The following is a 57,367-nucleotide window of genomic DNA, read 5'->3' as shown; positions in this document are numbered from 1 at the left end:
CACCAGCCGTACGGACGACAGCCACTCGGCGAACGAAGGGGATCGAGCACGATGCCGACAGGTGAGACGGGGGGCGCGGGACCGGTCAAGTCGGCGGTGCGGACGGTCGAACTCCTGGAGTACTTCGCGGCCCGGCCCGGCATGCACACCCTCGCGTCGGTCCAGGAGGCCGTGGGCTATCCGAAGTCCAGCCTGTACATGCTGCTGCGCACGCTCGCGGAGCTGGGCTGGGTCGAGACCGACGCCACCGGCACGCGCTACGGCATCGGGGTGCGGGCGCTGCTGGTCGGCACCTCGTACATCGACGGCGACGAGGTGGTCGCGCTGGCCCGCCCGGCCCTGGACCGGCTCTCGGACGACACCGCGGAGACCATCCACCTGGCCCGGCTGGACGGCACGAACGTGGTCTATCTCGCCACCCGGCAGTCGCAGCACCATCTGCGGCCCTTCACCCGCGTCGGCCGCCGGCTGCCCGCCCACTCGACGTCGCTGGGCAAGGCGCTGCTGAGCACGTTCCCGGACGAGCGGGTGCGGGCGATGCTGCCGCCGGTGCTGCCGGCACTCACCGAGCACACCGTCACCGACCGGGAGCGGCTGATCGAGGAGCTGCACCGGGTCCGCGAGCAGGGCTACGCGGTGGACCGCGAGGAGAACACCCTGGGTCTGCGCTGCTTCGGAGTGGCCCTCCCCTACCGCACCCCGGCCCGGGACGCGATCAGCTGCTCGGTCCCGGTGGCCCGGCTGACCCCGGCGCACGAGCAGCAGGTGAAGGACGCCCTGTTCGACGCCCGGGACCGGCTGCTCCTGGCGACACGGAGGCTCTGAGCACGGCCGGCCCGGTATGCGGCCGGCCCGGAACGCCGCCCGGAATGCGGCCGAGGGGGAGCCGGTCCCGCATGAGGGAAGGATGAGGGAAGGATGAGAAAAGCGGACGCAACGGAACGATCCGGTCCGTCCCGCTCGTCTTCCCGTCGGAATGAACAGGACGATCAGGCACGCGTCGGTCTTCGCACTGCTGCTGGTGCTGGCTCTGCTGGTCAGGGCCACCTGGGTGCAGTTCTACGAGGGCGAGGCGCTGGCAGACGACAAGGACAACCGGCGGAACGCGATCGCGCTGTACAGCGAGCCGCTCGGCGACATCGTGGTGGGCGGCGAGGCCGTCACCGGCTCGGCCCGCACATCGGGCGGGGACCTGAGATACCGGCGCACCTACACCGACGGGGAGCTGTACGCGGCCGTGACGGGCTACAGCTCGCAGGTGTACGGCGCCACCCAGCTCGAAGGCATCTACCAGGACCTGCTGGACGGCACCGACAGCCGGCTGAAGAACGTGACGGACACGGTCACCGGCAAGCGCTCCGACCCGGGTGACGTGGTCACGACGATCGACCCGGAGGTGCAGAAGGCGGCGTACGAGGCACTCGGCGACAACAAGGGCGCCGCCGTCGCCGTCGACCCGGCCACCGGCCGGATCCTCGCGGTGGTCTCCACCCCCTCCTACGACCCCGCGGACCTGGCCACGGGAGACTCCGACGCCTGGACACGGCTCCAGCAGGACGCCGACAAGCCGCTCACCAACCGGGCGCTGCGCCAGCCGCTGCCGCCCGGCTCGACGTTCAAGCTGGTCGTCGCGGCGGCCGCGCTGGAGGACGGGCTGTACGGGTCGGTCGACGAGCGCACCGCCAGCCCGGACCCGTACCGGCTGGAGCAGTCCAGCGACCTGCTGACCAACGAGAACCCCTCGGCGCCCTGCGAGAACGCCTCGATCCGGGTGGCGCTGCAGTACTCCTGCAACAACGTCTTCGGGAAGATGGCCGTCGACCTCGGCCAGGACAGGGTCCGGGCCATGGCGGAGAAGTTCGGCTTCGACGACGCCGAGCAGGACGTGCCGGTGCGCGCCTACGAGAGCGTCTTCCCCGAGGACATGGACAAGGCGCAGACCGCACTGTCGGGCATCGGCCAGTTCGACGTCACGGCGACGCCGCTGCAGATCGCGATGGTGTCCGCGGCGATCGCCAACGGCGGCGAGCTGATCGACCCGCACATGGTCTCGCGGATCACCGACGGCGACGGCGACGTGCTGGAGGACTACGACGACGGGACGTCCGGCAGGCGGATCGTGAGCACCTCCACGGCCGAGCAGCTGCGGTCGGCGATGGAGACGGTCGTGGCGGACGGCACCGGCACCAACGCACAGCTGCCCGGAGTCACCGTGGGCGGCAAGACCGGCACGGCGCAGCACGGCGAGAACAACTCCAGGACGCCGTACGCCTGGTTCACGTCCTACGGCCGGTCGGACACGACCGGGAAGCAGGTCGCGGTGGCGGTGATCGTGGAGCAGTCGGACGCCTCCCGCTCCGAGGTGAGCGGCAACGGCCTGGCCGCACCGGTCGCCAGGGCGGTGATGGAAGCGGCGCTCTGAGACCGCACCGCCGCCCCGGACCCGCCGCACCGCCGCGCCGCCGCGCCGCCGCACCGCCGCACCGGACCCGCCGCACCGCCGCACCGCCGCGCCGCCGCACCGGACCCGCCGCACCGCCGCACCGGCCCCGCCGAGCGGCTGCCGGGGCGGTGCCGCACCACCGGCTCGGCAGCCGCTCGGCGGGGGCCGTCGGCGCGGTGCCCGGGGAGCGGCTCCGCGCCCCCGGAGCGGCCGGCGGATCAGCCGGCGGATCAGCCGGCGGACTTCCGTGATCCGGGAAACGGACGCGGAACGGGCGGCCGGAGCCCCGCTCCCGGGCCCGCCCCGCGCCCCGCGGACCGGCCCCCGGTCAGCGCAGGCCACCGCGGCGGCCTGCCGAGCACCCGCGGCGGAACCCCGTCGGCCAGCGAGAACTCCGCGTCCGCCGGCGAACCGGGGCACCCGCCTGCCGCGGCCGGCGCCGGCGGCACCGCCCCGCCCGAACGGGCACAGACGGGCAGCATCGAGCCGGCGCCAGGCCTGGCCAGCCCTCCGTGCACGGAGGTAGAACTTCCCCCGTGGAGCCCGGACGGGCAGCGCGGCGAGAAGGCAGGTGACGATCATGACCGCAACGGCGGAGGAACGCCAGCGAGAGATCGTGCGGGCGGCCCGGGCAGCCGGCTCGGTGGACGTCAACTCGCTGGCGGCCCGGCTGGGCGTGGCGCGGGAGACCGTGCGGCGGGACCTGCGGGCGCTGGAGGACCACGGGCTGGTCCGGCGTACGCACGGCGGCGCGTACCCCGTGGAGAGCGCGGGGTTCGAGACCACGCTGGCGTTCCGTGCGACGAGCCATGTGCCGGAGAAGCGCCGGATCGCGGCCGCCGCGGCGGACCTGCTCGGGGACGCCGAGACGGTGTTCATCGACGAGGGCTTCACCCCGCAGCTGATCGCCGAGGCGCTGCCCAGGGACCGTCCGCTGACGGTCGTCACCGCGTCGCTGCCGGTCGCGGGGGCGCTGGCAGAGGCGGGCAACGCCTCGGTTCTGCTGCTGGGCGGGCGGGTCAGGCCGGGCACGCTGGCGGCGGTGGATCACTGGACGACGAAGATGCTGTCGGGCTTCGTCGTGGATCTGGCGTACATCGGCGCCAACGGGGTCTCGCGTGAGCACGGTCTGACGACTCCGGACCCCGCGGTCGGCGAGGTGAAGGCGCAGGCGGTGCGGGCCGCCCGGCGCACGGTGTTCACGGGGGCCCACACGAAGTTCGGAGCGGTCAGCTTCTGCCGGTTCGCGGAGATCGGCACGCTGGAGGCGATCGTGACGAGCACCCTGCTGCCGGCGGCGGAGGCGCACCGCTACTCACTGCTGGGCCCGCAGGTCATCCGAGTCTGACGCACACCCGCACCCGCGAGCCGCACGGCGCGGCCCGGCACCGCACAGCCCGTCCCCACCTCCACCTCCACGCCCACGCCCGCCCCCGCCCCCGTCCCCGCCCCTGTCCCCGGCCTAGTCCGTTCCCGTCCGTTCCCGTCCGTTCCCGTCCCCGTGCACAGGCGTCCCCGTACAGCCCTTGTCCGTGCATCCCACCGTCGCCGCACGAGGTGTTCACGCCGCACGTCTGCGTGCGCCACCTCTCCGTACGGCACCTCCACGGACGACATCCCAACCCCCTGCACCCCGTCCCCCTGCGCCCCGTCCCCCGGCGTGCCCCTGCCTCGGCACGCCCTTGTCTCCCCCTATGTTCAGGAGCGATCCATGCGAACCCAGAGCCGACGACGGCCGGCGCGAGCCACGCTCGCGACGGCCGCCGCAGGGACGCTGCTCGCCCCGCTGCTCTCCGGCTGCTGGGCCGGAGCGGGCGGTGCGGGATCGGGCGGCGACTCCATCAGCGTCCTGATGGTGAACAACCCGCAGATGGTGGAACTGCAGAAACTCACCGCGTCCCACTTCACGGCGGAGACCGGAATCAAGGTCAGCTTCACCGTGATGCCGGAGAACGACGTCCGCGACAAGATCAGCCAGGACTTCGCCAACCAGGCGGGCCAGTACGACGTGGCGACGCTGTCGAACTACGAGATCCCGATCTACGCCCGCAACGGCTGGCTGAAGGAGATGGACTCCTACGTCGCACGGGACGGCTCGTACGACGAGCAGGACGTGCTGAAGCCGATGCGGCAGTCCCTCACGGGGGACGACGGGAAGCTCTACGGCCAGCCGTTCTACGGCGAGTCGTCGTTCCTGATGTACCGCAAGGACGTGTTCGAGAAGAAGGGCCTGACGATGCCGGAGCACCCCACCTGGCGGCAGGTGGCCCGGCTGGCGGCGCAGGCCGACGGCGCCGAGCCCGACATGAGGGGCATCTGCCTGCGCGGGCTGCCGGGCTGGGGAGAGGTGATGGCGCCGCTCACCACGGTGGTGAACACCTTCGGCGGGACCTGGTTCGACGAGGACTGGACGGCGCGGCTGGACTCCCCTCGGTGGAAGGAGGCGACGTCGTTCTACGTGGACCTGGTGCGCGAGCACGGTGAGTCCGGCGCCGCGCAGGCCGGGTTCGCGGAGTGCCTGAACAACATGACGCAGGGCAAGGTCGCCATGTGGTACGACGCGACGTCGGCGGCGGGACTGCTGGAGGCGGACGGATCGCCCGTGGCGGGCAAGATCGGCTACGCCCCGGCGCCGGTGGAGAGGACCGAGTCCTCCGGCTGGCTCTACACCTGGGCGTGGGGCATCCAGGGCGCCTCCCGCAACCCCGACAAGGCGTGGGCGTTCGTCTCCTGGGCCTCGGGCAAGGGGTACGAGCAGCTGGTCGGGGACCGGATCGGCTGGTCGAACGTGCCGGCCGGCAAGCGCGCCTCCACCTACGACAACGCCGACTACCGCGCGGAGGCCGCCGCCTTCCAGGAGATGACCCGGAAGGCCATCGAGAGCGCCCGCCCCGACGACCCCGGCGTCCAGCCGCGGCCGGCGCCCGGCATCCAGTTCGTGGGCATCCCCGAGTTCACCGACCTCGGCACCAGGGTCTCCCGGGAGATCAGCGCGGCCATCGCCGGACGGCAGTCCGTCGAGGCGGCCCTGAGCAGATCCCAGCAGCTCGCCGAGAAGATCTCCGAGGAGTACGAGGGACGATGACGACCCCGACGACCCCCACGCCCCCCACGCCCCCACGCCCCCCACGCCCCAGAGAGCCGGGACGTCCCGGACCCCCCGGACGGCCCCGCCGGCCGTCACGCCGGCGCGGACCGCCCCCGCCGCCACGGCCCGCCTGCGCGGCTGGGCGACCCGCGCCCCGCTCCTGCCCGCCCTGGTCTTCATGGCCGTGGTCACTCAGCTGCCCTTCGTGGCCACCCTGGTGATCTCCTTCTTCGACTGGAACGCGCTGTACCCGGACGCCCGCCGGTTCACCGGCTTCGCCAACTACGCGGAGGTGCTGACCGACGCGGATCTGCGGCACTCGGTGTGGACGACGGTCCTGCTGACGGCGGGGGTGGTGCTGACGAGCCTGGTCCTGGGCCTCGCCCTGGCGCTGCTGCTGGACCGGCGGTTCAGAGGGCGGGGGATGGTGCGCACCCTGCTCATCGCCCCGTTCCTGGTGGTTCCGGTGGCCGCGGCGCTGCTGTGGAAGCATGTGCTCTACAACCCTGAATACGGCTTGTTCAACGGGCTGTTGCACTATGTGGGCGGCCCGCAGCCGGAGTGGATCTCGAACACCCCGCTGGCGGCCGTGGCGGCGGCTCTCGTGTGGCAGTGGACGCCGTTCATGATGCTGATCCTGCTGGCCGGGCTGCAGAGCCGGGACCAGGAGCAGACCGAGGCCGCGCGGGTGGACGGCGCGGGCGAGTGGCAGGTCTTCCGGCATCTGACGCTGCCGCACCTGCGCCGCTATCTGGAACTGGGCGCCCTGCTCGGCTCGATCTACATCGTGCAGAACTTCGACGCCGTCTTCACCCTCACCTCCGGCGGTCTGGGCACGGCCAACCTGCCCTACACCGTCTACCAGAGCTTCTACCAGGCCCACGAGAACGGCCTCGCCTCGGCCGCGGGCGTCCTGGTGGTGATCGGCTCGATCGTCATCGCGACCTTCGCCCTGCGGGTCGTGTCGTCCCTGTTCCGCGAGGAGGTCTCCCGGTGATGCGCGTCGTACGCCGGACCGGTCCGGGGCTGCTGGCCTGGACGGCCGCGATCCTGTTCTTCCTGCCCATCGCGTGGATGGCGCTGACGTCCCTGCACTCGGAGCAGGACGCGGCGACGAACCCGCCGTCGTTCGGGGCCGGGCTGACCCTGGACGGCTACCGCGCGTTCTTCGGCGTGGACGGCGGGCCGAGTCCCTGGCCGTCGCTGGTCAACTCGACGGTGGCGTCGACGGTGTCGACCCTGCTGGTCCTCGTGCTGGCCCTGCCGGCGGCCTACGCGCTGTCGGTGCGCCCGGTGAAGCGGTGGACGGACGTCCTGTTCTTCTTCCTGTCGACGAAGATGCTGCCGGTGGTGGCGGGGCTGCTGCCGGTCTACCTGTTCGCGAAGAACGCCGGGCTGCTGGACAACATCTGGCTGCTGGTCGTGCTGTACACGTCCATGAACCTGCCGATCGCGGTGTGGATGATGCAGTCCTTCCTCGCCGAGATACCGCCGGCGGTGATCGAGGCGGCGCGGGTGGACGGGGCGCGGCTGCCCACGGTCCTCGGCCGGGTGATCGCCCCCATGGCCCTGCCCGGCATCGCCGCGACGGCGCTGATCTGCTTCATCTTCAGCTGGAACGAGCTGCTCTTCGCCCGGGTGCTGACCGGCGTGGTGGCCGGGACGGCGCCCGTCTTCCTGACCGGCTTCATCACCAGCCAGGGCCTGTTCCTGGCCAAGGTGTGCGCCGCGTCCCTCGTGATCTCCCTGCCGGTGCTCGCCGCGGGGTTCGCCGCCCAGGACAAGCTGGTCCAGGGCCTGTCGTTGGGAGCAGTCAAATGAAGGCCGCCGTCATCGAGTCCGTGGGCCGTGCCGTGGTCACCGAGGTCCCGGACCCGGCACCGGGGCCGCACGAGGTGGTGGTGGAGGTGGCCGCCTGCGGTCTGTGCGGCACCGACCTGCACATCCTGCAGGGCGAGTTCGCCCCGAAGCTGCCCCTCGTGCCGGGGCACGAGTTCGCGGGCGAGGTCGTCGCGGTCGGCACCGGGGTCACGGAGCTGACCGCGGGCGACCGGGTGGCCGTCGACCCGTCGCTGTACTGCCACGCGTGCCGCTACTGCCGCACGGGCCGCAACAACCTGTGCGAGCGCTGGGCGGCGATCGGCGTGACCACGGCGGGCGGGGCGGCCCGCTACGCCCTCGCCCCGGTGGCGAACTGCGTGAAGCTGCCCGAGCACGTCCGCACCGAGGACGCGGCCCTGATCGAGCCGCTGTCCTGCGCGGTCCGCGGCTACGACGTGCTGCGCTCCCGGCTCGGCGCCCACGTGCTGGTCTACGGCTCGGGGACGATGGGGCTGATGATGCTGGAACTCGCCAAGCGGACGGGCGCGGCGAGCGTGGACATGGTCGACGTGAACCCGGCCCGGCTTCGGACGGCGCACCGCCTGGGCGTCTCGGCCGCGGCCGGGAGCGCCGACGAACTGGACCGCCCCCAGGGCTGGGACGTGGTGGTGGACGCCACCGGCAACGCGGCCGCGATCCAGGACGGCCTCGGCCGGGTCGCGAAGGCCGGGACCTTCCTCCAGTTCGGCGTCGCGGACTACGCGACGCGGGTGACCATCGACCCGTACCGGATCTACAACCAGGAGATCACCATCACCGGTTCGATGGCGGTACTGCACAGCTTCGAGCGCGCGGCGGAGCTCTTCGCGGCCGGTGTGGTGGACCCCGGGATCTTCATCAGCGACCGCATCCCGCTGGACCGCTACCCGCAGGCGCTGGAGCAGTTCGCGGCGGGCGTCGGCCGGAAGATCGTCGTGGTCCCCTGACCGCGGGTGCCCGCCGCGCCGGGCCGACCGCCCCCGCGCCGCCGAGGCACGTGGCGGAGTGCGGCGCGGCGGCGCGGCGCGGCACAGGGACGGGGCGCGGGGACGCGGCGCGGCACAGGGACGCGGCGCGGCACGGCACGGGGACGCACGGCGCGGGGACGCGCGGCACGGGGACGCACGGCGCGGGGACGGGGACGCACGGCACGGGGACGGGGACGCGGCGCGGCGCGGGGACGCGCGGTGGGGCACGGGCCGGCGGCGGACGGTGCCGTCCGCCGCGGGCCGGCGGCCGCGCGTTCCGCCGGTGACCCGATCGGCCGCCGAGTAAGGGAACGGCAAAACGTGCTCGCTCGTTCACCCGGCATGACAGCTATGACCCCCGGCTCGAACATCCCGCTGAACGCCGCCCGTGTGACGGTCGACGTGACCGCTCCGGTGCGGCTGGACGTCTCGGGCCTGCTGCTCACCGCCGACGGCAAGGTGCGCTCCGACGACGACTTCATCTTCTACAACCAGCCCAGCGGACCCGGCGTGACCTACCGCTCGGGCGGCGGCACCGCACCGGACGCCATCACGGTCGACACCACGGCACTGCCGCCGGGTATCGAGAGGATCGTCGTCACCGCGAGTCCGGACGCGGCCGGCCAGACCTTCCAGGGCATCGAGCCCACGGCCACCCTCCGCGACGCCGACGACCGGAGGGTGCTGGCCACGTTCACACCCCCGCAGCTGGGCACCGAGACGGCGCTGGTGGTCGTGGAGATCTATCAGCGCGGTGGAGTGTGGAAGGCACGCGCGGTCGGCCAGGGGTACGCGGAAGGCCTGGCGGGCATCGCCACCGACTTCGGTGTGACGGTGGAGGAGCCCGCGGCACCGGCGGCACCGGCGCAGCCCGCCCGGCCCGTGGCGCCCCCGCCGCCCGCGACGCAGCCCCCGGCCGCCCCGCCGGCCCCGCCGATGCCGCCCGCCCCGCCGGCGGCGGCCCCCGGCACCGGGAAGATCAACCTCGACAAGGGCCGGGTCAGCCTGCAGAAGAACCAGACCGTGTCCCTGGTCAAGGGCGGCCGCCCGCTGCTCTCCCAGGTGAAGATGGGCCTCGGCTGGGAGCCCGCGTACCGGGGCAAGGACATCGACCTGGACGCGTCCGTCATCGCCTACGGGCCGCAGCGCAACCACATCGACAGCTGCTACTTCGGCAAGCTGACCATCGTCGGCGGCGCGATCCGCCACTCCGGCGACAACCTGACCGGTGAGGGCGGCGGCGACGACGAGGTGATCACCGTCGATCTCGGCCGTCTCCCGCAGGAGGTGACCGGACTGGTCTTCACGGTCAACTCCTTCTCCGGCCAGAAGTTCACGGAGATCGCGAAGGCGTACTGCCGTCTCCTGGACGCGGCCACCGGCGAGGAACTCGTCCGCTTCGACCTCACCAGCGCCGAGCCGCAGACGGGCGTGATGATGGCCAAGCTGATCCGCCAGTTCTCGGGCGAGTGGGAGATGACCGCCATGGGCGACTTCGTCAAGGCCCGCACGGTCCGCAACATGGTCAAGCCGGCCGCCCAGTCCCTCTGAGCGCTCCGGTGCCCCGCACGCTCCGGCCGTAGCGCGGCGGCCGGGGCCCGGCCAGGGGCGGTCGCCGCGGTCACGGGCGGGGGCGCAGGCCCTCCGTCAGCAGGTCCACGTAGCGTCCGACGCGCTGCTCCTGGTCGTCGGCGAGTTCGGACGCGCCGGCCAGCCCGAAGGCCAGCCGCAGGACGTCCAGCGCTTCCACGTCCGAGCGCAGAGTGCCCTCACGCCGGGCGGCGTCGGCCAGCCGCCGGGCGGCGTCCCGCAGGACGCCGCCGCAGGCGTCCGCCGCGGCGCCCTCGGTGACCGCGGCGCCCAGCAGCGCGCGCAGGCCGCGGGTCCGGATCACGCCGAGGGCGAGGTCCCGCATCCACTGCGCCAGGGCCTCACCCGGCGGCAGGCGGCGGGCGATGTCGTCGGCGCGGGCCGCGAGCGCCTCGATCCGGTCGACGTAGGCGGCCTCCAGCAGGGCCCGCCGGGTCGGAAAGTGCCGGTACAGGGTGCCGGCGCCCACCCCGGCCCGCCGGGCGATCTCGTCCAGCGAGGCGCCCTCGCCGTGCTCGGCGAAGAGCTCCGCCGCGACCTGGAGCAGCCGCTGGTGGTTGCGGCGTGCGTCGGCGCGCTTCGGCACGGCGGCGACGCCGTCCCGTCCGGACGGCCGGCCCGCTGCCCCCTTCACCGACACGCCCCTGCTCCTCACCGAACGGAATCCGTCGGCGCATCCTATCGGCGGCGACGTGCCCGCCCGGCCCCTCCGGCCGGGCGGGCACGTCCGGGATCCGGTTCCGGGGCCGGGCCCGGGCCGCTCAGACCCGTCGCGGCCACCTGGTGTCGTCGTCGCTCGGACGCGCCGGGACGGCACGGACACGGACACGGACACGGTCGATACGCGTGCGGTACGCCATGGTGAACTCCCCCGAATTCGCTCTTCGCTGTGGTGTTCCGAGGAGGACGCGGCACGGCGGACCATGATGCGCGCAGTTCCGGCCGAAGGTGCGACAGACCGGATCCGCACCCCGCCGGCGTCTCCGGCCGGGTGCGCCCGGTGGCCGCGGCGCCTCCCCGTGATCGGGAGGGGTGATCCGTCCGGATCATCCCGTGGCCCCGATCGAGGCCACGGGCGCGCACATCACGTCATATGACGCCTTGTCATGTCGGGTGACGCCGCGTGACCTCGGTGATGTCACTGTAGAAGCGCGGCCGCGGCCGGGGCGAGCCAATAAACGGAGGGCAGTGAGCGGCCGTCAGTTTCCGTGCTGCGAACGCGCCTTGAAGGCGGCCTTCCGGGCCTCCTTGGCGACCTTCTTGTCCGGGTGGAGCCGGCCCATCGCCTCCAGGACGTCCGCGGTGGCGGGGTGGTCGACGCGCCAGGCGGCGGCGAAGAAGCCGCTGTGCTGTTCGGCGAGCCCCTCCACGAGCGCCTGGAGCTCCTCGGAGTTGCCCTCGGCGGCGAGCTGCGCGGCGACGGTGTCCACGGTGAGCCAGAACACCATCGCCTCGGACGGCGGCGGTACGTCCGCGACGCCGTGCTCGGCCAGCCACACCCGGGCCAGCCCGCCCAGCTCGGGATCGCCCAGCACCTCGCGCAGCGCGGGCTCGGCCTCCGGCCCGACCAGGGACAGGGCCTGCTGGCAGCGCAGCCGGCGCAAGGGCCCGCCCGGGTCGGTGCCGCGGGCGGCGGCGAGGAGCTCACGGGCGGCGTCGAGAGCCGCACGCAGGGCCAGCCACCGCTCGGTCTCGGCCTGCGCGGCGGACGGGCCGAACGCGGCCGTGCCGTCCAGCAGGGCGTCCGCGCCCTTGTCGGCGAGTTCACCGACGGCCGGGGCGGCGAAGCCGGCCTCCGTCAGCCGGGCCCGCATGCCGTACAGGCCGAGCGGGGTCAGGCGGACCATGCCGTAGCGGGAGACGTCCGTGTCGTCGCCGAGTTCGGCGGCGGCCTCCGGGGCGTCGGGGTCGTCGATCTCGGCCATCAGCGCCTCGTCGACCGGCTGGTACTCGACGAGGCCGACCGGGGCGAGCATCCGGAACTGGTCGTCGAGGCGCAGCATCGCCTCGGAGACCTGCTCCAGCACGTCGTTGCTGGGCTCGCCCATGTCGTCGGGCACGATGGCGGACGCGGCGAGCGCCGGGAGCGGCACGGGCGCTTCGCCGGGGCCGTCCTCGCTGACGGTGAGCAGGTACAGGTTCGCGAGGACCCCGTCGAGGAAGTCGGCCTCGGCCTGCGGGTCCCAGTCGAGCTGGGAGAGGTCGACGGCGCCGCCCTCGTCGAGCGCGTCGACCAGGTCGTCGAGGTCGGGCACGCTCGCGTCGGCGAGCAGCGTCTCCAGGGCGTCCTGCCAGAGGCCGAGCACGTCGTGCGGGGAGCCGGAGGTGAGCAGGGCCAGCTCGGGGCCCGCGGTGACGGTGCCGGCCTCCTCGTCGGCGATCTCGACCAGCCCGGTGTCGAGCGCGACCCGCCAGGCCTCGCTCGCCTCGGCGACGGCGTCCTCGCCGCTCAGCGCGAGCACCTCGGCGGCCGCGCCGAGCTGGTCGTCGGCGAGGCTGCCGCCGGCGTCGACACGCGTGTCGGGGCCGGCCCAGCGGGCGAGCCGGGCGGCCCGGGACAGTACCGGCGTGGACAGCGCGGCACGCGCCAGCTCCGCTTCGGGGGCGAGCCGCGCGGGCGGCAGAGGGGAGCTGTCTGACATGGGGCTGCTTCTCCTATGGACACCTGGACGCCCGTCGCCCGTGAGGCACTCACGACGGCTGTGAACTGGACTCAGCCTAGACGGATTTCCACCCATGCCGCCCGGTTCATCTCTCAGTCAGGTTGCGTATATGGCCGAAACCTTGACAACGGACGGGCTCAGGCTGGAAATTGACGCGCGTAGAAGTTGGGGGAACAGCTGTGCACCGACGTTGACCGCGTCCCGTCCGGCCACCGCCCCCGCACCCTCGTCCCGGCGCCAGACCAACGTCCCCGGAGGGATCGTCTTGCCGAGCAAGTCTTCCGCGCGCCTCGCCGCGCTCACCGTCGCCGCCGTGTGTTCCGCGGCGTCCACGGTCGTCCTGACCTCTCCCGCCCACGCCGACGGCGTGCGCATCCACGACATCCAGGGCACGACCCGGATATCCCCGTACGCGGGCCGACAGGTCACGGACGTGACCGGAATCGTCACCGGGGTGCGGACCTACGGCTCCTCGCGCGGCTTCTGGATCCAGGACCCGGAGGCGGACGCCGATCCGGCCACCAGCGAGGGCGTGTTCGTCTACACCGGCTCCACTCCGAAGGGGGTGGCCGTCGGCGACCTGGTGAGCGTCTCGGGCTCCGTCTCCGAGTACGTCCCGGGCGGCCTCAACTCGGGCAACCAGTCGCTCACCGAGATCACCCGTCCGGTGACCACCGTGCTGTCCGGCGGCAACCCGGTGCCGGCCGCCGTGACGCTGGACGCCGCCTCGGTGCCGCGCGCCTACGCGCCGCAGGGCGACGCCGCCGCGGACGGTTCGATCGACGGCCTGACGCTGGAGCCGTCCGCCTACGCCCTGGACCGCTACGAGTCCTTGGAGGGCATGAACGTCCGGGTCGCCGACACCCGGGTGGTCGGCGCCACCGACCCGTACACCGAACTGTGGGTCACGGTGAAGCCGTGGGAGCACCGCAACCGGCGCGGTGGCACCGTCTACGGCTCCTACGCGGCGCAGAACACCGGCCGCCTGCAGATCCAGTCCCTCGGCGCGGCCGCCGGCTTCCCGGCCGCGAACGTCGGCGACACTCTCACCGGCACCACCGCGGGCCCGCTGGACTTCAACCAGTACGGCGGCTACACCCTGGTCGCCAACGAGATCGGCACCCTGGAGAGCGCCGGTCTGCAGCGGGAGACCACACGCCGCCAGCGGTCCGGCGAGCTGGCCGTGGCGACGTACAACGTCGAGAACCTCGACCCGTCCGACGACACGTTCGCCGCGCACGCCGCCGCGATCGTGAACAACCTCCGGTCGCCGGACATCCTGTCCCTGGAGGAGGTGCAGGACAACAACGGCACCACCAACGACGGCACCGTCGCCGCCGACCGGACGGTGCAGAAGCTGATCGACGCGATCGTCGCCGCGGGCGGCCCGGCCTACGACTGGCGGGCGATCGACCCGGTGAACCTCGCCGACGGCGGCCAGCCGGGCGGCAACATCCGCCAGGTGTTCCTGTTCAACCCGCAGCGGGTGTCCTTCACGGACCGCGCGGGCGGCGACGCCACCACCGCCGTCGGCGTGAGACGCGAGCGCGGCAAGGCGGCCCTGACCCTCTCCCCCGGCCGGATCGCCCCTCAGGACGAGGCCTGGGACGACAGCCGCAAGCCGCTGGCGGGCGAGTTCGTCTTCCGCGGCCGTACGGTCATCGTGGTCGCCAACCACTTCAACTCCAAGGGCGGCGACCAGAGCCTGACGGCGAAGTTCCAGCCTCCCGCGCGCAGCTCCGAGACGCAGCGCCACGCCCAGGCCACGATCGTGAACGCGTTCGTCAAGGACGTCCTCGCCGTGCAGAAGAACGCGGACGTCGTGGTCCTCGGCGACATCAACGACTTCGAGTTCTCCGGCACCACGAAGATCCTGCAGGGCCGCGGCGAGCTGTGGCCGGCGATCAGGTCGCTGCCGCGCAGGGAGCGCTACTCGTACGTCTACCAGGGCAACAGCCAGGTGCTGGACCAGATCCTGGTGAGCCCGTCGGTGCGCCGCGACTGCGGCCTGGAGTACGACAGCGTGCACATCAACGCGGAGTTCCACGACCAGATCAGCGACCACGACCCGCAGGTGCTGCGCTTCAGACCGTGACGTCCCGGGGGCCGGACGCACCCCGCGCCCGGTCCTCGCCCGGCCCTCGCACGGTCCTCGCCCGGCCCTCGCCCGGCAGGGCATCGCCGCGGACCACCCGTGCGAGCCCTGCCGGGGGCTCCGCGCACCGGGTGACGGCCCGGAGACTCACCGGCGAGTCTCCGGGTCCGGCCGGCTCCGGCTCACACGTCGTAGGAGGACTGATCCGTACCTCGTAGGACATTTAAGTGGAGCTTCACCGCGCTCCGGCCGACACTTGCCCCCATGACTCAAGCTCCTTTCGGTCGCGCCCTGTGCGCGATGATCACCCCGTTCACCGCGTCCGGCGCGCTCGACGTCGACGGCGCGCAGCGGCTGGCCGTCCGGCTGGTGGAGGAGGGCTGCGACGGGCTGGTGCTGTCGGGCACCACGGGTGAGTCGGCGACCACGTCGGACGCCGAGAAGGCGGAGCTGATCCGCGCGGTGCGCCAGGCGGTGGGCGAGCGCGTCCCGCTGGTCGCGGGCGTCGGCACCGCCGACACCCGGCACACCGTCGAGCTCGCCCTGGAGGCCGGGAAGGCCGGCGCGGACGGCGTGCTGGTGATCTCGCCGTACTGCAGCCGGCCGCCACAGGACGCCCTCGAAGCCCACTTCCGGGAGGTCGCGGACGCCTCCGGCCTGCCGGTCCTGCTGTACGACATCCCCGGCCGCACCGGCACCCGCATCGAGCCGGACACACTGCTGCGGCTGGCCGGACACCCCCGGATCGTCGGGGTGAAGGACTGCTCCTACGACTTCCTGGCCGCGCAGAAGATCCTCTCCCGCACGGACCTGGCGTACTACGCGGGCTGCGACGAGCACAACCTGGCGCTCTACGCGGTGGGAGCGGCCGGCTACATCAGCACCGTGGCCAATGCGGCGCCCCGTCAGATGCGTGCCGTCCTGGACGCCTTCGACGCGGGCGACACCGCGGGCGCGGCCCGCCTCCAGCTCCGGGCCGTCGGCCTGGTCGAGTCGATGATGTCGGCGGGCCTGCCCGGCACGGTCACCGCGAAGGCGCTCCTCAACGCCCTCGGCCTCCCCGCGGGCCCGGTCCGGGCTCCGCTCCGCGCGGCCACCCCGCAGACCACCGAGGCCCTGCGAGCGGCCTACGACACCCTGACCACCGCCTGACGGCCCCCCGGCCGCCGCCCCTTCGGCCCGGGAGCGCCGAGCGCGCCCTCCCACGGTCCGGTCGGGACCGCGAAAGGGCGCGCTCGACGCCGACGAGCCACCCCGTCGGCCGCAGGTCACGGCCGCGGGTGGTCAGTTGTGGCTGTGCAGGACCTCGTTCAGGCCGCCCCACTCGGCGTTGTTGGGGACCGCCTGGACGGAGCCGGTGACGGAGTTGCGGCGGAAGAGGATGTTGTCGGCGCCGGAGAGCTCGCGCGCCTTGACGATCTGGCCGTCGGGGAGGGTGACCTTGGTGCCGGCGGTGAGGTAGAGGCCGGCCTCGACGACGCAGTCGTCGCCGAGGGCGATGCCGACGCCGGCCTCGGCGCCGACCAGGGAGCGCTCGCCGATGCGGACGCGCTCCTTGCCGCCGCCGGACAGGGTGCCCATGGTGGAGGCGCCGCCGCCGACGTCGGAGCCGTCGCCGATGACGACGCCCTGCGAGATGCGGCCCTCGATCATGGAGGTGCCGAGGGTACCGGCGTTGAAGTTGACGAAGCCCTCGTGCATGACCGTGGTGCCCGCGGCGAGGTGGGCGCCCAGGCGGACCCGGTCGGCGTCGGCGATACGGACGCCCGCCGGGGCGACGTAGTCGGTCATCCGCGGGAACTTGTCCACGCCGTACACGCCCAGGTGCACGCCGCGGGCGCGGGCGGCCAGGCGGACCGTCTCCAGGGTGTCCACGGCGACCGGGCCCAGCGAGGTCCAGACGACGTTGGCGAGCAGGCCGAAGACACCGTCCAGGTTCTGCTCGTTCGGCTTCACCAGGCGGTGCGAGAGCAGGTGCAGCCGCAGGTAGGCGTCGTGGGTGTCGAGGGGCTTGTCGTCGAGGGAGGAGATGACCGTGCGGACCGCCACCGTCTCCACGCCCCGGATGCCGTCCTTGCCGAGGGCGGCCACGCCGTGCTCGCCGAGGAGCTCGGCGGTGCGCGCGGCGTCCAGCCGCTCGGTGCCCGCGGGGCCCGGCCGGCCGGTCAGCCCGGGGGCGGGGAACCAGGTGTCGAGGACGGTGCCGTCGGCGGCGATCGTGGCCAGGCCGGCGGCCGCGGCACCGGTGGTACGGGGAGCAGTCGTGTCGGTCATGAGGGCAACCTAACGTGGCCGGGGCCACCCGGGCCAACCGGCCGCCGCCCGTCTCACGTGCCGGGCGACCAGGTCACCCGCACCCCCTCGGCCCGCCCCGGCACTCCCCCGGCACCCGTCGACGGCAGGGGGCCGCGGAAGCGGCTGAGGCTCCCGGCGTCCGGGGGCGCGTCACGCCTCCCCCAGCACCCTGGCCAGCAGCTCCCGCGCGAACTCCTCGTCGTAGGCGGCCCCGGTCAGCAGCACCTGGAGGCAGATCCCGTCCATGACCGCCACGAGGGCCCGCGCGGTGACCGGGTCGGTGTGCGCGCTCAGCAGCCGGGTGACGTCCTCGGCCCACTCCGCGGCGACCGGGCGCAGCGCGGGCCGGCGCAGGGCGGCGAGGTACAGCTCGTACTCCAGCTCGGCCCCCGTGCGGTCCCCCGCCAGCCAGCGGCCCGTCACCGCGGCCAGCCGTGCGGCGAGACCGCTCCGCGGGCCGTCGAGCCCGCCGCAGTCGGCGATCAGCGCGGTGAAGCCCTCGCCGGACTGCCGCAGGGCGGCGACGAGGAGTTCGTCGAGGGTGGCGAAGTGGTACGTCGTCGAGCCGAGCGGCACCTCCGCCTCGGCCGCTGCCGTGCGGTGGCTCAGACCGGCGATGCCACGCTGGCGCACGACCCGGATCGCCGCGTCGATGATCCGCTGCCGTCGTCCGGGGTCGGGCCGGCGGGCCATCAGTGGGCGCCCCCGGCGTTCAGCACCACGACCCCCACGATGATCAGCGCGATCCCGGCCGCCTTGGCGGTGCTCAGCCCCTCACCGAGGAAGAGCACGCCTATGGTCGCGATGGCGGCGGTGCCGACCCCGGACCAGATGGCGTACGCGGTGCCCACCGAGACCGTCCTGAGGGTCTGGGCGAGCAGCGCGAAGGAGACGAGGTAGCCGAGCAGGGTCAGCAGGGACGGCAGCAGCCTGCTGAAGCCGTCGGTGTACTTCAGGGCCGTCGTGGCACAGACCTCGGCGACGATGGCCCCGCCCAGCAGCAGATATCCCACGTGTACGAGCGTACACAACGATCGTGTACGAGCGTACACATCCAGGGTGTGCCCGTACGCCGGACCGGTCCGGGAGGCTCCCGCCGCGGGCCGCCGTCCGGAGCCACGCCGCGGGCTCCCGTCCCGGGCCCGCCGCGGCACGCCGCGGGCTCCCGTGGACGGAAGCCCGGGCCGGGCCCACGGCGCCGGGCTTCCGTCCCCGGGCCCGGAGACGGCCGGGGGCGGCACCCCGTTCGGGGTGCCGCCCCTGGTTCCGCTCTCGCCCTGTCCGGGGGTGCGAGCGATGTGTCAGACGTTGAAGCCGAGCGCGCGCAGCTGTTCCCGCCCGTCGTCGGTGATCTTGTCCGGGCCCCACGGCGGCATCCACACCCAGTTGATGCGCAGCTCGCTGACCAGGCCGTCCGTGGCGGACTTCGCCTGGTCCTCGATCACGTCGGTCAGCGGACAGGCCGCCGACGTCAGGGTCATGTCGACGGTGGCGATGTTCGCGTCGTCGACATGGATGCCGTAGATCAGGCCGAGGTTGACGACGTCGATGCCCAGCTCGGGGTCGACGACGTCCATCAGGGCCTCGCGGAGCTCCTCCTCCGAGGCCGGCTTCATCTCCACGGTCTCGCTCATGCCGTCTTCCTTTCGGCGTCGGCCTCGCCCAGGGCCTGGGCCGTCGCGTCCTTCCACGCCATCCAGCTCAGGAGGGCGCACTTGACCCGGGCCGGGTACTTGGAGACGCCGGCGAACGCGACGGCGTCCTCCAGCACCTCCTCCATGGCGTCGTCGGGCTCGATCTTCCCCTTGGACTGCATCAGTTCCAGGAAGGTCTCCTGGATGCGCTGCGCCTCGGCCAGGTCCTTGCCGACGAGGAGGTCGTTCAGCACGGAGGCCGAGGCCTGGCTGATGGAGCAGCCCTGGCCCTCGTAGGAGACGTCCTCGATCGTCGTACCGTCGTACTTCACGCGGAGCGTGATCTCGTCGCCGCACGTGGGGTTGACGTGGTGCACCTCGGCGTCGCCGTCCCGCAGACCACGCCCGTGCGGGTTCTTGTAGTGGTCCAGGATGACGTCCTGGTACATCGAATCCAGCTTCATGCGCTCGCTCGTCCCGTCAGCCGAAGAAGTTCCGGACATGCTCCAGGCCCTCGACCAGCGCGTCGATCTCGGCCGGGGTGGAGTACAGATAGAACGACGCTCGTGTGGTCGCGGGAATTCCGTACCGCAGGCAGACCGGACGGGCGCAGTGGTGGCCGACCCGGACCGCTATGCCCTGCTCGTCGAGGACCTGGCCCACGTCGTGCGGGTGGATGTCGCCGAGGGTGAAGGAGATCGCCGCACCGCGGTCCTCGGCCGTGGCCGGGCCGATGATCCGCAGGTCGGGAACCTCCCGCAGGCGCTGCACCGCGTACTCGGTCAGCGCGTGCTCATGGGCGAGGACCCGGTCCATGCCGATCGAGTCGAGGTAGTCGATCGCCGCGCCCAGTCCGACCGCCTGGGCGATCGGCGGGGTGCCCGCCTCGAACTTGTGGGGTGCCGGGGCGTAGGTCGAGGAGTGCATCGACACCGTCTCGATCATCTCGCCGCCGCCGAGGAACGGAGGCAGGTCCTCCAGGAGTTCCTGCCGGCCCCACAGGACGCCGATGCCGGTCGGGCCGCACATCTTGTGGCCGGTGAAGGCCACGAAGTCGGCCTGGAGGGCCTGCACGTCCAGCGGCATGTGCGGGGCGGCCTGCGAGGCGTCGACGCAGACCAGCGCGCCGACCTCCTGGGCACGGCGCACGATCGCCTCGACCGGGTTGACCGTGCCGAGGATGTTCGACACCAGCACGAAGGAGACGATCTTCGTCTTCTCGGTGATGACGCGGTCGATCTCGGACAGGTCGAGGCGGCCGTCGTCGGTGAGGCCGAACCACTTCAGCTTCGCGCCGGTGCGCTGCGCGAGCAGCTGCCACGGCACGATGTTGGAGTGGTGCTCCATCTCCGTGATGACGATCTCGGTGTCGCTGTCCACGCGGTAGGGCTCGTCGGCCCAGCCCAGCATGTTCGCCACGAGGTTGAGCGACTCGGAGGCGTTCTTGGTGAAGATCACCTCGTCGCGGCTGGGCGCGTTGACGAACGCGGCGACCTTGTCGCGCGCGCCCTCGTACAGCGCCGTGGCCTCCTCGGCGAGGACGTGCACGCCGCGGTGGACGTTGGCGTTGTAGCGCTCGTAGTACTCGCTGAGCGCGTCGATCACCTGGCGCGGCTTCTGGCTGGTCGCCGCGTTGTCCAGGTACACGAGCTTCTTGCCGTCGTGGAGCGCCCGGTCGAGGATCGGGAAGTCCTTGCGGAGCGCCTCGGTGTCGAGGAGGCCCGGCAGCTGTGTCACGCCCTGCCCCTTTCGTTCGTTTCTCCGCCCGCGAGGCGGGCCTGCGGGTCGCAGGCCGTCCGCGGGCCGGTCGCCGCGCGCGCGTCCCTCACAGGGTTGCGGCGCCCTTGGTGTAGGCCTCGTAGCCCTCGGCCTCCAGCTTGTCGGCGAGCTCGGGGCCGCCGGACTCGACGATCCTGCCGCCCGAGAACACATGGACGTGGTCGGGCTTGATGTAGCGCAGGATGCGGGTGTAGTGCGTGATCAGCAGGGTGCCGACCTCGCCGGTCTCGCGGACCCGGTTGACGCCCTCGGAGACGATGCGCAGGGCGTCGACGTCGAGGCCGGAGTCGGTCTCGTCGAGGACCGCGATCCTCGGCTTGAGAAGCTCCAGCTGGAGGATCTCGTGGCGCTTCTTCTCACCGCCGGAGAAGCCCTCGTTGACGTTGCGCTCGGCGAAGGAGGGGTCCATGTTGAGGCGCTGCATGGCCTCCTTGACCTCCTTCACCCAGGTGCGCAGCTTGGGGGCCTCGCCGCGGACGGCGGTGGCGGAGGTGCGCAGGAAGTTGGAGACCGAGACGCCGGGGACCTCGACCGGGTACTGCATGGCGAGGAAGACGCCGGCGCGGGCGCGCTCGTCGACGGACATCTCCAGGACGTCCTCGCCGTCGAGGGTGACGCTGCCGCCGGTGACGGTGTACTTGGGGTGGCCCGCGAGGGAGTAGGCGAGCGTCGACTTGCCCGAGCCGTTGGGGCCCATGATGGCGTGCGTCTCGCCCTGCTTCACGGTGAGGTCGACGCCCTTGAGGATCTCCTTCGTGGCGTTGTCGGCCTCGACGGTGACGCGCAGGTCTCGGATTTCAAGCGTAGCCATGGGTGCCTCAGGACTCCTGGTTGAGGGAGACGAGCACGTCGTCCCCTTCGATCTTTACGGGGTATACGGGGACGGGGCGCGTCGCGGGAAGACCGGACGGCTTGCCGGTGCGCAGGTCGAAGCTGGAGCCGTGCAGCCAGCACTCGATCTGGCAGTCCTCCACCTCGCCCTCGGACAGCGAGACGTTCGCGTGCGAGCAGATGTCGTAGATCGCGAACACCTCGCCCTCGGTGCGGACGACGGAGACGGGCGTGCCGTCGAGTTCCACCCGCCGGGGGGTGTCCGTCTCCAGCTCGCTCAGCGCGCAGGCGCGTACGAAGGTCATGCGACCGACGCCTCCAGCTCCTCTTCGATCTTGGCGAGGAGGCGCTCCTCGATGTCGGTGACACCGATCTGCTGGACCAGCTCGGCGAAGAAGCCGCGGACCACCAGGCGGCGGGCCTCGTACTCGGGGATGCCGCGCGCCATCAGGTAGAACAGCTGCTCGTCGTCGAAGCGGCCGGTGGCGGAGGCGTGGCCGGCGCCGACGATCTCGCCGGTCTCGATCTCCAGGTTGGGCACCGAGTCGACGCGGGCGCCGTCGGTGAGCACCAGGTTGCGGTTCATCTCGTAGGTGTCGGTGCCCTCGGCGGCCGCCTCGATCAGCACGTCGCCGATCCACACCGCGTGGGCGTCGTCGCCCTGCAGGGCGCCCTTGTAGACGACGTTGGAGGTGCAGTGCGGCACGTTGTGGGTGACCAGCAGGCGGTGCTCCTGGTGCTGGCCGGCGTCGGTGAAGTAGAGGCCGAACAGCTCGGCCTCGCCGCCGGGGCCGGCGTAGCTGACGCGCGGGTGCAGGCGGACGACGTCGCCGCCGAAGGTGACGACGACGGACTTGAAGGAGGCGTCGCGGCCCACCCGGGCGTTGTGCTGGGCGACGTGGACGGCCTTGTCGTCCCAGTCCTGGACGGAGACGACGGTCAGCTTCGCGCCGTCGCCGAGGAGGTAGTCGACGTTCGTGGCGAGCACGGCGTCACCGGTGTGGTCGATGACGACGACGGCCTCCGCGAAGGCGCCCAGCTCGATCACCTGGTGGGCGAAGGCGGTGCCGCCCTCGCCGTGCACGGCGATGCGGATCGGCTCGCTGAGCACGGTCTCCTTCGGCACGGTCACGACCGAGGCCTTCTCGAAGGCGCTGTAGGCCTGGGCGGCGACCCGGTCCACCGGGGTGCCCGCCGCGCCGAGCCGGGCGTCGTCGCGGCCGACGGTCTCGACGACGACGCCCTCGGGGGCCTGGACGTCGACCTTCACGCCGTCGCCGGTCGCGGCGGCGGTGCCGTCGTGGAGGCCGCGCAGCCGCTCCAGCGGCGTGAACCGCCACTCCTCCTCACGGCCGTGCGGCACGGGGAAGTCCGCCACGTCGAAGGACGGGGGCGCGCTCATGCGCGAGACGACGGTCGACTCGGCGGCGACCGCGATCGAGCCGGCGGTGGTGGAGCCCACCGGTGTTGGTCCCCCCGCCCGGGCGGAGTCGGGGGTGGGGGAGTTCTGGGCCTCAGCCATGGCTGTCGGTCTGCTCTCTTTCCTGCGTTGCGGTCCTCGGCCCGCGGTGCGCGCGGGCCTCCTGCTGCTGAACCGGGGCGTCGGGGGTCAGCCGACGGCGCCTTCCATCTGCAGCTCGATCAGCCGGTTGAGTTCAAGGGCGTACTCCATGGGCAGCTCCTTGGCGATCGGCTCGACGAAGCCGCGCACGATCATCGCCATGGCCTCGTCCTCGGACAGGCCGCGGCTCATCAGGTAGAAGAGCTGGTCCTCGGAGACCTTGGAGACGGTCGCCTCGTGGCCCATGGAGACGTCGTCCTCGCGGACGTCGACGTAGGGGTAGGTGTCGGAGCGGGAGACGGTGTCCACGAGCAGGGCGTCGCACAGCACGTTGGACTTCGAGCCCGGGGCGCCCTCGCCGATCTCGATGAGACCGCGGTAGGAGGTGCGGCCGCCGCCGCGCGCCACCGACTTGGAGACGATGTTGGAGGACGTGTTCGGCGCCATGTGGACCATCTTGGCGCCGGCGTCCTGGTGCTGGCCCTCGCCCGCGAAGGCGATGGAGAGGGTCTCGCCCTTGGCGTGCTCGCCCATCAGGTAGACGGCCGGGTACTTCATCGTCACCTTGGAGCCGATGTTGCCGTCGATCCACTCCATGGTCGCGCCCTCGTAGGCGACGGCGCGCTTGGTGACCAGGTTGTAGACGTTGTTCGACCAGTTCTGGATGGTCGTGTAGCGGCAGCGGGCGTTCTTCTTGACGATGATCTCGACGACCGCGGAGTGCAGCGAGTCCGACTTGTAGATCGGGGCGGTGCAGCCCTCGACGTAGTGCACGTAGGCACCCTCGTCGACGATGATCAGGGTGCGCTCGAACTGGCCCATGTTCTCGGTGTTGATCCGGAAGTAGGCCTGGAGCGGGATCTCCACGTGCACGCCCTTCGGCACGTAGATGAAGGAGCCGCCGGACCACACGGCGGTGTTCAGCGCGGCGAACTTGTTGTCGCCGGCCGGGATGACGGTGCCGAAGTACTCCTGGAAGAGCTCGGGGTGCTCCCTCAGCGCGGTGTCGGTGTCGAGGAAGATGACGCCCTGCTCCTCCAGGTCCTCGCGGATCTGGTGGTAGACGACCTCCGACTCGTACTGCGCGGCGACGCCGGCGACCAGGCGCTGCTTCTCCGCCTCGGGGATGCCGAGCTTGTCGTACGTGTTCTTGATGTCCTCGGGAAGGTCCTCCCAGGACTCCGCCTGCTTCTCCGTGGAGCGCACGAAGTACTTGATGTTGTCGAAGTCGATGCCCGACAGGTCCGAGCCCCAGCTCGGCATGGGCTTCTTCGCGAAGAGCCTCAGGCCCTTGAGGCGCAGCTTGGTCATCCACTCCGGCTCGGACTTCTTGTCCGAGATGTCGCGGACGACCGCCTCGTTCAGACCGCGCTTCGCGGCAGCACCGGCCTCGTCGGAGTCGGCCCAGCCGTATTCGTACTTGCCCAGGCCCTCCAGCTCGGGGTGGGCAGTCTCCGTGGGGAGAGTCATGCGGGGTTCCTCCCGGCCGTGCTTGCGGATGCGTTGTGGGAAATCTTGGGGATGAACGTCGTGCACACGCCGTCGCCGTGGGCGATCGTCGCGAGCCGCTGGACGTGGGTCCCCAGCAGCTCGGCGAAGAACTCCGTCTCCGCCTCGCACAGCTGGGGGAACTGCTCCGCGACGTGGGCCACCGGGCAGTGGTGCTGGCACAGCTGCTCCCCCACGGGTGCGCTGCGCGCCGTAGCAGCGTACCCGTCGACGGTCAGCGCCCTGGCCAGCGCTTCGGCCCGCCGGTCGCGGGACACTCCCTCGACGGCCTTGCGGTAGGCGTCGGCGTGCGCGGCGATGCGGGCGCGGGCGAAGGCGGCGACCGCGTCGCTGCCGCCCTCCTGCTCGGAGATCCAGCGCAGGGCGTCCTTGGCGAGCGTGTCGTAGGACTGGTCGAAGGCGTCCCGCCCGCAGTCGGTGAGGGCGAAGACCTTGGCGGGCCGGCCCCGGGTGCGGGTGCCGTAGACCCGCTGCTCACGGGCCTCCACGACGTCGTCGGCGGCGAGTGCGTCGAGGTGGCGGCGGACCGCGGCCTGGGTGAGGCCCAGCCGGCCGGCCAGCTCGGCGACGGTCGACGGCCCGTGGTCCAGGATCGACCGCGCGACCCGGTTGCGCGTGGAACGGTCCGAGCGCAACGCGGTCGCGAACTCTTCCTGGGGCGCCCCCGCGGGGGTCTCCGGAGCCTCGCCGACGTTTTTCACAACGCCATTGTTGCGTAATTCGTCAGAGCCGGGCAAGCGGCGCCCGGCCGGCGAGCGGTGCCCTGCATCACTTAGGTAAACCTAATCCGACCTGCGGAAACGATCTCCGGCCGACCGGTTCCGGCCGGCCCCGCCGTCCCGGCCGCACCCCCTGTGACCGGCCCCGTCATCCCGTCCGGCCGGCCCCGTCGGCCCTCTCTCCGCGCCCGGGGGCGGCTCCGGCGCGCCCCGGTCCGGGTTCACGCACCCGGCTGCCTGAGCCCCCGCGCGCGTACCTAGACTCAGGCCCATGCGAACCGATCCCGTCCTCCAGGTGCAGGCCCTGGTGAAGCGGTACGGCGACACGACCGCGGTGGACGGCCTCGACCTGGTGGCCCGGCCGGGGGTCACCGCCGTCCTCGGCCCCAACGGCGCCGGCAAGACCACCACGGTCGAGACCTGCGAGGGGTACCGCAGACCGGACTCCGGGACGGTCCGCGTCCTGGGCCTGGACCCGGTGCGGCAGGCCGGCGAGCTGCGCCCGCGGATCGGCGTGATGCTCCAGTCCGGCGGCGTCTACTCCGGTGCCCGCGCCGAGGAGATGCTCCGCCACGTCGCCCGCCTGCACGCCCACCCGCTCGACGTGGACACGCTGATCGACCGCCTCGGGCTCGGCTCCTGCGGCCGTACCTCCTACCGCAGGCTCTCCGGCGGCCAGCAGCAGCGGCTCGCGCTCGCGATGGCCGTGGTCGGACGGCCCGAGCTGGTGTTCCTCGACGAGCCCACCGCCGGTCTCGACCCGCAGGCCCGCCGCGCCACCTGGGACCTGGTGCGCGACCTGCGCGACGACGGCGTCTCCGTGGCGCTCACCACCCACTACATGGACGAGGCGGAGCAGCTCGCCGACGACGTCGCGATCATCGACGCCGGCCGGGTCATCGCCCAGGGGTCGCCCGAGGAGCTGTGCCGCGGCGGCGCGGAGAACACCCTCCGCTTCACCGGCCGCCCCGGCCTCGACGTGGGCTCGCTGCTCAAGGCGCTCCCCCCGGACAGCGCCGCCGCCGAGCTCACCCCAGGGTCCTACCGGGTCACCGGCACGGTCGACCCCCAGCTGCTGGCCACCGTCACCTCCTGGTGCGCGCAGCACGGGGTGATGCCGGACCGCATCTCGGTGGAGCGGCACACGCTCGAAGACGTCTTCCTGGAGCTCACCGGCAAGGAGCTGCGGTCATGACCGCCACCGGCACCTACGCGCCGCGCCCCGGCGCCGCACCACTGCCCCGCATGATCGCGGCACAGGCGGCACTGGAGACCCGGATGCTGCTGCGCAACGGCGAGCAGCTGCTGCTGACGGTCGTCATCCCGACGCTGCTGCTGGTGCTGTTCAGCACGGTGGACGTCGTCGACACCGGGGACGGCAGGGCGGTGGACTTCCTCGCGCCCGGCATCCTGGCGCTCGCCGTGCTGTCCACCGCCTTCACCGGCCAGGCCATCGCCACCGGCTTCGAACGCCGCTACGGCGTGCTGAAGCGGCTCGCCGCCTCACCGCTGCCGCGCTGGGGCCTGATGACCGCCAAGACGGTGTCCGTACTGGTCACCGAGGTCCTCCAGGTGCTCCTCGTGACGGCGATCGCGCTCTCCCTGGGGTGGAGCCCGCACGGCAGCCCGCTGGCCGTCCTGCTGCTGCTGGTCGTCGGCACGGCCGCGTTCTCCGGGCTCGGGCTGCTGATGGCGGGCACGCTCAGGGCGGAGGCGACCCTGGCCGCCGCCAACCTGGTGTTCCTGCTGCTGCTGGTGGGCGGCGGGGTGATCGTGCCGCTGGACAGGTTCCCGGCCGGTGCGCAGGACGTCCTCGCACTGCTGCCGCTGTCCGCGCTCTCCGACGGGCTGCGCGACGTGCTGCGCGACGGCGCCGGGATGCCGTGGGGCGACCTCGGCGTCCTCGCCGCGTGGGCCGCCGTCGCACTGGCCGCCGCGGGCCGCTTCTTCCGCTGGGAGTGACCGTCCGGGAGCGGTGGCCGCCGCGGCGCCGGCCCCGCTCCGACGTGCCCGGGGACCCCTCGTGAACGCATGCACAAGCGCGCCTCTTACGATGGGCGGGTGCCGAACCTGACCCGCGCCGACGCCGCAGCCGCCGCGCGCAACCCGCTCGCCTTCCTCGCCGCACGCTGGACGCCCGACCCCCGGACGGTCCGGCGGGCGGCGCTCGCCGCGCTCGTGATGTCCGTCGCCATCGTCGTGACCGGCGGCGCCGTCCGCCTGACCGGCTCCGGACTGGGCTGCCCGACCTGGCCCAAGTGCACCGCGGACTCGCTGACCACCACCGGCGAGATGGGCCTGCACGGGGTGATCGAGTTCGGCAACCGCCTGCTGACGTACGTGCTGTGCGCGGCCGTCGGCTGGGCGATCGTCGCCGCCCGCTGCGCCGAGCCGCGCCGGCGCGGTCTGAGCCGGCTGGGCTGGGCGCAGTTCTGGATCGTGATGGGCAACGCGGTCCTCGGCGGCATCGTGGTGCTCGTCGGCCTCAACCCGTACACGGTCGCGGCCCACTTCCTGCTCTCCAGCGCCCTCATCGCGGTGGCCACGGTGATGTGGCAGCGCGCCCGCGAGGGCGACGAGGCGCCCCGGCCGCTGGTCGGCCGGTCCGTGGAGCAGCTGGTGTGGGCGCTGGTCGCCGTCACCGTGCTGCTGATCGCCGTCGGCACCGTCGTCACCGGCGCGGGCCCGCACGCCGGTGACTCCAGCGAGGTCGCACGGATGCCGCTGGACTGGGAGGACGTCAGCAAGCTGCACGCCGTCCTGGCCTGGATCGTGGTCACGCTGACCTTCGCTCTGTGGTTCGTGCTCAAGGCCGTCGACGCCCCGCCCGGCCCGCTGGCCCGCGCCCGGGAGCTGTTCTGGGTGCTGCTCGCGCAGGGCGTCGTCGGCTACGTCCAGTACTTCACCGAGTTGCCCGAGATCCTGGTCGGCGCCCACATGCTCGGCTCCTGCCTGGTGTGGATCGCCGCCCTGAGAGTCCTGCTCTCCCTCCGCGAACGCCCCACCGCCCCCGTCCCCGGCCTCCCCCTTCAGCCCCACGAGGCCACCAGCCCGTCGATCGCGGGCCCCCGGTGAGGCACACCACGGTTCCGGCCGGCCGCTGACGGTGAGTCACTGCAGGGCGTAGACGCGGCGGGCGTTGCCTGCGGCGATCAGGCCGGCCACGCGCTGGGCGTCGCCCGCGGACCAGGCGCCCTCGGCGACCCAGCCGCCCAGGACCCGCCCGAGGGCCTCATGGAAGAGCCGGGCGGCGACCACGTGCAGTTCCGGCAGGCCGTGCGCACCGCTGGAGAACAGCACCTTGCCGAAGGGCGCCAGCTCCAGGGTCTCGGCCAGCACCGCGGCGGCGCGCGCGCCGGTGCGGGCCGGCGCCGCACCCGGGTCGGCGTACACGTGCGGGAAGACCGCGGCCAGGTGCGCGGTGTGCCGGTGGTAGGGGTAGCCGTGCAGCAGCACCAGGTCCGTGCCCAGGCCCGCGGTGGCCCGGACGAAGTCCGTCAGCAGGACCGGGTCCGTACGCTCGCCGCGCAGGCCGGACCCGCCCAGCCCGGCGTGCAGCTGGAGGGGGCGCCCGGAGGCGATCGCGATCCACAGCAGGTGCCGCAGCAGCACCGGGTCCGCCAGCTCGCCGCCGACGGCGCGGCCGGCCAGCCAGCGCCCGGCCGCACTGCGCACCTCACCCGGTCCGGGCGGTTCCGGGGCCAGCGCGAGGCCGTGCCGCGCACCGGCGTGGGAGGTGAAGGCCACCGCGTGCGCGGTGGCGCCGTGCACCGACTCCGCGAGGTTGGCCAGAAACGACTCCACGGTCCCGGAGGTGTCGGCGACCTGTTCCGCCAGCTGCTCCAGCCGGACGATCTCCCGCGTCTCCGCGCCCGCGACGGCCGCCATCTCGGCCGGGCCGGTCAGGTCCCCGGGCAGCCCCGTGTCCACCAGGTACGTCGTGATGCCGCTGCCCCGCAGCAGCCGGCGGCCGGCCTCCAGCACACCCAGTTCACGGCGCCTGGCCAGGTAGCGGGCCGGGGCGCAGTGGGGCTCCAGGCCCAGCAGGGGCGGGCACCAGCGCCGCACGGCGAAGCCGGTCTGCGTGTCGAACAGCGTGGTCCCGGCGGCGGGCGGGCCCTCGGTGCGGGCCAGTCGGGCCTCGAACGTGCCCAGGCCCAGCTCCGCCCGCAGCACACCGTGGCAGTACTGGTCCACGAGGGACGGCGTGTCGATCATCCCGGGCTCCCCCCGTGGTGGACGTGTCGCTCCTACACGTCCTAACGGGTGACCCCAGGGCGGGGGTGCGCCCCCGGCCAGCCCGCCTCAAGGACACCCGCCCCCAAGGGGCGCGGGGAACTGCGCGAACAGCCACCACACACCGCAGCCGACCCACGACGGACACCACCCCCAAGGGGCGCGGGGAACTGCGCGAACAGCCACGACGGACCCGCAGCCAGCTCACGACGGACACCACCCCCAAGGGGCGCGGGGAACTGCGCGAACAGCCACGACGGACCCGCAGCCAGCTCACGACGGACACCACCCCGAAGGGGCGCGGGGAACTGCGCGAGGAACGACGACGGACCCGCAGCCGACCCACAAGGGACACCCGCCCCCGAGGGGCGCGGGGAACTGCGCGACCGGCCACCACACACCCGCAGCGGCCCGACGGCCCGACGGCCCCTCGACCTGTCGCCCCGACGCCGGCAGCGGCCTCACCACCGCGAGGCGCCCCGCACCGGCCGATGCAGAGCAAGGCAGGGCAGGGCAAGGCAGGGCAGGGCAGGGCAGGCCAGGGCCACGGGCGGGCCCGGATCAGCCCCCGATCTGGATCCCGGCCATCCGCTTCCACTCGTACGGCCCGGTCGTCATCTTCGCGGCGAACTCCCCGTCGAAGTCCTCGTGAACCGTGATCCCGGCCCGGGTGACCGCCTGCTGGGCGATGTCCAGCGTGGGGGCGACCAGATTGCCCCACTCCCCGTCCTCGCCGACGAGAGCGATCCGCGCACCGCGCTCACCGAGGTAGGCGACCTGCCCCTCGGCACCACCGTGCGCCGCGGCGAAGGTGCTGATCTGCTTGGCGAGCCGCGCGGCCTTGCGCTCGGCCCTCGGGTCAACCTGCTGCGTGTCTGCCATGCACAGGATGCTACTCACCGGTAGATCACCTGGCGAGACCGGACCGCTGTGACGTCCGTCGGCCTCCGCGAGTCCCTCGGCCGCACGGCCGCCGGCCCGCCGGCCCGCCGGCCCGTCGGCCCGCCGGCACGGCAGCACCGCGGGCCGCCGCAGGACGCACGGCGGCACCCCGCGTCAGCGCAGGAAGGGGTCCACCGCGACCGCGACGAACAGCAGCGAGACGTAGGTGATGGACCAGTGGAACAGCCGCATCTCCTTGAGCCCTGCCCCCGTCACCTCGGCCTTGGCCCGGCTGCGCAGGGCGTGTGCCTCCCACAGCCACCAGCCGCCCGCGGCGAGCGCGACCACGGTGTAGAACCAGCCCGTGTACCCGAGCGGGGTGAGCAGCAGGGAGACGCCGACCATGACCCAGCTGTAGAGGACGATCTGCTGGGCGACGGCCTTGTTGGAGGCGATCACCGGCAGCATGGGCACGCCCACGCGCGCGTAGTCGTCCTTGACCTTCATGGACAGCGGCCAGTAGTGCGGCGGCGTCCAGAAGAAGATCACCAGGAAGAGGATGACCGGAGCCCAGGACAGGGAGTCCTTCACGGCCGTCCAGCCGATCAGCACCGGCATGCAGCCGGCGATGCCGCCCCAGACGATGTTCTGCGAGGTGCGCCGCTTGAGGATCATGGTGTAGACCACGACGTAGAAGAGCAGCGCGCCGAGCGAGAGCCACGCGCTGAGCCAGTTGACGGCGAGGCCGAACAGCAGCGTGGAGACCACCGCGAGGGCGATGCCGAAGGCCAGGCACTCGCGCGGGCCGACCATGCCGGTCACCAGCGGCCGCTGCGAGGTACGGTCCATCAGGGCGTCGATGTCGCGGTCGATGTACATGTTCAGGGCGTTGGCGCCGCCCGCCGAGAGGTAGCCGCCGACGCAGGTCAGCAGCACCAGACGCAGATCGGGTACGCCCTGTTCGGCGAGGAACATCACCGGAACCGTGGTGATCAGCAGCAGCTCGATGATCCGCGGCTTGGTCAACGCCACGAAGCCCTTGACACGGGCCCCCAACGGCCGGTGGCTCGGGATCTGGCTCGTCCCGATCCCCGCTGGACGGGATTCAACGGCCGTCACGCACACCCCTGACAGAGACATCCCAGCAAGCCCCCCGCGGTGTGAAGTCCCGGTAAAGCTCGCGCGTACCACGCCACTGTAGACGTTGCCCAGACCCGGACATTCGCGGGGGTGGGGTCGTGTTGGCGAGCCCGGCCGACGGCACCCGCCGGGGTGCGGTCGCGGGCCCGTCCGGGCCTCCGGGCGGGGGGCGCGGACCCCACCCGCGAAAGGGCGCGTACCGGCTCGGTTGAGCAGTCAGATGAGCGCGTCCGTATTCACTTGCCGAGTGCCGTACAGCCCGGTCGGGAGGCGGATCCCCGCCAGTCCCGGCAGTCTGGAATGACCCGAAAAAACGCACGTACTTACGGGGGTAGGCTCAACCTCGGCCGGTGCGCGTCGAGCGCATCGGAGGCCGGTGGACGAGCGCCCGGATCACCGGCTACCCGACATGTGGAGAGGAGCCCTGACTCAGGGTGAGCACCAAGCCGACCACCACAGACTTCGAGTGGACCGAGGTGGACCAGCGGGCCGTCGACACCGCGCGCGTCCTGGCCGCCGATGCCGTACAGAAGGTCGGTAACGGCCATCCGGGTACGGCGATGAGCCTGGCACCTGTCGCCTACACCCTCTTCCAGAAGGTGATGCGGCACGACCCCGCCGACGCCGACTGGGTCGCCCGGGACCGCTTCGTGCTGTCCGCCGGTCATTCGTCCCTGACCCTCTACACCCAGCTCTACCTGGCCGGCTTCGGCCTGGAGCTGGACGATCTCAAGGCGTTCCGCACCTGGGGCTCCAGGACTCCGGGTCACCCCGAGTACGGCCACACCGTCGGCGTGGAGACGACCACCGGCCCGCTGGGCCAGGGTGTCGCCAACGCCGTGGGCATGGCCATGGCCGCCCGCTACGAGCGCGGCCTGTTCGACCCGGAGGCCGCGCCGGGCGAGTCCCCGTTCGACCACTTCGTGTACGTGATCGCCGGTGACGGCTGCCTTCAGGAGGGCATCTCCGCCGAGGCGTCCTCGCTGGCGGGCCACCAGAAGCTCGGCAACCTGGTCCTGCTGTGGGACGACAACCACATCTCGATCGAGGGCGACACCGAGACCGCGGTCTCCGAGGACACGGTGCGCCGCTACGAGGCCTACGGCTGGCACGTGCAGCGTGTGGAGCCGCAGGCCAACGGCGACCTGGACCCGAAGGCGATCTTCGAGGCGATCGAGCGGGCCAAGGCCGTCACCGACCGGCCGTCCTTCATCGCCATGCGCTCGATCATCGCCTGGCCGGCCCCCAACGCGCAGAACACCGAGGCCGCGCACGGCTCGGCGCTCGGCGACGACGAGGTCGCGGCCACCAAGCGCGTCCTCGGCTTCGACCCGGAGCAGACCTTCGAGGTCTCCGAGGAGGTCATCGGCCACACCCGCGGCGCCCTGGAGCGCGGCCGCACGTTCAGGGCGGAGTGGGAGAAGGCCTTCCAGGCCTGGCGCGACAGCAACCCGGAGCGCGCCGCCGAGTTCGACCGCATCAGCAAGGGCGAGCTGCCCCTGGGCTGGGAGGAGAAGCTCCCGGTCTTCGAGCCCGGCAAGGGCCTGGCCACCCGTGCCGCGTCCGGCAAGGTGCTCCAGGCGCTCGGCGCGGTCGTCCCGGAGCTGTGGGGCGGTTCGGCCGACCTGGCCGGCTCCAACAACACCACCATCGACAAGACGTCCTCGTTCCTGCCCGCGGACAACCCGCTGCCCGAGGCCGACCCGTACGGCCGCACCGTGCACTTCGGCATCCGCGAGCACTCCATGGCCGCGGAGATGAACGGCATCGCGCTGCACGGCAACACCCGCATCTACGGCGGCACCTTCCTGGTGTTCTCCGACTACATGCGCAACGCCGTACGCCTGTCGGCGCTGATGCACCTGCCGGTGACGTACGTGTGGACGCACGACTCCATCGGCCTCGGCGAGGACGGCCCCACCCACCAGCCGGTCGAGCACCTGGCCTCGCTGCGCGCCATCCCGGGCCTGAACGTGGTCCGCCCGGCCGACGCCAACGAGACCGCGATCGCCTGGCGCGAGATCCTCGGCCGCTGGACGAAGGAGTTCGGCAAGGGCCGGCCGCACGGCCTCGCCCTCACCCGCCAGGGCGTACCGACGTACGAGCCCAACGAGGACGCCGCGCGCGGCGGCTACGTCCTGGCCGAGGCCTCGGGAGACGCCCCCGAGGTGATCCTCATCGCCACCGGCTCCGAGGTGCACGTCGCCGTAGAGGCGCGCGAGCGCCTGGAGGCCGACGGCGTCCCGACCCGCGTGGTGTCCATGCCGTGCGTGGAGTGGTTCGAGGAGCAGGACCGGGGGTACCGGGACAGCGTCCTGCCGCCGTCGGTCAGGGCTCGGGTCGCGGTCGAGGCCGGCATCGGTCTGACCTGGCACAAGTACGTGGGGGACGCCGGCCGCATCGTCTCCCTGGAGCACTTCGGTGCCTCCGCGGACGGCAAGCTCCTCTTCCGCGAGTACGGCTTCACCGCCGAGAACGTCGCCGCGACCGCGGCCGAGTCACTCGCCGCCGCCCGGGAATCGGACGCCGCCGCCCGGCGCTGACGCTCACATACGACACGTAGGAGATGTAATTCCATGACAGACGCACTCAAGCGCCTCTCCGAAGAAGGCGTGGCGATCTGGCTGGACGACCTGTCCCGCAAGCGGATCACGTCCGGCAACCTCGCCGAACTGATCGACCAGAGCTACGTCGTGGGCGTCACCACCAACCCGACGATCTTCCAGAAGGCGATCTCGTCCGGTGACGGCTACCAGCAGCAGCTCGCCGACCTCGCGACCCGCAAGGTCACCGTCGAGGAGGCCGTGCGCATGATCACCACGGCGGACGTCCGCGACGCCGCCGACATCCTGCGCCCGGTGTTCGACGCGACCGGCGGCCAGGACGGCCGGGTCTCCATCGAGGTGGACCCGCGCCTGGCCCACAACACGGCCGCGACCATCGCCGAGGCCAGGCAGCTGGCCTGGCTGGTCGACCGGCCCAACACCCTGATCAAGATCCCGGCCACCAAGGCGGGCCTGCCGGCCATCACCGAGGTGATCGGCAACGGCATCAGCGTCAACGTCACGCTGATCTTCTCGCTGGAGCGCTACCGCGAGGTGATGGACGCCTACCTGGCCGGCCTGGAGAAGGCGAAGGAGAAGGGCCTGGACCTCTCCCTCATCCGCTCCGTGGCGTCCTTCTTCGTGTCCCGCGTGGACACCGAGATCGACAAGCGTCTCGACGCGCTCGGCGGCGACGAGGCCAAGGCCCTGCGCGGCCGGGCCGCGGTCGCCAACGCGCGCCTGGCCTACCAGGCGTACGAGGAGGTCTTCTCCTCCGAGCGCTGGAGCAAGCTGGAGAACGCGGGCGCCAACAAGCAGCGTCCGCTGTGGGCCTCCACCGGAGTGAAGGACCCGGCGTACAAGGACACCCTGTACGTCGACGACCTGGTGGCGCCGAACACGGTGAACACCATGCCGGAGGCCACCCTGCTGGCCACCGCGGACCACGGCTCGGTCACCGGCGACGCCATCGCCGGCACCTACGAGCAGGCGCGTGCCGATCTCGACGCCGTCGAGAAGCTCGGGATCGCCTACGACGACGTGGTCCAGCTCCTGGAGGACGAGGGCGTCGAGAAGTTCGAGGCGTCCTGGAACGATCTGCTGACCTCGACAGAGGCGGAACTGAAGCGCCTCGCTCCCTCGGAGGGCTGAGCACTGTCAAGCAGCAACCCGCTGCGTGACCCCGCAGACCGACGGCTCCCGCGTATCGCGGGGCCGTCGGGCCTGGTCATTTTCGGCGTCACGGGCGATTTGTCACGAAAAAAGCTGATGCCTGCCGTGTACGACCTCGCGAACCGGGGCCTGCTGCCGCCGGGCTTCTCGCTGGTGGGCTTCGCCCGCCGCGAGTGGCAGCACGAGGACTTCGCACAGGAGGTCCACGACGCCGTCAAGGAGCACGCCCGCACCCCCTTCCGCGAGGAGGTCTGGCAGCAGCTCATCCAGGGCATGCGCTTCGTCCAGGGCACCTTCGACGACGACGACGCCTTCGAGAGGCTGCGCGCCACCATCGACGAGCTGGACAAGGCCCAGGGCACCGGCGGCAACTTCGCCTTCTACCTGTCGGTGCCGCCGCGCTCCTTCCCGGTGGTGATCCAGCAGCTGAAGAAGCACGGCCTCGCCGACCAGCAGGGCGGTTCCTGGCGCCGCGCGGTCATCGAGAAGCCGTTCGGCCACGACCTGAGGTCGGCCGAGGAGCTCAACAAGGTCGTGCACGAGGTCTTCGCCCCGGAGCAGGTCTTCCGCATCGACCACTACCTGGGCAAGGAGACCGTCCAGAACATCCTGGCACTCCGGTTCGCCAACACGATGTTCGAGCCGATCTGGAACCGGTCCTTCGTCGACCACGTCCAGGTCACCATGGCCGAGGACATCGGCATCGGCGGCCGCGCCGGCTACTACGACGGGATCGGCGCCGCCCGCGACGTCATCCAGAACCACCTGCTCCAGCTGCTGGCCCTGACCGCCATGGAGGAGCCCGCCTCCTTCGACGCCGACGCGCTGGCCGCCGAGAAGACCAAGGTGCTCGGCGCCGTGAAGCTCCCCCGCGACCTGGGCCGCAGCACCGTGCGGGCCCAGTACGCGGCCGGCTGGCAGGGCGGCGAGAAGGCCGTCGGCTACCTGGAGGAGGAGGGCATCGACCCGGCTTCCAAGACCGACACCTACGCGGCGATCAAGCTGGGCATCGACAACCGCCGCTGGGCGGGTGTCCCCTTCTACCTGCGCACCGGCAAGCGGCTGGGCCGCCGGGTGACGGAGATCGCCGTCGTCTTCCAGCGCGCACCCCACTCCCCCTTCGACACCACCGCGACGGAGGAGCTGGGCCAGAACGCGATCGTGATCCGCGTCCAGCCCGACGAGGGCGTCACCGTCCGCTTCGGCTCCAAGGTGCCCGGCACCTCGATGGAGATCCGGGACGTGTCCATGGACTTCGCGTACGGCGAGTCGTTCACGGAGTCCAGCCCGGAGGCCTACGAGCGGCTGATCCTGGACGTCCTGCTCGGCGACTCCAACCTCTTCCCGCGCACCGAGGAGGTCGAGCTGTCCTGGCGGATCCTCGACCCGATCGAGGAGTACTGGGACCGGCACGGCAGGCCCGCGCAGTACCCGGCCGGCACCTGGGGCCCCGTCGAGGCGGACGAGATGCTCGAACGAGACGGACGGAGCTGGCGCCGGCCATGAACATAGACCTCACCGACACCACTGCCAGCAAGATCAACAAGGCGTTGGTGCAGGGCCGCCGCTCCATCGGCTCCCCGGCCGTCGGCATGGTCCTCACCCTCGTGATCGTCACCGACGAGGAGAACGCCTACGACGCCCTGCGCGCCGCCAGCGACGCCTCGCGCGAGCACCCCTCGCGCACCCTGGTCGTCATCAAACGCGTCTCGCGCACCTCCCGCGACCGCACCAGGTCCCGGCTCGACGCCGAGGTCCGGGTGGGGGCCGAGGCGGGTGCCGGCGAGACGGTCGTCCTGCGGCTGTACGGCGAGGTGGTCGACCACGCCCAGTCGGTCGTGCTGCCGCTGCTGCTGCCCGACGCCCCCGTCGTCGTCTGGTGGCCGGTGGACGCGCCCCTGGACCCGGCCGCGGACCCGCTGGGCGCGCTCGGCCAGCGCCGGGTGACCGACAGCTACGCCGGCGAGGAACCCGTGCGGGGCCTGACCGCCCGCGCCGGGAGCTACACCCCCGGGGACACCGACCTGGCGTGGACCCGGATCACACCCTGGCGCTCGATGCTGGCCGCGGCCCTGGACCAGGTGACCTGCACGGTGCGGGGCGTGGAGGTCGAGGGCGAGGAGTTCAACCCGAGCTGCGAGCTGCTGGCGATGTGGCTCGCGGACCGGCTGGAGGTGCCCGTGCGGCGCTCGGTGTCGGGCGGCCCCGGCCTGACCGGGGTGCGGATGGACACCGACTGCGGCCCGATCAGCCTCGACCGCGCCGACGGCACGCTGGCGACCCTGTCGATCGACGGCCAGCCGGACCGCGCGGTGGCGCTCAAGCGCCGCGACACGGCCGACCTGATCGCCGAGGAGCTGCGCCGCCTGGACCCGGACGACACGTACGCGTCCGCCCTGCGGTACGGGGTGGAGCGGCTGACGGTGGCCGGGCCCCCGCGCGGCGGTGGCGGTGCGCCGGCCCCCGGAGGGGAGCCGGCCGAGGCCGGGGAGGCGGAGTCCGGCCCGTCGGCCGCGGCACAGGAGCCCCCGGCCGACGGCACCGCCGCGGCCGGACCCGCGGCCGGTCCGGCTTCCGCCTCCAGCCCGGAGAAGACCGCCCGGAAGACGACTTCGCGGAAGGCGGCGACGACATGAGCACTCCCCAGCTCGTGGTGCACCACGACAAGGAACTGATGGCGCAGGCCGCTGCGGCCCGACTGATCACGAAGGTGGTCGACGCGCAGTCGTCCCGGGGTTCGGCGTCGGTCGTGCTCACCGGCGGACGCAACGGCAACGGCCTCCTCACCGCCCTCGCGTCCGCCCCGGCCCGCGACGCCGTCGACTGGGGCCGGCTGGACCTCTGGTGGGGCGACGAGCGCTTCCTGCCCGAGGGCGACCCCGAGCGGAACGTCACCCAGGCCCGGGCGGCGCTGCTGGACTCGGTGCCGCTGGACCCGAAGCGGGTGCACGCGATGCCCGCGTCCGACGGCCTGCACGGCGCCGACGTGGAGGCCGCGGCGGCCGGCTACGCGGAGGAACTGGCCCGCGCCGCCGGACCCGAGAACCACGGCACGGTGCCCACCTTCGACGTGCTGATGCTGGGCGTCGGCCCGGACACGCATGTCGCCTCGCTGTTCCCGGAGCTGCCCGCGGTGCGCGAGACCGAGCGCACGGTGGTGGGCGTGCACGGCGCGCCGAAACCGCCGCCCACCCGGATCAGCCTCACCCTTCCGGCGATCCGTTCGGCGCGCGAGGTGTGGCTGCTCGCGGCCGGCGAGGACAAGGCCCAGGCCGCGGCGATCGCCCTGTCCGGCGCCGGGGAGATCCAGGCCCCCGCGGCCGGTGCCCGCGGCCGGCAGCGCACCCTGTGGCTGCTGGACGCGGCGGCGGCCGCCCGGCTGCCCCGTTCGCTGTACCCGCCGGCCTCGCCCTGACGCCTCCGGCGGGCCATCCGCACGCCGGGTCCCGTCCTGCGGTCGCGGGACGGGACCCGGCGTCGTCGTCCCGCCCCGGGCGGCCGGGTCGGCCCCGCCCACGGCCGGTGGCGGGAGACGCCGTCGGCACGGCTGCCGTCGGCACAGCGTCGTCGACGGGCTATGCGGTCGCCGGATCCGGTGGACGGACGATCCGGTGGACGGACGATCCGGTGGACGGACGATCCGGTGGGCGGGAGCCGCATGCGCTCGGGAAGTCCGTCGCAGCGACGCCGCCGGTGAGCCGCCTCGGAGGGAGAGCCGTCGTCGGAGGACACGGCCGCAGAGGCGCGCGAGCGGGACATGCTGCCGTCGGACGACGGCGGCCCGGTCAGCGGAAGGCGTGCTCGCCCCACGCCCAGGGCTGGGCGTAGACCGTGCGCAGAAGGCTGATGAACAGCTCGCCGTCGAAGAGCACGCCCCGGTAGTCCTCCGGGATGCGGACCTCGTTGACGTCGGCGTTCGGCGTCCCCGGCCCGTTCGGCGCCTCCTCCCCGCCGGCCCGCTCGTAGGCCTGCTCCGACGCCGTCACGAAGGACCGGTACTTCATGGTCCGTACGGCGTCGTCGAAGGCGGGTCCGCGCAGGCCCTCCACCTGCTCGGCGAGTTCGAGGAGGTAGGCCTCGGTGTACCCGTCGGCGACCTCCTCGGGCTGGTGGGCGTAGAGCACCTTGTGGTACTCCGCGAACCTGCCCTCGTCCAGCGCGGCCCGCAGCGCGTTGACCGCGCGCTTCGAGCCGCCGCCCATCCTGTCGTCCAGGAAGGAGGCCAGGGTGTAGTGCGCGCTCGCCTTCCGTGCCACGACGGCCCCGCGCAGTGCGGGTCCGGCGCCGGTGGTCTCGAACTCCTCGCAGACGGGGCAGCGCAGGTCTTCGTAGAGATGGACCCGCACGGGCGCGTCCGGGTCCCCGACCACGATCGTGGTCCCGTCCTCCGCCAGCTTCTCCGGCACGTCCGCGAGGCGCTCGTACGGGGCCGCCGAGGCTTCCGCACGGTCCTCGGCCCCGTCGGAGTCCGCGTCGCCCCCGGCCCCGCACGCCGCCGTCAGCCCCAGCACCGCAGCCGCCGCGGCCGCGACGTACCGCCTGCGCATGTTCCCCACTCCTGCCTCCCCGAGATCAGCGGAACCCTAGGGCGTGTTTCGAAAGTAGCGTCGTCTGCCCGAAGGGCAGGTCTGGCGGCGTCTGGTGCGTGCGATCGCAAGGCGGAGGGTCGCCCCGATACTGGATGTATCGGGGCGAGCCCGACAACGCGGCGAGCGTGCGTGCCAGACGCCGCCAGGCAGGCGGGACTTTCGAAACACGCCCTAGGGCATGCACACGGGGAACGCACATCCGTTTCCCGGGGGGCGGGGGTCCGGCAGCCGGCCCGGACGACCTGCACGGACGCCGGACCGACCGGGCCTGGTCAGCCCCTGCCGCGCAGGCCCCGGTACCGGGCGACGAGGGCGGTGGTGGAGGCGTCGAGTCCGGGTACGTCCGTGCCCTGGGTCAGGGCGGGTTCGATCCGCCTGGCGAGGACCTTGCCCAGTTCGACGCCCCACTGGTCGAAGGAGTCGATGTGCCAGACGGCGCCCTGCACGAACACCTTGTGTTCGTAGAGCGCGACCAGCTGGCCGAGCACCGAGGGGGTCAGCTCCGGCGCCAGGACGGTGGTGGTGGGGTGGTCGCCCTGGAAGGTGCGGTGCGGCACCTGCTCCTCGGGCACGCCCTCGGCGCGGACTTCCCCGGGGGTCTTGCCGAAGGCGAGGGCCTGGGTCTGGGCGAAGAAGTTGGCCATCAGCAGGTCGTGCTGGGCCTTGAGGGTGTCGCCGAGGCCGTCGACGGGGCGTGCGAAGCCGATGAAGTCCGCGGGGACCAGCCTGGTGCCCTGGTGGATGAGCTGGTAGTAGGCGTGCTGGCCGTTGGTGCCGGGCGTGCCCCACACCACCGGCCCGGTCTGCCAGGTGACGGGGCGGCCCTCGCGGTCGACGGACTTGCCGTTGGACTCCATGTCGAGCTGCTGGAGGTAGGCGGTGAACTTCGACAGGTAGTGGCTGTAGGGCAGCACGGCGTGGGACTGCGCGTCGTGGAAGTTGCCGTACCAGATGCCCAGCAGGCCCATCAGCAGGGGGGCGTTGGCCTCGGGGGGCGCGGTGCGGAAGTGCTCGTCGACGGTGCGGAAGCCCGCGAGCATCTCCCGGAAGCGCTCCGGGCCGATCGCGATCATCAGCGACAGGCCGATCGCGGAGTCGTAGGAGTAGCGGCCGCCGACCCAGTCCCAGAACTCGAACATGTTCGCCGGGTCGATGCCGAACGCGGTGACCTTCTCCTCGTTCGTCGACAGTGCCACGAAGTGGCGTGCCACGGCCTTGTCGTCGCCGAGGGCGTCCAGGAGCCAGGAGCGGGCGGAGGTGGCGTTGGTGACCGTCTCGACGGTGGTGAAGGTCTTGGAGGCGATGACGAACAGCGTCTCGGCCGGGTCCAGGCCGTGCAGCGCCTCGTGCAGGTCGGCGCCGTCGACGTTGGAGACGAAGCGGAAGGTCATGTCCCGGGCGGTGTAGGCGCGCAGGGCCTCGTAGGCCATGGCGGGGCCGAGGTCGGAGCCGCCGATGCCGATGTTGACGACGTTGCGGATGCGGCGGCCGGTGTGGCCGGTCCACTCGCCGGAGCGGACCCGGCGGGCGAAGCCGGCCATCTTCTCCAGCACCGCGTGCACCCCGGGCACCACGTCGTGGCCGTCGGCCTCGACCACCGCGCCGGCCGGGGCCCGCAACGCGGTGTGCAGCACGGCCCGCCCCTCGGTGGTGTTGATCCGCTCACCGCGGAACATGGCGTCCCTCAACCCGAACACGCCCGTCGCGGCAGCCAGTTCCCGCAACAGCCGGAGCGTCTCGTCGGTCACCAGATGCTTGGAGTAGTCGATGTACAGGTCGCCCACCTGGAGGGTGTACGCCGAGCCGCGTCCCGGGTCGGCGGCGAACAGGTCCCGCAGCCGCACCCGGCCGAGCTGTTCACGGTGCTCGGCGAGGGCCTTCCACTCGGGGGTCCGGTCGAGCCTGGTGCGGCCGTCTGCGTTCATCTCGGACATCAGCCTTCTTTCCCACTTGTCCCTGTTGCGTACCTTGCCCCGCTGCCGGTCCAACCTAGTTGATCAGCCCTGGCCGATCAGCGGGGGACGCCGGCCGTCCTGAAGGCGTCGCAGGGGGGCGACCACAAGTACGTCCCAGCGGGGCGGAAGCGTCAGCGCGGCGTGCACGGGAAGGCGTTGACGGCCGAGGGGCGGGCGGAGGATCCCCGGGGCGGCTTCAGCGTCGGTCCGGGGCGGCGGCCCAGGCCGTGCCGAGGGGGGCGGGCCCGAGCGGCGGTCCGGCGCACGGAGGAGCGGTGCGGCGCGCGGACGAGCGCGGCGCGCCCGTTCTGCCGGACGGCGGGTGACTCGCCCCGCGGCTTCCGGCGGGCTGCTGCGGCAGGGCTGGACACCCGTGGGCCGGGGGCGAGGCGACGGCCTGCGGTCGGGGTGGCCCTCGGGTGAGTTCCCGGCGACCGGGCGGTGCGGCCTCCCGGTCGGCGCCGGTGAGCCGGCGCGGGAGCCGTCCGGTCGACGGCCGGCGAGCGAGTTCCCGGGCCGTCCGGTCGGCAGCCGGCGGTCAGGCGCCGGGCCGTCCGGTCGGCGGCCGGTGCTCGGACGCCGTCGGCCGGTGGGCGGACGGGGCGACCGTCAGATCTCGCCCCGCAGCTTGGCGAGCGCTTCGGCGAGGATGGCCTCGCCGTCGGCGTCGCTGCGCCGCTCTCGCACGTAGGCGAGATGCGTCTTGTAGGGTTCGGTGCGCGGCGGAGCCGGCGGGTTGTCCCGGTCCTGGCCGGCCGGGAAGCCGCAGCGCGGACAGTCCCAGGTGTCGGGGACCTGCGCGTCGCTGGCGAAGCTGGGCTGGGTCTCGTGCCCGTTGGAGCACCAGAAGGAGATGCGCAGGCGCGGGGCGGACTCGCCGCGCTCGGCCTCGCCCATCGGCCCCGCCCCGACCCGGCTTCCCCGGATCGCGTTGCCACTTGCCACGGTGTAACTCCCTGCGTGATGGTGCCGCGAAGCGAGTCGGCGTGTCGCCTCGTTGCGAGCGCCTCAGTCTACGTAAGGCCCAACGCACGTCCAGTGATTGGAGTTACACAGGCCCCGCACCCAGACGCAAGCCCCATGATAGGCCGCGCTCACGAGCGCGTACCGAACATGGGGCGTTACGTAGCGGAATGTTCCGGCGGGTGAGCCGTGGCTCAGTTGTTGACCTTCATCATGATGCCGAGCACCACGATGCACGCGAACCACAGCAGACCGACCACGACGGTGATGCGGTCGAGGTTGCGCTCGGCGACCGAGGAGCCGCCGACGGAGGACTGCATGCCGCCGCCGAACATGTCGGACAGGCCGCCGCCCTTCCCCTTGTGCATCAGCACCAGCAGCATCAGCAGCAGGCTGAAGACGATCAGGGCGATGGAGAACCCCAGAACCACGGCTGGACCAACTTCCTCGGACTCGGATGGACGACGCGGGGCCCAGCAGGTGCTGGACCCCGCAAGGGTACGACGGATCGCCGCCACCGCCTACTCGCGACCGCCCGGTCCGCCCGCACGGCGGCCCGGGCGGGCCGCGTCACTGGTCGCGGAAGCGGACGATCTTGACGAACTCCTCGGCGTCCAGCGAGGCGCCGCCGACGAGGGCTCCGTCGATGTCGGCCTGGGCCATGATCTCGGCGACGTTGCCGGCCTTGACCGAGCCGCCGTACTGGATACGGACCCGGTCGGCCAGTTCCCGGTCGTACAGCTCGGCCAGCTTGCCGCGGATGGCGGCGCAGACCTGCTGGGCGTCCTCGGCACCGCAGACCTTGCCGGTGCCGATGGCCCACACGGGCTCGTAGGCGATCACGACGGACTCGGCCTGCTCGGCGGGGAGGTCCTTCAGCCCGCCCTCGACCTGGGCGAGCGTGTGCGCGACGGCGTTGCCGGCCTCGCGGACGTCCAGTTCCTCGCCGACGCACATGATCGGGGTCAGGCCGTGCTTGTAGGCGGCCTTGACCTTGCTGTTGACGACCTCGTCGGTCTCTCCGTGGTACTGGCGGCGCTCGGAGTGGCCGACGGCCACGTACGTGCACTTCAGCTTGGCCAGCATCGGGCCGGAGATCTCGCCGGTGTAGGCACCGGAGTCGTACGCCGAGATGTCCTGGGCACCGTACTTGATCTTCAGTTTGTCGCCGTCGACCAGGGTCTGCACCGAGCGCAGGTCGGTGAAGGGCGGCAGGACGGCGACCTCCACGGCGTCGTAGTCCTTGTCCGCGAGGGCGAAGGCGAGCTTCTGGACGTGGGCGATGGCCTCCAGGTGGTTGAGGTTCATCTTCCAGTTGCCCGCCATCAGCGGCGTGCGCGTGCTCATTACGGTCAGTCCTCCAGTGCGGCGAGGCCGGGGAGCGCCTTGCCCTCGAGGTATTCGAGGGAGGCGCCGCCGCCGGTCGAGATGTGGCCGAACGCCTGCTCGTCGAAGCCCAGGGTACGGACGGCCGCGGCGGAGTCGCCGCCGCCCACCACCGTGAAGCCCGGGGAGTCGATGAGGGCCTGGGCGACCGCCTTGGTGCCCTCGGCGTAGTCGGGGTGCTCGAAGACGCCCATGGGGCCGTTCCAGAAGACGGTGGCCGCGTCGGCGAGCTTCGAGGCGTACAGGGCGCAGGTCTCCGGGCCGATGTCCAGGCCCATCCGGCCGGCGGGCATGGCGTCGGCGGCGACCGTCGCGGGGTCGGCCGGAGCCTTGCTCCTGAGGTCCGGGAACTCCGGGGCGACCAGGACGTCCACCGGCACCACGAGTTCGACGCCGTTCTTCTCGGCGCGCTCCAGGTACTCGGTGACGGCCGGGAGCTGGTCCTCCTGCAGGAGGGAGCTGCCGACCTCGTGGCCCCGGGCCTTGAGGAAGGTGTAGGCCATGCCGCCGCCGATGAGGATGCGGTCGGCCTTGGTGAGCAGCTCGTCGATGACGGCGAGCTTGTCGGACACCTTGGCGCCGCCGAGGACGACGACGTAGGGCCGCTTGACGTCCTCGGTGAGCTTCCTCAGCACGCCGACCTCGGTGGCGATGAGGTGGCCGGCGTAGTGCGGCAGCTTCTTCGGCAGGTCGTACACCGAGGCGTGCCTGCGGTGCACCGCGCCGAAGCCGTCGCCGACGTAGACGTCGGCGAGCGCGGCGAGCTGTCCGGCGAAGGCGTCCCGCTCGGCGTCGTCCTTGCTGGTCTCACCGGCGTTGAAGCGCAGGTTCTCGACGACCGCGACCTGCCCGTCGGCGAGGCCCGCGACCGCGGCCCGCGCGGATGCGCCGACGGTGTCGGCGGCGAAGGCGACGTCCCCGCCGAGGAGCTCACCCAGCCGTGCGGCGGCCGGGGCGAGCGAGAAGGCGGGGTCCGGGGCGCCCTTGGGGCGGCCCAGGTGCGAGGCGACGACGACCCGCGCGCCGGCTTCGGCGAGGGCCCGGACGGTGGGCACCACCGCGCGGATGCGGCCGTCGTCGGTGATGGTGGTGCCGTCGAGCGGCACGTTCAGATCGGCGCGGACGAAGACCCGCTTGCCCGCGACTCCTTCGGCGAGGAGTTCGTCGATCGTCTTCATTTTCGGGGGACTCCTACGGGGGCTCGTTCTGCTCGTGACCGGTCGACCAGGCCCGATCCTAGGGCGCGGCACGTCCTGGAAGGGGGGCCGGTCGGAACGCGAGTCAGGGCCCGGGCCGCGCGTCCCTGCGCCTGGCCCGGGCCCTGCTCTCGTCTCAAGGTGCCTGCTTCAGCCGATCAGCAGCCGCTCAGAGCTGGCCGCCGACGAAGACCGTGAGGTCCACGAGGCGGTTGGAGTAGCCCCACTCGTTGTCGTACCAGCCGATGACCTTCACGTTCTTGCCCTCCTGGACCATGGTCAGGGAGGAGTCGAAGGTGCAGGACGCCGGGGCGTTGACGATGTCGGAGGAGACGATCGGGTCCTCGGTGTACTCCAGGATGCCCTTGAGCTCGCCCTCGGCGGCCTTCTGGAAGACGGCGTTGAGCTCCTCCTTGGTGACCTCGCGGCCGAGCTCCACGACCAGGTCGGTGACCGAGCCGGTGGGCACCGGCACACGCATGGCGATGCCGTCCAGCTTGCCCTGGAGCTGGGGCAGGACCAGGGCGGTGGCCTTGGCGGCACCCGTGGTGGTCGGGATGATGTTCTCGGCGGCGGCGCGGGCGCGCCGCAGGTCCTTGTGCGGGAAGTCCAGGATGCGCTGGTCGTTGGTGTACGCGTGCACCGTCGTCATCAGGCCCTTGACGATGCCGAAGTTCTCGTCCAGGACCTTCGCCATCGGCGCCACGCAGTTGGTGGTGCAGGAGGCGTTGGAGATGACGTGGTGGTTCGCCGGGTCGTACTTGTCCTGGTTGACACCCATCACGATGGTGATGTCCTCGTCCTTGGCCGGAGCCGAGATGAGGACCTTCTTGGCGCCGCCGGCCAGGTGCTTGGCGGCGTCCTCGCGCTTGGTGAAGATGCCCGTGGACTCGATGACGACGTCGACGCCCAGCTCACCCCAGGGGATGTCGGCGGGGTTGCGCTCGGACAGCACCTTGATGGTGTGGCCGTCGACCGTGATCGTGTCGGCGGTGTGGGTGACCTCCTGCTTGAGGCGGCCCAGGATCGTGTCGTACTTCAGCAGGTGAGCGGTGGTCGCGGTGTCACCCAGGTCGTTGACAGCCACGATCTCGATGTCAGCACCCTGCTCCAGCAGCGCGCGGAAGTAGTTACGACCGATGCGGCCGAAGCCGTTGATGCCTACGCGGATCGTCACGAACCGATCTCCTCGTTGGTACGCCGGCCATGCGGTGCCGGCGAGCTGTATTTGGGATGTCCCCGACCGCCTACGACCCTACCTCTCTGGAGCCCCTGAGGTGACATCGAGATGGCCCATACACGGCAGTGCTGCCCTTACCCGCCAGTAGGGGTACGGACCGCCCGTGCCGAAAGGGCCCATCGCCCGTCAGGGCAAGGGAAAGCGGACCCGTTCGCCCCTCGGACGCCGCCTGCGGTACGGGGTCCGCCGGGAGAGGCGGCGCCTGTCAGGCTCACGTCAGCGGATGGCGCCGTCAAGAACGCCTTGCAGGCCACGCCGTCGTCCGCGACGTGCCTCCGGCCCGCCCCGGTGACTCCGGCCCGAGGGGCTTTCGCCTGCGGCCGGCGCGTCCGCCGGAGGGCACCGGCTCCGGTGCCCCGGCCTGACCGGAGGGGCCGCGACGAGGGCGCGGCGGGCCGGCGGCGTCGGCGCGGTCCGCGGCGGGGAAGGCGGCGCAGGGCCTCCACCGTCGACGGCCGGCTCCGGCCGCCCGGACCGGGGAGCCGGGCCGCTCACGGCAGGAGCGTGGCCGCGAGGCCGGCCCCACGACGGCGAAGGGGCGGCGGCGGAGTCACCCCGCGAGGTTGTCGGCCAGTTCCTCCGCGAGGTTGGCCTCGGTGCCCGGGATGCCCAGGTCGGCGGCGCGCTTGTCGGCCATGGCGAGCAGGCGGCGGATCCGTCCGGCGACGGCGTCCTTGGTGAGCGGCGGGTCGGCCAGCGCGCCCAGTTCCTCCAGGGAGGCCTGCTTGTGCTCCATGCGCAGCCGGCCGGCGGCGGCGAGGTGCTCGGGAACCTCCTCGCCGAGGATCTCCAGGGCCCGCTGCACCCGGGCTCCGGCGGCGACCGCGGCCCGCGCGGAGCGGCGGAGGTTGGCGTCGTCGAAGTTGGCGAGGCGGTTCGCGGTGGCGCGCACCTCGCGGCGCATCCGGCGCTCCTCCCAGGCCAGCACCGACTCGTGCGCGCCGAGGCGGGTCAGCAGCGCGCCGATCGCGTCCCCGTCGCGGACCACGACCCGGTCCACCCCGCGCACCTCGCGGGCCTTCGCCGCGATGGACAGTCTGCGGGCGGCGCCGACCAGGGCCAGCGCCGCCTCGGGGCCGGGGCAGGTCACCTCCAGGGACGAGGAGCGGCCGGGCTCGGTGAGCGAGCCGTGTGCCAGGAACGCGCCGCGCCAGGCTGCCTCGGCGTCGCACGTGGCACCGGACACCACCTGCGGGGGCAGCCCGCGGATCGGGCGGCCGCGGCCGTCGACCAGGCCGGTCTGGCGGGCGAGCTGGTCGCCGCCCGCGACGACGCGCACGACGTAGCGCGAGCCGCGGCGCAGTCCGCCCGGCGCCATCACGATCAGCTCGGAACCGTGGCCGAAGATCTCCAGGATGTCCCGCTTGAGCCGGCGGGCCGCCATCGCGGTGTCCAGTTCCGCCTCGATCACGATGCGCCCGCTGACCAGGTGGAGGCCGCCGGCGAACCGCAGGATGGCCGAGACCTCCGCCTTCCGACAGCAGGTCCGGGTGACGGGAAGCCGGGCGATCTCATCCTTCACCGCTGCCGTCATCGCCATGGGCCGATCCTTCCATGCATCCGAAAAATACGGTCGTACGCGGCTGCCAGCAGCTCCGCGTCGTGCCGCGGGGTCCCGTCGGGCCACGCCACCGGCGCCAGCTCGACCGCGGCCCCGAAGCCCTTGGCGGCCTCGGTCAGCGAGTCACGGTCGGGCACGGCGGCCTCGTCGGCCAGCACCACGTCCAGGGCGAGTTTAGGGGCGTGTCGTCCCAAAACCTCCAAATGACGCTGCGGGGAGAAGCCGTCGGTTTCCCCCGGCTGCGGAGCGAGGTTGAGGGAGAGCACCCGGCGCGCCTTCGTCTCCGTCAGCGCGTCCAGCAACTCGGGCACGAGGAGGTGCGGGATGACCGACGAGAACCAGGAGCCGGGGCCGAGCACCACCCAGTCGGCGTCCAGGACGGCCGCGACGGCCTCGGGGACGGCGGGCGGGTCGTTCGGCACCAGGTGCACGGACTGGACCTCGCCGGGGGTGAGCGCCACCGTGGCCTGGCCGCGGACCACCTCCACCTCGTCCGGGCGGTCCACGTCATGCCCCTTGACCAGCGCCTGGAGCTCCAGCGGAACCGCCGACATGGGCAGCACGCGCCCGTGCGCGCCGAGCAGCTTGCCGACCAGGTCGAGTGCCTGCACATGGTCGCCGAGCTGCTCCCACAGGGCCACGATCAGCAGGTTGCCGACCGCGTGGTCGTGCAGGTCGCCCTTGGAGTGGAAGCGGTGCTGGATGACACGGGCCCAGGTCTGGCCCCAGTCGTCGTCCCCGCACAGGGCGGCCAGCGCCTTGCGCAGGTCCCCGGGCGGCAGTACGCCGAGTTCGTCGCGCAGGCGGCCGCTGGAGCCGCCGTCGTCGGCGACGGTGACGACGGCCGTGAGATCGCCGGTGATCCGGCGCAGCGCGGCCAGCGAGGCGGACAGGCCCCGGCCCCCGCCGAGCGCCACCACCTTGGGCTGGGCGCCGCGGCGGCGCGCCCGGCCGCCCCGGCTCCCGACGGGCCGGCCGGCCCGGGTCTCGGTCACCGACCGGCGCAGCCGGCTCAGCCGCGGAGTACGTCCTGTCATTCGCGTCCCATGTCCCGGTGGACGACCACCGTCTCCACACCCTCCGCCGCGAGGCGCGCGGCGAGCTTCTCCGACATCGCCACCGAGCGGTGCTTGCCGCCCGTACAGCCGATGGCGATGGTCACGTAGCGCTTGCCCTCGCGCCGGTATCCGGCGGCGATCAGCCGCAGCAGCTCGGCGTAGCGGTCGAGGAACTCCTTCGCGCCGGGCTGGTTGAAGACGAACGCCGCGACCTCCTCGTTCACACCGGTGAACGGGCGCAGTTCCGGCACCCAGTGCGGGTTCGGCAGGAAGCGCATGTCGGCGACGAGGTCGGCGTCGACCGGCAGGCCGTACTTGAACCCGAAGGACATCACGGTGGCCCGCAGCTCGGGCTCCTCCTCGCCCGCGAACTGGGCGTCCATCTTGGCGCGCAGCTCGTGCACGTTGAGGCTGGAGGTGTCGATCACCAGGTCGGCGTCACCGCGCAGTTCGCGCAGCAGTTCGCGTTCGGCGTCGATCCCGTCGACGATCCGGCCGTCCCCCTGCAGCGGGTGCGGCCGGCGCACGGACTCGAAGCGGCGCACCAGGGCTTCGTCGGAGGACTCCAGGAAGACGATGCGCCGGGTGACGCCCCGGCCGTCGAGGTCGGCGAGGGATTCGCGCAGGTTGTCGAAGAAGCGGCGGCCGCGCACGTCGACGACGACGGCGATCCGTGCCACGTTGCCCTGTGAGCGGGCGCCCAGCTCCACCATGGTGGGGATCAGGGCGGGCGGCAGGTTGTCGACCACGAACCAGCCGAGGTCCTCCAGGCACTTCGCGGCCGTGGAGCGGCCCGCTCCGGACATACCGGAGATGATCACCAGCTCGGGGATGGCGGCCTCGGGGATCCCGGGGCCGGTGCTGTCCTGGTTCACCTGCGCTCCGTCGTCGGGGAGGGCCTGCCGGGCCTCGGCGGCCTCCTGGTTCCCGCGGTCCGGCGCGGTCCGCGGTGCGTCGTCCCGTCCGTGTGCGGGCCCTGTCTGATGGCCGGTCTCGCGGCCGGTGACGTGATCGGTCTCGTGATCGGTCTCGTGATCGGTCTCGTGATCGGTCTCGTGATCGGTTTCGTGATCGGTTTCGTGACCAGTGACGTGATCGGTGTGGTGATCGGTTTCGTGTTCGGTTTCGTGGTCGGTCATCTCTCCTGCCCCCGTCGCTCGTCCGGGGCTCCCGCGGGTACGGGCTCCCCCGGGGCGCCCGCCGTCGCGCCGGGCGTCCCGTCCTCCATGTCATCCATGATCTCTCCGGTGGCCGTGTTCACGGCGGGCGCGGCCGGGGCCGCCCGGGCGAGGGCCACGGCGATGGTCTCGGCCGTCTTGCGGCCGATGCCCGGCACCTCGCAGATCTGGTCGATTGTGGCGGATCGCAGCTTCTTCACCGAACCGAAGTGTTTGATCAGCGCCTGTCTGCGGGTCTCCCCCAGCCCCGGCACGTCGTCCAGCGGACCGGCGCGGAACCGCTTGGCCCGCTTGGTGCGCTGGTAGGTGATCGCGAAGCGGTGCGCCTCGTCACGGACCCTCTGGAGCAGGTAGAGGCCCTCGCTGGTGCGGGGCAGGACCACCGGATCGTCGTCGCCGGGCAGCCAGACCTCTTCCAGCCGCTTGGCGAGGCCGCACACGGCGATGTCATCGATCCCCAGCTCGTCCAGCGCCCGCTGGGCGGCCGCGACCTGGGGCGGGCCGCCGTCCACGACGACGAGCTGGGGCGGATAGGCGAACTTCCTGGGCCGTCCGTCCTCATCGGTGAGCGCCCCCGGTGGGGAGGCGGCCTCGCCGGGGGCGGGGGCGGGCGCCTCGCCCGGTCCGGACGCGTGCGCCTCGCCGCGTCCGGGGGCGGCAGGGCGCACCGGTACCGGGCTGAGGCCGTCGTGATCCATGCGGGCCGCGGCACGTGCGGTCTCCGGCCCGGCGCCTGCTGTGGCGTCGGAGCCGGCCGCCGCGGCAGGGGCTGTCGCGGCCGGGTCGGCCGCAGCCGGAGCGGCGGATCCGGAGGTGACGGCCGGGCCGCCCGCGTCCTGTGGGTCGGCCCACTCGCCCGTGCGCTCCTTCTCCGCCAGGTAGCGCCGGAAGCGTCGGGTGATCACCTCGTGCATGGAGCGCACGTCGTCCTGGCCCGCGAAGCCCTTGATCTGGAAGCGGCGGTACTCGCTCTTGCGCTGGAGTCCGTCCTCGAAGACGACCATGGAGGCGACCACGTCGTCCCCCTGGAGGTGAGAGACGTCGTAGCACTCGATCCGCAGGGGAGCACTGTCCAGGGAGAGGGCGCCGGCGATCTCCTCCAGGGCGCGGGAGCGGGTCGTGAGGTCGGAGGCGCGCTTGGTCTTGTGCAGGGCGAGGGCCTGCTGGGCGTTGCGCTGCACGGTCTCCATGAGGGCCTTCTTGTCCCCGCGCTGCGGGATGCGCAGCGAGACGCCCGCACCGCGCCGCTCGGTGAGCCACTCCTGGACCGGCTCTGCCGGTTCGGGCAGTGCGGGGACCAGCACCTCCTTGGGGACGCTGTCGCCCGTCTCCTCGCCGTAGAGCTGCTGCAGGGCGTGCTCGACGAGGGCACCGGTGGTGACCTCCTCGACCTTGTCGGTGACCCAGCCGCGCTGGCCGCGCACCCGGCCGCCGCGGACGTGGAAGATCTGCACGGCCGCTTCCAGTTCGTCCTCGGCGACCGCGATCAGGTCCGCGTCGGTCGCGTCCGCGAGCACGACCGCGTTCTTCTCCATGGCCTTCTTCAGGGCCTCTATGTCGTCGCGCAGCCGGGCGGCCCGCTCGTACTCCATCTCCTCGGCCGCCTCCGCCATCCGCCGCTCCAGACGGCGCAGATAGGTGCCGGTGCGGCCGGCCATGAAGTCACAGAACTCCTCGGCGAGTTCGCGGTGCTCCTCGGGCTCGATCCGGTCGACACAGGGCGCCGAGCACTTGCCGATGTAGCCGAGCAGGCAGGGGCGTCCGGTGCGGGAGGCGTTCTTGAAGACGCCCGCCGAGCAGGTGCGCACCGGGAAGACGCGCAGCAGCAGGTCCACGGTGTCCCGGATGGCCCAGGCGTGGGCGTACGGCCCGAAGTACCGGACACCTTTCCGTTTGTGACCGCGCATGACCTGCACGCGCGGGAACTCCTCGTTCATCGTCACCGCGAGGTACGGGTAGCTCTTGTCGTCGCGGTACTTGACGTTGAACCGCGGGTCGTACTCCTTGATCCACGAGTACTCCAGCTGCAGCGCCTCGACCTCCGTGGACACCACCGTCCACTCCACCGACGCTGCCGTGGTGACCATCGTGCGGGTGCGCGGGTGGAGGCCGGCCAGGTCCTGGAAGTAGTTGGCCAGGCGCTGGCGCAGGCTCTTCGCCTTTCCGACGTAGATCACCCGGCGGTGCTCGTCACGGAACCTGTACACCCCGGGAGAGTCCGGGATCTCACCCGGCCTGGGGCGGTAGCTGGAGGGATCGGCCATGTCTCACACCCTACTGGCGGGCGGTGACACTCCGGCGAGGCTGTGGACAACCGTCCGGGATCGTACGCCCCCGGCCCGGCCCCCTGGACGGAACCGCCCCCTGGCCGCGCACGGGCCCACGCCGGCTGCGTGAAGGGCCCGCGTCCGGGCCGACGGGGACCGCACGGGGCCGCGGGCCACAGGCGGGTGCGGGCGCAGCAGTCGGGTACGGGCGGGCACGGGCGGGCACGGACGGGAGCAGGCGGGCACGGGCGGGCACGGACGGGAGCAGGCGGGCACGGGCGGGCACGGACGGGAGCAACGAGGAGGAACGAGGGTCACCGGGCGGCGGCGAGGAGCCTGCGAGAAGCAGCGCAACGGCAGGGGGAGAAGGCAGGCGTCGGGGGCGGGAGCGCTCAGGGCCGCGGCACGGACGGGAACCGGCCGACTCCCCGGGCGGGGACGGACGCCGTCACGTCCATGGAGCCGCCGCCCCTCCTCGGGCGGAACCGGCCGCCCCGCCGACGGGGCCGACCGGCCAGCCGCCCCCGCCGCCCCGCGGTCCCCGGCACCTGCGCCCGCCCACCGCGCCGCGCCGCGCCCGCCGTGACGCGGGCTCCGCCTGGCAGGGCGGGGCACGGACTGGGCCACGGTTGGGCCCGAGGTGTTGTCGGGACTTGGTCAACACGCTTCAATGCGGAGGAACTCGGGGCCGAGAACGACGGCGCCCGCCCGTGACGACCCCCCCGGCGCCGACGGGGTGGCCCCGAGAGCACCCGCGTGAACGGTCTGACCAGCCGTTGTGAACCACACAGAAAGGCCCCTGCATGCCGCACGCCACACAGCACGCGGAGATCGCCACCGCGGAACTGGACACGGCTCTGCGCGGCGGCCCCTTCCACGTCGCCCTGCGCGCCGCCATCGCCGCCCGCGGTCTGCCCCTGCAACGCGTGCAGCACCACCTCTCGCGCCATGGCGTGAAGGTCGGTGTGACCAGCCTCAGCTACTGGCAGCAGGGCGCCCGCCGCCCCCAGCGCCCGGAGTCGCTGCGGGCCGTGCGCGCCCTGGAGGAGATACTCCAGCTTCCCGAGGAGTCGCTGATACGCCTGCTCGCCCAGGCCGAGGAGGGCACCACCGCCGCCCAGCACGCCTCCGCCCGCTCCTACCGCTCGCTCGTGGCGGCCTCCGGAGCCCTGGAACGCCTGCTGCTCGAAATGGAGTCCCCCCGCGACGGCGGGCTGCATCTGCTCGGTCATCACGAGCAGGTCCGCATCGGGGCCCGCCGCGAACTGCTGGGCCGTGAGTCCCATCATGTGGTGCGCGCCCACCGGGACGGCGTCGACCGGTTCGTCGCCGTCCACCACGGCGACCCGGGCTGCGCGCCCGAGCGTATGTCCGTGCACGCCCTGGAGAACTGCCGCACCGGCCGCGTCCGGCGTCACGACGGTACCGGCATTCTGGTGGCCGAGCTGCTCTTCGACACCCGGCTGCGTGCCGGGGACACCTTCCTCTTCCGCTACCGCGTCGAGGACGGCACCGCCGGAGTCTCGTACGAGTGCGTGCGCGGCTTCGGCCCGCCCGGCGGCCAGTACGTCCTCCAGGTGCGCTTCGACGAACGCGCCCTCCCGGCGCGCTGCCACCGCTTCACCCAGCACTCGGTGGCCGCCCCGCGCAGCGGCCGGCAGGAACTCCCGCTCGCCGGCCGCCACCGGTCCGTCCACCTCGTCGAACCGCGGGTGCGCTCGGGGATCGTCGGGATCGGCTGGGACTGGGCGTAGGGCTGCGGTACCAGGGCGCCGCGGGCCGTCGAAACACGCCCTAGAAGATCACTGAAAATCTTGCTGTGAGGGTGGTTCCGCCGGTGGCGGGGCCGCCCTCCGTGCTTCATGGTGTGGCCGGGGTCAGGGTCCACGTGCCGTCGTTGGCGGGTTCGAGGCCGAGGTTGATGAGTCGGCGGAGGTTGAGGGCGGCGGCTCGGTTGCGGAGCCAGGTGTCGTTCTTGAGGGTGCCGAGGTAGCGGAGTCTGCGGTTGCCTTTGGCGGTCAGCCAGGCGATGCCGCGTTCGACGGGTGGCCGCCAGCGGCGGTAGGTGTCCTTCCAGACGGGGTCGGCGGCCTGGGCACGGGCGTCGGCCAGGCGCCGGTGCTGGGGGTGGACCCGCAGGACGCGGCCGGTCTTGGAGGTGGTGCAGCGTTCGCGCAGCGGGCATCCGGTGCACAGCGTCTTGAACTGGGCCTGACGGAACCCTCCCTTCAGGGGCTTGCCGAGCGGGAGGGTGTGCCCTGCCGGGCAGGTGACCTGGCTGGTCTCGGTGTCGATGTGGAAGTCGTCGCTGGTGAAGCCGCCGGGGACCGCCATCCGGAGCGGCGGCGGTTTGAGGATCGCGTCGTGGCCGGCCTGTTCGAGGTGTTCGCGCAGGCCGGCGGTGCCGTAGGCGGAATCGCCGAGCACTTCGACCGGTTCGGTCTCGTCTGCCAGGAGGTCCTCGGCGACTCTCGCCTCGTGGTTGGCGGGCCCGCTGCCGGGGGCCAGGGCGACCTCGGTGAACAGGCCGGTCTCCGGCTCCACGGCAGCGTGGCCCTTGAAGCCCTCCTGGTGGCGGGTGCGGTTCTTGTGGATGTGTCTGGCCTCGGGGTCCACGGTGGAGACCACCCGGTCAGGGGCGGTGCCGCGGGTGATGCGCCAGCGGCCGTCGCGGCCGTCGGAGTCCTCGGCGGGCTCGACATCCTGGCCGGCGACCAGTGCCAGCAGGCCGACCGCGTTCGCCGCCCGCTCGCCCAGCTCCTGCTCAGGCAGACGGCCCAGCAGGTTGAGCGCGTCGCTCACCAGCGCGTCGACCAGCTCGGCGCGGGCCTGCTCATCGTCCCAGGCGATCCTCGGCTTGCCCGCATCGGCGTAGTCGTGCGCGGCTAAGTACGTGGCGGCGACCTGGCCGGCGCCGGGCACCTCGCGGATCACCCGGCGGATGGCCGAGATCAGCTGGGTGACCGTGTCCTGGGTGGCCACCGCGTCGTCGAACACCGTGGAGTCCAGCGCGCGGCGCCGCTTCCCGCGCAGGATGCCGGTGGCGGCCACGACCTCCTTGACCCGGGTGAAGATCCGCCCCGGGTCCGCCGAGCGCTGCAGACGGCGCCGGAAGTAGGTCAGCAGCGAGGGGTCGAACGCGGTGTCGTACAGGCCCAGCCCGCATGCCGCCTTCCACCGCAGGTCGCACCGCAGCTCCAGCACAGTCTCCACGTCCGAGGTCCCGAACAGGCTCTGCAGCACCACCGCCGCCGCCAGCACCTGCGGCGGCAACGACGGCCGGCCGTTGGCCGAGGGGTACATGTCCGCGAACATCTCCGGCGGCAGCAACCGCTCGCGGTGCTCGGCCAGGAACGCGAACACACTCCCCGCCGGGATCAGCTCCCGGCAGGTCTCCCATACATCCGGCCCGACCGGCTCCCCGGCCCATTCCCCCTGCACACACAACAGTCTGGCCCCGCGTCAGCACACGCGGGGCCAGAACCGAAGATTTTCAGTGATCTTCTAGGCGCCCGGACCGGCGAGCACCCTGCCCTTCTCCGCCCGCACCGGCAGCTCCTCCAGCGGAGCCGTCGCCGGCCGGCGCAGCACCTCACCGGTCCTCGCGTCGAACCTGCTGCCGTGGCACCGGCAGGTCAGGGTCGTCCCCTCCAGGTCGTCGATGGGACATCCGCCGTGCGTGCAGATGGTGCTGTACGCCTTCAGCGAGCCGTCCCCGGACCGGCTCACCACCACGTTGTGGTCCAGGTGCAGATGGGCGCCGTCCGTCGTGACCTCGCTCTCGGCACCCAGGTCCACGGGAGCGGTCGGCGTGGCGGGCGTGACCTTCCCGCCCGGCGCGCACGCGGCGGCGCCCCACCCCGCCGCGGGGGTGAGTGCCGCCCCACGCAGAACGGTACGACGGCTCACCGAGGGACGCGGGCCTGGCATGCGAGTCTCCACAGGTCGGGGGGCGGGCAGCCGACGATACCCGGAGCCGCGCGCGCCGGGTGCGGCGAGGCGGGCCCGGCGGGGGCGCCCCAGGAGGCCGGCACGCTCGACGCGCGGCGCAAAGCGTGACACCGGGCGGCCGGCGGGGGACACAGTCATGCCGGGCCCGGAGGCCAGCGGCCCTCTTGCAGGACCGCGAAGACCATAACGGGGACGTGGTGAACGTGGTGCGGGGCGTGCCTCGCGAGGCCGGCGCCTTGAGGCGAGCGGGGCGGAGCCGTCGGGCCACGGGCGGAGGGCCCGCCCAGGTCACCCGGACGCTCGCGTAGGGGGCTGCGCGATGGATGGTGCGGAGGGCTGCGCAACCGCTGGGGCTGGGGATTGGGCACGTGTGCGCCGGCCACGGCGCGTAAACGCTTGCGCAAGCGTTTACGTCCTCTGCGTCATGAGGTACGTTCACGCCCGGAGGAGGCCGCCGGGGCTGCGGCTCACCCCACACGGCCCACCCCGGCCCGCCCAAGCTCCCACGACCCGGACCGCATCCACGAGGGGGTGACGCCATGCCGACCATGGCGGACGTCGCACGCAGCGCCGGCGTATCGGTGGCAACCGTGTCGCACGTGCTCAACGGCACCCGGCCGGTGCTGCCGCACACCCGGCAGGCCGTGCTCGACGCGGTCGAGCAGCTCGGGTACACCCCCAACACGCTCGCGCGGTCCCTGGTGACGTCCCGCACCCGCTCCATCGGCCTCGCCGTCTCGGCGATCAGCAACCCCTACTTCACCGAGATCGTCCAGGGCGTCGAGGCCGCCGCCCTGGAGCAGGGCTACAGCCTTCTCGTCGCCGACCCGCACGACGACCCCGGGCACGAGCTCACGGTGGTCCAGCTTCTGCACGAGCGGCGGGTGGACGGCCTGATCGTGGCGCCGTCGGCCGAGCCCCGCGCGCTCGTCGCCTACCTGCGCCGCCACGCGGTGCCGACCGTCCTCCTCGACCGGTTGATCGGCAGCCGGGCGGACGAGGTCCCGCCCTTCG

49 protein-coding genes (1 of these 49 running past the window's edge) are annotated in these 57,367 nt (G+C 72.5%); 20 read left to right on the top strand and 29 right to left on the bottom strand.

Annotated features, from left to right (window positions below):
* Positions 1-51: 51 nt before the first annotated feature.
* The 8 genes from AC5K6T_RS06690 (at position 52) to AC5K6T_RS06655 (ending at position 9,910) form a co-directional block, all read left to right on the top strand.
* Complete coding sequence (locus tag AC5K6T_RS06690) at positions 52-825, top strand: IclR family transcriptional regulator (protein WP_493206470.1); 774 nt, start codon at positions 52-54, stop codon at positions 823-825.
* Between the two features lie 151 nt (positions 826-976).
* The gene (locus AC5K6T_RS06685; protein WP_493206469.1) at positions 977-2,422 is read left to right on the top strand and encodes a peptidoglycan D,D-transpeptidase FtsI family protein; all 1,446 of its coding nucleotides are present in this window, start codon (positions 977-979) and stop codon (positions 2,420-2,422) included.
* A gap of 601 nt (positions 2,423-3,023) precedes the next feature.
* A complete protein-coding gene (locus AC5K6T_RS06680) occupies positions 3,024-3,791 on the top strand; it encodes a DeoR/GlpR family DNA-binding transcription regulator (RefSeq protein WP_493206467.1) in 768 nt (255 codons plus the stop codon).
* A 363-nt stretch (positions 3,792-4,154) separates the two neighbouring features.
* Positions 4,155-5,528, top strand: coding sequence for an ABC transporter substrate-binding protein (locus AC5K6T_RS06675; RefSeq protein ID WP_493206465.1), 1,374 nt, complete (start codon positions 4,155-4,157; stop codon positions 5,526-5,528).
* 133 nt (positions 5,529-5,661) lie between these two features.
* Positions 5,662-6,528 (top strand): carbohydrate ABC transporter permease, encoded by an 867-nt coding sequence (locus AC5K6T_RS06670; protein ID WP_493207394.1) that lies wholly within the window; start codon positions 5,662-5,664, stop codon positions 6,526-6,528.
* Positions 6,528-7,352, top strand: a complete 825-nt coding sequence (locus AC5K6T_RS06665) for a carbohydrate ABC transporter permease (protein ID WP_493206463.1) — start codon at positions 6,528-6,530, stop codon at positions 7,350-7,352. Before AC5K6T_RS06670 ends, AC5K6T_RS06665 begins: the two co-directional genes overlap by 1 nt.
* Positions 7,349-8,338 (top strand): zinc-dependent alcohol dehydrogenase family protein, encoded by a 990-nt coding sequence (locus AC5K6T_RS06660; protein ID WP_493206461.1) that lies wholly within the window; start codon positions 7,349-7,351, stop codon positions 8,336-8,338. The genes AC5K6T_RS06665 and AC5K6T_RS06660 overlap by 4 nt, the downstream gene beginning before the upstream one ends.
* Positions 8,339-8,710: 372 nt before the next feature.
* Complete coding sequence (locus AC5K6T_RS06655; RefSeq protein ID WP_493207392.1) at positions 8,711-9,910, top strand: TerD family protein; 1,200 nt, start codon at positions 8,711-8,713, stop codon at positions 9,908-9,910.
* 70 nt (positions 9,911-9,980) lie between these two features.
* On the opposite strand, the gene AC5K6T_RS06650 is transcribed toward AC5K6T_RS06655, so the two are convergent.
* Both AC5K6T_RS06650 and AC5K6T_RS06645 read right to left on the bottom strand, forming a co-directional pair.
* A complete protein-coding gene (locus AC5K6T_RS06650; RefSeq protein WP_493207390.1) occupies positions 9,981-10,583 on the bottom strand; it encodes a TetR/AcrR family transcriptional regulator in 603 nt (200 codons plus the stop codon).
* A gap of 565 nt (positions 10,584-11,148) precedes the next feature.
* Positions 11,149-12,591 (bottom strand): hypothetical protein, encoded by a 1,443-nt coding sequence (locus AC5K6T_RS06645; protein WP_493206459.1) that lies wholly within the window; start codon positions 12,589-12,591, stop codon positions 11,149-11,151.
* A gap of 286 nt (positions 12,592-12,877) precedes the next feature.
* On the opposite strand from AC5K6T_RS06645, the gene AC5K6T_RS06640 reads away from it, so the two are divergent.
* Together AC5K6T_RS06640 and dapA are read left to right on the top strand one after the other, a co-directional pair.
* Positions 12,878-14,707, top strand: coding sequence for a DUF8508 domain-containing protein (locus AC5K6T_RS06640; RefSeq protein WP_493206457.1), 1,830 nt, complete (start codon positions 12,878-12,880; stop codon positions 14,705-14,707).
* A gap of 264 nt (positions 14,708-14,971) precedes the next feature.
* Positions 14,972-15,859 carry a 4-hydroxy-tetrahydrodipicolinate synthase gene (gene dapA, locus AC5K6T_RS06635; RefSeq protein WP_493206455.1) on the top strand — a complete coding sequence of 296 codons (888 nt, stop codon included), beginning with the start codon at positions 14,972-14,974 and terminating at the stop codon, positions 15,857-15,859.
* A 132-nt stretch (positions 15,860-15,991) separates the two neighbouring features.
* Here dapA and dapD read toward each other — a convergent pair whose 3' ends face one another.
* The 11 genes from dapD to AC5K6T_RS06580 form a co-directional block, all read right to left on the bottom strand.
* Positions 15,992-16,981, bottom strand: a complete 990-nt coding sequence (gene dapD / locus AC5K6T_RS06630) for a 2,3,4,5-tetrahydropyridine-2,6-dicarboxylate N-succinyltransferase (protein WP_493206453.1) — start codon at positions 16,979-16,981, stop codon at positions 15,992-15,994.
* 171 nt (positions 16,982-17,152) lie between these two features.
* Positions 17,153-17,695 carry a TetR/AcrR family transcriptional regulator gene (locus AC5K6T_RS06625; protein WP_493206452.1) on the bottom strand — a complete coding sequence of 181 codons (543 nt, stop codon included), beginning with the start codon at positions 17,693-17,695 and terminating at the stop codon, positions 17,153-17,155.
* Complete coding sequence (locus tag AC5K6T_RS06620) at positions 17,695-18,015, bottom strand: DMT family transporter (RefSeq protein ID WP_493206450.1); 321 nt, start codon at positions 18,013-18,015, stop codon at positions 17,695-17,697. Before AC5K6T_RS06620 ends, AC5K6T_RS06625 begins: the two co-directional genes overlap by 1 nt.
* A gap of 288 nt (positions 18,016-18,303) precedes the next feature.
* A complete protein-coding gene (locus tag AC5K6T_RS06615; protein ID WP_030403776.1) occupies positions 18,304-18,636 on the bottom strand; it encodes a metal-sulfur cluster assembly factor in 333 nt (110 codons plus the stop codon).
* The gene (gene sufU, locus AC5K6T_RS06610) at positions 18,633-19,100 is read right to left on the bottom strand and encodes a Fe-S cluster assembly sulfur transfer protein SufU (RefSeq protein WP_493206449.1); all 468 of its coding nucleotides are present in this window, start codon (positions 19,098-19,100) and stop codon (positions 18,633-18,635) included. The genes AC5K6T_RS06615 and sufU overlap by 4 nt, the downstream gene beginning before the upstream one ends.
* Positions 19,101-19,116: 16 nt before the next feature.
* Positions 19,117-20,373, bottom strand: a complete 1,257-nt coding sequence (locus AC5K6T_RS06605) for a cysteine desulfurase (protein ID WP_493206447.1) — start codon at positions 20,371-20,373, stop codon at positions 19,117-19,119.
* Between the two features lie 88 nt (positions 20,374-20,461).
* Entirely contained in the window at positions 20,462-21,226 is a 765-nt protein-coding gene (gene sufC, locus AC5K6T_RS06600; protein WP_493206445.1) for a Fe-S cluster assembly ATPase SufC, read from the bottom strand.
* A 7-nt stretch (positions 21,227-21,233) separates the two neighbouring features.
* Positions 21,234-21,551 carry a non-heme iron oxygenase ferredoxin subunit gene (locus AC5K6T_RS06595; protein WP_493206444.1) on the bottom strand — a complete coding sequence of 106 codons (318 nt, stop codon included), beginning with the start codon at positions 21,549-21,551 and terminating at the stop codon, positions 21,234-21,236.
* Positions 21,548-22,768 (bottom strand): Fe-S cluster assembly protein SufD, encoded by a 1,221-nt coding sequence (gene sufD / locus AC5K6T_RS06590; RefSeq protein WP_493206442.1) that lies wholly within the window; start codon positions 22,766-22,768, stop codon positions 21,548-21,550. Before sufD ends, AC5K6T_RS06595 begins: the two co-directional genes overlap by 4 nt.
* Before the next feature lie 87 nt (positions 22,769-22,855).
* The gene (gene sufB / locus AC5K6T_RS06585) at positions 22,856-24,277 is read right to left on the bottom strand and encodes a Fe-S cluster assembly protein SufB (RefSeq protein ID WP_493206440.1); all 1,422 of its coding nucleotides are present in this window, start codon (positions 24,275-24,277) and stop codon (positions 22,856-22,858) included.
* Positions 24,274-25,017 carry a helix-turn-helix transcriptional regulator gene (locus AC5K6T_RS06580; RefSeq protein ID WP_493206438.1) on the bottom strand — a complete coding sequence of 248 codons (744 nt, stop codon included), beginning with the start codon at positions 25,015-25,017 and terminating at the stop codon, positions 24,274-24,276. Before AC5K6T_RS06580 ends, sufB begins: the two co-directional genes overlap by 4 nt.
* Positions 25,018-25,306: 289 nt before the next feature.
* On the opposite strand from AC5K6T_RS06580, the gene AC5K6T_RS06575 reads away from it, so the two are divergent.
* The 3 genes from AC5K6T_RS06575 to AC5K6T_RS06565 all read left to right on the top strand — a co-directional run bounded on the left by AC5K6T_RS06575 (position 25,307) and on the right by AC5K6T_RS06565 (position 28,110).
* On the top strand, positions 25,307-26,230 hold the full coding sequence (locus tag AC5K6T_RS06575; protein WP_493206437.1) for an ABC transporter ATP-binding protein: 924 nt from the start codon (positions 25,307-25,309) through the stop codon (positions 26,228-26,230).
* Complete coding sequence (locus AC5K6T_RS06570; RefSeq protein ID WP_493206435.1) at positions 26,227-26,997, top strand: ABC transporter permease; 771 nt, start codon at positions 26,227-26,229, stop codon at positions 26,995-26,997. Before AC5K6T_RS06575 ends, AC5K6T_RS06570 begins: the two co-directional genes overlap by 4 nt.
* A gap of 69 nt (positions 26,998-27,066) precedes the next feature.
* Positions 27,067-28,110, top strand: a complete 1,044-nt coding sequence (locus AC5K6T_RS06565) for a COX15/CtaA family protein (RefSeq protein ID WP_493206433.1) — start codon at positions 27,067-27,069, stop codon at positions 28,108-28,110.
* A gap of 36 nt (positions 28,111-28,146) precedes the next feature.
* Here AC5K6T_RS06565 and AC5K6T_RS06560 read toward each other — a convergent pair whose 3' ends face one another.
* The 3 genes from AC5K6T_RS06560 to AC5K6T_RS06550 all read right to left on the bottom strand — a co-directional run bounded on the left by AC5K6T_RS06560 (position 28,147) and on the right by AC5K6T_RS06550 (position 31,278).
* Positions 28,147-29,253 (bottom strand): amidohydrolase family protein, encoded by a 1,107-nt coding sequence (locus tag AC5K6T_RS06560; protein WP_493206432.1) that lies wholly within the window; start codon positions 29,251-29,253, stop codon positions 28,147-28,149.
* Positions 29,254-29,832: 579 nt separating this feature from the next.
* Entirely contained in the window at positions 29,833-30,153 is a 321-nt protein-coding gene (locus AC5K6T_RS06555; protein WP_493206431.1) for a hypothetical protein, read from the bottom strand.
* A 174-nt stretch (positions 30,154-30,327) separates the two neighbouring features.
* A complete protein-coding gene (locus AC5K6T_RS06550; protein WP_493207389.1) occupies positions 30,328-31,278 on the bottom strand; it encodes a heme o synthase in 951 nt (316 codons plus the stop codon).
* 449 nt (positions 31,279-31,727) lie between these two features.
* Here AC5K6T_RS06550 and tkt point away from each other — a divergent pair, with 449 nt between their 5' ends.
* Genes tkt through pgl form a run of 5 tightly spaced genes read left to right on the top strand, consistent with a single transcriptional unit; the run spans position 31,728 to position 38,424 of the window.
* Positions 31,728-33,836: a transketolase gene (gene tkt / locus AC5K6T_RS06545; protein WP_493206429.1), complete on the top strand. Its 2,109-nt coding sequence runs from the start codon at positions 31,728-31,730 to the stop codon at positions 33,834-33,836.
* Between the two features lie 33 nt (positions 33,837-33,869).
* Complete coding sequence (gene tal, locus AC5K6T_RS06540; RefSeq protein WP_493206428.1) at positions 33,870-34,988, top strand: transaldolase; 1,119 nt, start codon at positions 33,870-33,872, stop codon at positions 34,986-34,988.
* 3 nt (positions 34,989-34,991) lie between these two features.
* Complete coding sequence (gene zwf / locus AC5K6T_RS06535; RefSeq protein WP_493207387.1) at positions 34,992-36,515, top strand: glucose-6-phosphate dehydrogenase; 1,524 nt, start codon at positions 34,992-34,994, stop codon at positions 36,513-36,515.
* Complete coding sequence (gene opcA / locus AC5K6T_RS06530) at positions 36,512-37,645, top strand: glucose-6-phosphate dehydrogenase assembly protein OpcA (RefSeq protein ID WP_493206427.1); 1,134 nt, start codon at positions 36,512-36,514, stop codon at positions 37,643-37,645. The genes zwf and opcA overlap by 4 nt, the downstream gene beginning before the upstream one ends.
* Complete coding sequence (gene pgl / locus AC5K6T_RS06525; RefSeq protein ID WP_493206425.1) at positions 37,642-38,424, top strand: 6-phosphogluconolactonase; 783 nt, start codon at positions 37,642-37,644, stop codon at positions 38,422-38,424. The genes opcA and pgl overlap by 4 nt, the downstream gene beginning before the upstream one ends.
* 370 nt (positions 38,425-38,794) lie before the next feature.
* Here the strand turns inward: pgl and AC5K6T_RS06520 are convergent, their stop codons facing one another.
* From AC5K6T_RS06520 to uvrC, 11 genes are all read right to left on the bottom strand, one after another.
* A complete protein-coding gene (locus tag AC5K6T_RS06520; RefSeq protein ID WP_493206424.1) occupies positions 38,795-39,556 on the bottom strand; it encodes a thioredoxin domain-containing protein in 762 nt (253 codons plus the stop codon).
* Positions 39,557-39,870: 314 nt separating this feature from the next.
* The gene (pgi, locus tag AC5K6T_RS06515; protein WP_493207385.1) at positions 39,871-41,523 is read right to left on the bottom strand and encodes a glucose-6-phosphate isomerase; all 1,653 of its coding nucleotides are present in this window, start codon (positions 41,521-41,523) and stop codon (positions 39,871-39,873) included.
* 639 nt (positions 41,524-42,162) lie between these two features.
* Positions 42,163-42,450 carry an RNA polymerase-binding protein RbpA gene (locus AC5K6T_RS06510; protein WP_019885342.1) on the bottom strand — a complete coding sequence of 96 codons (288 nt, stop codon included), beginning with the start codon at positions 42,448-42,450 and terminating at the stop codon, positions 42,163-42,165.
* Between the two features lie 260 nt (positions 42,451-42,710).
* Entirely contained in the window at positions 42,711-42,947 is a 237-nt protein-coding gene (gene secG, locus AC5K6T_RS06505) for a preprotein translocase subunit SecG (RefSeq protein ID WP_208026456.1), read from the bottom strand.
* 139 nt (positions 42,948-43,086) lie between these two features.
* Positions 43,087-43,863, bottom strand: coding sequence for a triose-phosphate isomerase (gene tpiA, locus AC5K6T_RS06500; protein WP_493206423.1), 777 nt, complete (start codon positions 43,861-43,863; stop codon positions 43,087-43,089).
* Positions 43,864-43,868: 5 nt separating this feature from the next.
* Complete coding sequence (locus AC5K6T_RS06495; RefSeq protein ID WP_493206421.1) at positions 43,869-45,080, bottom strand: phosphoglycerate kinase; 1,212 nt, start codon at positions 45,078-45,080, stop codon at positions 43,869-43,871.
* Between the two features lie 187 nt (positions 45,081-45,267).
* Complete coding sequence (gap, locus tag AC5K6T_RS06490; protein WP_493206419.1) at positions 45,268-46,275, bottom strand: type I glyceraldehyde-3-phosphate dehydrogenase; 1,008 nt, start codon at positions 46,273-46,275, stop codon at positions 45,268-45,270.
* A 613-nt stretch (positions 46,276-46,888) separates the two neighbouring features.
* Positions 46,889-47,878, bottom strand: coding sequence for a DNA-binding protein WhiA (gene whiA, locus AC5K6T_RS06485; protein ID WP_493206417.1), 990 nt, complete (start codon positions 47,876-47,878; stop codon positions 46,889-46,891).
* A complete protein-coding gene (locus AC5K6T_RS06480) occupies positions 47,869-48,936 on the bottom strand; it encodes a gluconeogenesis factor YvcK family protein (RefSeq protein ID WP_493206416.1) in 1,068 nt (355 codons plus the stop codon). The genes whiA and AC5K6T_RS06480 overlap by 10 nt, the downstream gene beginning before the upstream one ends.
* The gene (gene rapZ, locus AC5K6T_RS06475) at positions 48,933-50,096 is read right to left on the bottom strand and encodes an RNase adapter RapZ (protein WP_493206414.1); all 1,164 of its coding nucleotides are present in this window, start codon (positions 50,094-50,096) and stop codon (positions 48,933-48,935) included. The genes AC5K6T_RS06480 and rapZ overlap by 4 nt, the downstream gene beginning before the upstream one ends.
* Positions 50,093-52,399 (bottom strand): excinuclease ABC subunit UvrC, encoded by a 2,307-nt coding sequence (uvrC, locus tag AC5K6T_RS06470; protein WP_493206412.1) that lies wholly within the window; start codon positions 52,397-52,399, stop codon positions 50,093-50,095. Before uvrC ends, rapZ begins: the two co-directional genes overlap by 4 nt.
* Positions 52,400-53,205: 806 nt before the next feature.
* On the opposite strand from uvrC, the gene AC5K6T_RS06465 reads away from it, so the two are divergent.
* Positions 53,206-54,156 carry a hypothetical protein gene (locus AC5K6T_RS06465; RefSeq protein ID WP_493206410.1) on the top strand — a complete coding sequence of 317 codons (951 nt, stop codon included), beginning with the start codon at positions 53,206-53,208 and terminating at the stop codon, positions 54,154-54,156.
* 106 nt (positions 54,157-54,262) lie between these two features.
* Here AC5K6T_RS06465 and AC5K6T_RS06460 read toward each other — a convergent pair whose 3' ends face one another.
* Positions 54,263-55,843, bottom strand: coding sequence for an IS1182 family transposase (locus AC5K6T_RS06460; RefSeq protein ID WP_493206409.1), 1,581 nt, complete (start codon positions 55,841-55,843; stop codon positions 54,263-54,265).
* A gap of 63 nt (positions 55,844-55,906) precedes the next feature.
* Complete coding sequence (locus AC5K6T_RS06455; protein ID WP_493206407.1) at positions 55,907-56,332, bottom strand: Rieske (2Fe-2S) protein; 426 nt, start codon at positions 56,330-56,332, stop codon at positions 55,907-55,909.
* Between the two features lie 560 nt (positions 56,333-56,892).
* Here AC5K6T_RS06455 and AC5K6T_RS06450 point away from each other — a divergent pair.
* Positions 56,893-57,367, top strand: partial view of a LacI family DNA-binding transcriptional regulator gene (locus AC5K6T_RS06450; RefSeq protein WP_493206405.1) — the 5' portion only. Its footprint extends 605 nt past the window's final position; only the first 475 of its 1,080 coding nucleotides appear in the window; the start codon lies at positions 56,893-56,895; the stop codon falls past the right edge of the window.

This window comes from Streptomyces sp. B8-7 (assembly GCF_058833805.1).
This window is presented reverse-complemented; position numbering and strand designations above follow the sequence as displayed.

Coding starts and splice junctions, on each gene's coding strand:
- AC5K6T_RS06615 (WP_030403776.1), bottom strand. CDS start 18,636: ATGAGCGAGACCGTGGAGATGAAGCCGGCCTCGGAGGAGGAGCTCCGC.
- AC5K6T_RS06510 (WP_019885342.1), bottom strand. CDS start 42,450: ATGGGCGAGGCCGAGCGCGGCGAGTCCGCCCCGCGCCTGCGCATCTCC.
- tpiA (WP_493206423.1), bottom strand. CDS start 43,863: ATGAGCACGCGCACGCCGCTGATGGCGGGCAACTGGAAGATGAACCTC.
- tal (WP_493206428.1), top strand. CDS start 33,870: ATGACAGACGCACTCAAGCGCCTCTCCGAAGAAGGCGTGGCGATCTGG.
- AC5K6T_RS06655 (WP_493207392.1), top strand. CDS start 8,711: ATGACCCCCGGCTCGAACATCCCGCTGAACGCCGCCCGTGTGACGGTC.
- AC5K6T_RS06595 (WP_493206444.1), bottom strand. CDS start 21,551: ATGACCTTCGTACGCGCCTGCGCGCTGAGCGAGCTGGAGACGGACACC.
- uvrC (WP_493206412.1), bottom strand. CDS start 52,399: ATGGCCGATCCCTCCAGCTACCGCCCCAGGCCGGGTGAGATCCCGGAC.
- AC5K6T_RS06675 (WP_493206465.1), top strand. CDS start 4,155: ATGCGAACCCAGAGCCGACGACGGCCGGCGCGAGCCACGCTCGCGACG.
- AC5K6T_RS06560 (WP_493206432.1), bottom strand. CDS start 29,253: ATGATCGACACGCCGTCCCTCGTGGACCAGTACTGCCACGGTGTGCTG.
- sufD (WP_493206442.1), bottom strand. CDS start 22,768: ATGGCTGAGGCCCAGAACTCCCCCACCCCCGACTCCGCCCGGGCGGGG.
- AC5K6T_RS06495 (WP_493206421.1), bottom strand. CDS start 45,080: ATGAAGACGATCGACGAACTCCTCGCCGAAGGAGTCGCGGGCAAGCGG.
- sufB (WP_493206440.1), bottom strand. CDS start 24,277: ATGACTCTCCCCACGGAGACTGCCCACCCCGAGCTGGAGGGCCTGGGC.
- AC5K6T_RS06465 (WP_493206410.1), top strand. CDS start 53,206: ATGCCGCACGCCACACAGCACGCGGAGATCGCCACCGCGGAACTGGAC.
- opcA (WP_493206427.1), top strand. CDS start 36,512: ATGAACATAGACCTCACCGACACCACTGCCAGCAAGATCAACAAGGCG.
- sufC (WP_493206445.1), bottom strand. CDS start 21,226: ATGGCTACGCTTGAAATCCGAGACCTGCGCGTCACCGTCGAGGCCGAC.
- dapD (WP_493206453.1), bottom strand. CDS start 16,981: ATGACCGACACGACTGCTCCCCGTACCACCGGTGCCGCGGCCGCCGGC.
- AC5K6T_RS06625 (WP_493206452.1), bottom strand. CDS start 17,695: ATGGCCCGCCGGCCCGACCCCGGACGACGGCAGCGGATCATCGACGCG.
- AC5K6T_RS06565 (WP_493206433.1), top strand. CDS start 27,067: ATGCACAAGCGCGCCTCTTACGATGGGCGGGTGCCGAACCTGACCCGC.
- AC5K6T_RS06660 (WP_493206461.1), top strand. CDS start 7,349: ATGAAGGCCGCCGTCATCGAGTCCGTGGGCCGTGCCGTGGTCACCGAG.
- dapA (WP_493206455.1), top strand. CDS start 14,972: ATGACTCAAGCTCCTTTCGGTCGCGCCCTGTGCGCGATGATCACCCCG.
- sufU (WP_493206449.1), bottom strand. CDS start 19,100: ATGAAGCTGGATTCGATGTACCAGGACGTCATCCTGGACCACTACAAG.
- AC5K6T_RS06455 (WP_493206407.1), bottom strand. CDS start 56,332: ATGCCAGGCCCGCGTCCCTCGGTGAGCCGTCGTACCGTTCTGCGTGGG.
- AC5K6T_RS06645 (WP_493206459.1), bottom strand. CDS start 12,591: ATGTCAGACAGCTCCCCTCTGCCGCCCGCGCGGCTCGCCCCCGAAGCG.
- AC5K6T_RS06685 (WP_493206469.1), top strand. CDS start 977: ATGAACAGGACGATCAGGCACGCGTCGGTCTTCGCACTGCTGCTGGTG.
- pgl (WP_493206425.1), top strand. CDS start 37,642: ATGAGCACTCCCCAGCTCGTGGTGCACCACGACAAGGAACTGATGGCG.
- rapZ (WP_493206414.1), bottom strand. CDS start 50,096: ATGACCGACCACGAAACCGAACACGAAACCGATCACCACACCGATCAC.
- AC5K6T_RS06570 (WP_493206435.1), top strand. CDS start 26,227: ATGACCGCCACCGGCACCTACGCGCCGCGCCCCGGCGCCGCACCACTG.
- AC5K6T_RS06480 (WP_493206416.1), bottom strand. CDS start 48,936: ATGACAGGACGTACTCCGCGGCTGAGCCGGCTGCGCCGGTCGGTGACC.
- AC5K6T_RS06690 (WP_493206470.1), top strand. CDS start 52: ATGCCGACAGGTGAGACGGGGGGCGCGGGACCGGTCAAGTCGGCGGTG.
- AC5K6T_RS06520 (WP_493206424.1), bottom strand. CDS start 39,556: ATGCGCAGGCGGTACGTCGCGGCCGCGGCGGCTGCGGTGCTGGGGCTG.
- pgi (WP_493207385.1), bottom strand. CDS start 41,523: ATGAACGCAGACGGCCGCACCAGGCTCGACCGGACCCCCGAGTGGAAG.
- AC5K6T_RS06555 (WP_493206431.1), bottom strand. CDS start 30,153: ATGGCAGACACGCAGCAGGTTGACCCGAGGGCCGAGCGCAAGGCCGCG.
- AC5K6T_RS06680 (WP_493206467.1), top strand. CDS start 3,024: ATGACCGCAACGGCGGAGGAACGCCAGCGAGAGATCGTGCGGGCGGCC.
- AC5K6T_RS06665 (WP_493206463.1), top strand. CDS start 6,528: ATGCGCGTCGTACGCCGGACCGGTCCGGGGCTGCTGGCCTGGACGGCC.
- whiA (WP_493206417.1), bottom strand. CDS start 47,878: ATGGCGATGACGGCAGCGGTGAAGGATGAGATCGCCCGGCTTCCCGTC.
- AC5K6T_RS06575 (WP_493206437.1), top strand. CDS start 25,307: ATGCGAACCGATCCCGTCCTCCAGGTGCAGGCCCTGGTGAAGCGGTAC.